This window comes from Mycobacterium sp. IDUB_37, from assembly GCF_055419245.1.
In genome coordinates this window covers 580,618-638,288 of record NZ_JBVAXG010000001.1, presented here as the reverse complement: position 1 = coordinate 638,288, position 57,671 = coordinate 580,618, and the positions used below count along the sequence as shown (strand labels likewise).

Annotated in this window: 51 protein-coding genes and 2 pseudogenes (1 of these 53 running past the window's edge); 24 read left to right on the top strand and 29 right to left on the bottom strand. The window is 66.8% G+C overall.

Features of this window, described 5'->3' with window-relative positions; genetic code table 11:
* The 5 genes from ACZY1I_RS03000 to ACZY1I_RS02980 all read right to left on the bottom strand — a co-directional run.
* Window positions 1-1,433 carry the 5' portion of a sensor histidine kinase gene (locus tag ACZY1I_RS03000; RefSeq protein ID WP_463753480.1) on the bottom strand. 109 nt of this gene lie to the left of the window's left edge, so the window shows 1,433 of its 1,542 coding nt (coding positions 1-1,433); the start codon lies at window positions 1,431-1,433; its stop codon lies off the left edge, out of view.
* Window positions 1,434-1,515: 82 nt separating this feature from the next.
* Window positions 1,516-2,661, bottom strand: a complete 1,146-nt coding sequence (locus ACZY1I_RS02995) for a PP2C family protein-serine/threonine phosphatase (protein WP_463753479.1) — start codon at window positions 2,659-2,661, stop codon at window positions 1,516-1,518.
* A 323-nt stretch (window positions 2,662-2,984) separates the two neighbouring features.
* Window positions 2,985-4,154: an acyl-CoA dehydrogenase gene (locus tag ACZY1I_RS02990; protein ID WP_463752774.1), complete on the bottom strand. Its 1,170-nt coding sequence runs from the start codon at window positions 4,152-4,154 to the stop codon at window positions 2,985-2,987.
* Between the two features lie 16 nt (window positions 4,155-4,170).
* Window positions 4,171-4,686: a 5-(carboxyamino)imidazole ribonucleotide mutase gene (gene purE / locus ACZY1I_RS02985; RefSeq protein ID WP_463752773.1), complete on the bottom strand. Its 516-nt coding sequence runs from the start codon at window positions 4,684-4,686 to the stop codon at window positions 4,171-4,173.
* A 15-nt stretch (window positions 4,687-4,701) separates the two neighbouring features.
* Window positions 4,702-5,949 (bottom strand): 5-(carboxyamino)imidazole ribonucleotide synthase, encoded by a 1,248-nt coding sequence (locus ACZY1I_RS02980; protein ID WP_463752772.1) that lies wholly within the window; start codon window positions 5,947-5,949, stop codon window positions 4,702-4,704.
* A gap of 102 nt (window positions 5,950-6,051) precedes the next feature.
* On the opposite strand from ACZY1I_RS02980, the gene ACZY1I_RS02975 reads away from it, so the two are divergent.
* Window positions 6,052-6,738 (top strand): GtrA family protein, encoded by a 687-nt coding sequence (locus tag ACZY1I_RS02975; RefSeq protein WP_463752771.1) that lies wholly within the window; start codon window positions 6,052-6,054, stop codon window positions 6,736-6,738.
* On the opposite strand, the gene ACZY1I_RS02970 is transcribed toward ACZY1I_RS02975, so the two are convergent.
* A complete protein-coding gene (locus tag ACZY1I_RS02970; RefSeq protein WP_463752770.1) occupies window positions 6,693-7,211 on the bottom strand; it encodes a PH domain-containing protein in 519 nt (172 codons plus the stop codon). The two genes, ACZY1I_RS02975 and ACZY1I_RS02970, sit on opposite strands and share 46 nt — an antisense overlap.
* Window positions 7,212-7,540: 329 nt before the next feature.
* On the opposite strand from ACZY1I_RS02970, the gene ACZY1I_RS02965 reads away from it, so the two are divergent.
* On the top strand, window positions 7,541-11,803 hold the full coding sequence (locus ACZY1I_RS02965) for a PE family protein (protein WP_463752769.1): 4,263 nt from the start codon (window positions 7,541-7,543) through the stop codon (window positions 11,801-11,803).
* Window positions 11,804-11,834: 31 nt separating this feature from the next.
* On the opposite strand, the gene ACZY1I_RS02960 is transcribed toward ACZY1I_RS02965, so the two are convergent.
* Window positions 11,835-12,635, bottom strand: a complete 801-nt coding sequence (locus ACZY1I_RS02960; protein WP_463752768.1) for a biotin--[acetyl-CoA-carboxylase] ligase — start codon at window positions 12,633-12,635, stop codon at window positions 11,835-11,837.
* On the bottom strand, window positions 12,632-14,197 hold the full coding sequence (locus tag ACZY1I_RS02955) for an FAD-binding protein (protein ID WP_463752767.1): 1,566 nt from the start codon (window positions 14,195-14,197) through the stop codon (window positions 12,632-12,634). Before ACZY1I_RS02955 ends, ACZY1I_RS02960 begins: the two co-directional genes overlap by 4 nt.
* A gap of 63 nt (window positions 14,198-14,260) precedes the next feature.
* On the opposite strand from ACZY1I_RS02955, the gene ACZY1I_RS02950 reads away from it, so the two are divergent.
* From ACZY1I_RS02950 to ACZY1I_RS02910, 9 genes and pseudogenes are all read left to right on the top strand, one after another.
* On the top strand, window positions 14,261-15,901 hold the full coding sequence (locus tag ACZY1I_RS02950) for an acyl-CoA carboxylase subunit beta (RefSeq protein ID WP_463752766.1): 1,641 nt from the start codon (window positions 14,261-14,263) through the stop codon (window positions 15,899-15,901).
* A gap of 26 nt (window positions 15,902-15,927) precedes the next feature.
* Window positions 15,928-16,161 (top strand): annotated as a pseudogene (locus ACZY1I_RS02945) (acyl-CoA carboxylase subunit epsilon); the annotation flags it as partial.
* The gene (locus ACZY1I_RS02940) at window positions 16,158-16,814 is read left to right on the top strand and encodes a Maf family protein (RefSeq protein WP_463752765.1); all 657 of its coding nucleotides are present in this window, start codon (window positions 16,158-16,160) and stop codon (window positions 16,812-16,814) included. The pseudogene ACZY1I_RS02945 and the gene ACZY1I_RS02940, both read left to right, overlap by 4 nt.
* A gap of 21 nt (window positions 16,815-16,835) precedes the next feature.
* The gene (locus ACZY1I_RS02935) at window positions 16,836-17,324 is read left to right on the top strand and encodes a pyridoxamine 5'-phosphate oxidase family protein (protein WP_463752764.1); all 489 of its coding nucleotides are present in this window, start codon (window positions 16,836-16,838) and stop codon (window positions 17,322-17,324) included.
* A gap of 43 nt (window positions 17,325-17,367) precedes the next feature.
* Window positions 17,368-18,261: a sulfurtransferase gene (locus ACZY1I_RS02930; protein WP_463752763.1), complete on the top strand. Its 894-nt coding sequence runs from the start codon at window positions 17,368-17,370 to the stop codon at window positions 18,259-18,261.
* The gene (locus ACZY1I_RS02925; RefSeq protein ID WP_463752762.1) at window positions 18,258-18,677 is read left to right on the top strand and encodes a SufE family protein; all 420 of its coding nucleotides are present in this window, start codon (window positions 18,258-18,260) and stop codon (window positions 18,675-18,677) included. The genes ACZY1I_RS02930 and ACZY1I_RS02925 overlap by 4 nt, the downstream gene beginning before the upstream one ends.
* Before the next feature lie 110 nt (window positions 18,678-18,787).
* Window positions 18,788-20,581: an acetyl/propionyl/methylcrotonyl-CoA carboxylase subunit alpha gene (locus ACZY1I_RS02920; RefSeq protein ID WP_463752761.1), complete on the top strand. Its 1,794-nt coding sequence runs from the start codon at window positions 18,788-18,790 to the stop codon at window positions 20,579-20,581.
* Window positions 20,582-20,784: 203 nt separating this feature from the next.
* On the top strand, window positions 20,785-20,958 hold the full coding sequence (locus tag ACZY1I_RS02915) for a hypothetical protein (protein WP_463753542.1): 174 nt from the start codon (window positions 20,785-20,787) through the stop codon (window positions 20,956-20,958).
* Window positions 20,910-21,191: an STAS domain-containing protein gene (locus ACZY1I_RS02910; protein ID WP_463752760.1), complete on the top strand. Its 282-nt coding sequence runs from the start codon at window positions 20,910-20,912 to the stop codon at window positions 21,189-21,191. Before ACZY1I_RS02915 ends, ACZY1I_RS02910 begins: the two co-directional genes overlap by 49 nt.
* Here the strand turns inward: ACZY1I_RS02910 and ACZY1I_RS02905 are convergent.
* The 6 genes from ACZY1I_RS02905 to ACZY1I_RS02880 all read right to left on the bottom strand — a co-directional run bounded on the left by ACZY1I_RS02905 (window position 21,163) and on the right by ACZY1I_RS02880 (window position 25,639).
* Entirely contained in the window at window positions 21,163-21,951 is a 789-nt protein-coding gene (locus ACZY1I_RS02905) for an RNA polymerase sigma factor SigF (protein WP_463752759.1), read from the bottom strand. The genes ACZY1I_RS02910 and ACZY1I_RS02905 overlap by 29 nt on opposite strands.
* A gap of 7 nt (window positions 21,952-21,958) precedes the next feature.
* Entirely contained in the window at window positions 21,959-22,396 is a 438-nt protein-coding gene (locus ACZY1I_RS02900) for an ATP-binding protein (RefSeq protein WP_463752758.1), read from the bottom strand.
* Between the two features lie 500 nt (window positions 22,397-22,896).
* The gene (gene usfY / locus ACZY1I_RS02895; protein WP_463752757.1) at window positions 22,897-23,208 is read right to left on the bottom strand and encodes a protein UsfY; all 312 of its coding nucleotides are present in this window, start codon (window positions 23,206-23,208) and stop codon (window positions 22,897-22,899) included.
* A gap of 94 nt (window positions 23,209-23,302) precedes the next feature.
* Window positions 23,303-23,686: a hypothetical protein gene (locus ACZY1I_RS02890; RefSeq protein WP_463752756.1), complete on the bottom strand. Its 384-nt coding sequence runs from the start codon at window positions 23,684-23,686 to the stop codon at window positions 23,303-23,305.
* Window positions 23,687-23,784: 98 nt separating this feature from the next.
* A complete protein-coding gene (lat, locus tag ACZY1I_RS02885; protein WP_463752755.1) occupies window positions 23,785-25,134 on the bottom strand; it encodes an L-lysine 6-transaminase in 1,350 nt (449 codons plus the stop codon).
* Window positions 25,135-25,183: 49 nt separating this feature from the next.
* Window positions 25,184-25,639 (bottom strand): Lrp/AsnC family transcriptional regulator, encoded by a 456-nt coding sequence (locus ACZY1I_RS02880; protein WP_463752754.1) that lies wholly within the window; start codon window positions 25,637-25,639, stop codon window positions 25,184-25,186.
* A gap of 30 nt (window positions 25,640-25,669) precedes the next feature.
* Here ACZY1I_RS02880 and hglS point away from each other — a divergent pair, with 30 nt between their 5' ends.
* From hglS to nei2, 5 genes are read left to right on the top strand one after another with little or no spacing between them, the layout of a single operon-like run.
* Window positions 25,670-26,917, top strand: a complete 1,248-nt coding sequence (hglS, locus tag ACZY1I_RS02875) for a 2-oxoadipate dioxygenase/decarboxylase (RefSeq protein ID WP_463752753.1) — start codon at window positions 25,670-25,672, stop codon at window positions 26,915-26,917.
* On the top strand, window positions 26,914-28,419 hold the full coding sequence (amaB, locus tag ACZY1I_RS02870) for an L-piperidine-6-carboxylate dehydrogenase (RefSeq protein WP_463752752.1): 1,506 nt from the start codon (window positions 26,914-26,916) through the stop codon (window positions 28,417-28,419). The genes hglS and amaB overlap by 4 nt, the downstream gene beginning before the upstream one ends.
* 51 nt (window positions 28,420-28,470) lie before the next feature.
* Window positions 28,471-29,148, top strand: coding sequence for a TetR/AcrR family transcriptional regulator (locus ACZY1I_RS02865; RefSeq protein ID WP_463752751.1), 678 nt, complete (start codon window positions 28,471-28,473; stop codon window positions 29,146-29,148).
* A gap of 56 nt (window positions 29,149-29,204) precedes the next feature.
* Entirely contained in the window at window positions 29,205-33,824 is a 4,620-nt protein-coding gene (locus ACZY1I_RS02860; RefSeq protein WP_463752750.1) for an ATP-dependent helicase, read from the top strand.
* A 2-nt stretch (window positions 33,825-33,826) separates the two neighbouring features.
* Window positions 33,827-34,594: an endonuclease VIII Nei2 gene (gene nei2, locus ACZY1I_RS02855; protein ID WP_463752749.1), complete on the top strand. Its 768-nt coding sequence runs from the start codon at window positions 33,827-33,829 to the stop codon at window positions 34,592-34,594.
* Between the two features lie 19 nt (window positions 34,595-34,613).
* On the opposite strand, the gene ACZY1I_RS02850 is transcribed toward nei2, so the two are convergent.
* The 3 genes from ACZY1I_RS02850 to pstS all read right to left on the bottom strand — a co-directional run bounded on the left by ACZY1I_RS02850 (window position 34,614) and on the right by pstS (window position 38,073).
* Window positions 34,614-35,531: a CE1 family esterase gene (locus ACZY1I_RS02850; protein ID WP_463752748.1), complete on the bottom strand. Its 918-nt coding sequence runs from the start codon at window positions 35,529-35,531 to the stop codon at window positions 34,614-34,616.
* A gap of 74 nt (window positions 35,532-35,605) precedes the next feature.
* Entirely contained in the window at window positions 35,606-36,826 is a 1,221-nt protein-coding gene (locus tag ACZY1I_RS02845) for a PPE family protein (protein WP_463752747.1), read from the bottom strand.
* A 134-nt stretch (window positions 36,827-36,960) separates the two neighbouring features.
* Entirely contained in the window at window positions 36,961-38,073 is a 1,113-nt protein-coding gene (gene pstS, locus ACZY1I_RS02840; protein ID WP_463752746.1) for a phosphate ABC transporter substrate-binding protein PstS, read from the bottom strand.
* Window positions 38,074-38,381: 308 nt separating this feature from the next.
* On the opposite strand from pstS, the gene ACZY1I_RS02835 reads away from it, so the two are divergent.
* Together ACZY1I_RS02835 and ACZY1I_RS02830 are read left to right on the top strand one after the other, a co-directional pair.
* Entirely contained in the window at window positions 38,382-38,666 is a 285-nt protein-coding gene (locus tag ACZY1I_RS02835; protein WP_463752745.1) for a DUF732 domain-containing protein, read from the top strand.
* A 70-nt stretch (window positions 38,667-38,736) separates the two neighbouring features.
* Complete coding sequence (locus tag ACZY1I_RS02830; protein ID WP_463752744.1) at window positions 38,737-38,955, top strand: hypothetical protein; 219 nt, start codon at window positions 38,737-38,739, stop codon at window positions 38,953-38,955.
* Here ACZY1I_RS02830 and ACZY1I_RS02825 read toward each other — a convergent pair.
* The 3 genes and pseudogenes from ACZY1I_RS02825 to ACZY1I_RS02815 all read right to left on the bottom strand — a co-directional run bounded on the left by ACZY1I_RS02825 (window position 38,903) and on the right by ACZY1I_RS02815 (window position 43,037).
* Entirely contained in the window at window positions 38,903-39,796 is an 894-nt protein-coding gene (locus ACZY1I_RS02825; protein WP_463752743.1) for a pseudouridine synthase, read from the bottom strand. The two genes, ACZY1I_RS02830 and ACZY1I_RS02825, sit on opposite strands and share 53 nt — an antisense overlap.
* On the bottom strand, window positions 39,793-41,541 hold the full coding sequence (locus ACZY1I_RS02820) for a glycerol-3-phosphate dehydrogenase/oxidase (protein WP_463752742.1): 1,749 nt from the start codon (window positions 41,539-41,541) through the stop codon (window positions 39,793-39,795). The genes ACZY1I_RS02825 and ACZY1I_RS02820 overlap by 4 nt, the downstream gene beginning before the upstream one ends.
* 39 nt (window positions 41,542-41,580) lie before the next feature.
* A pseudogene (locus ACZY1I_RS02815) lies at window positions 41,581-43,037 on the bottom strand (NAD(P)H-quinone dehydrogenase).
* A 136-nt stretch (window positions 43,038-43,173) separates the two neighbouring features.
* Between ACZY1I_RS02815 and ACZY1I_RS02810 the strand changes: the two are divergent.
* Window positions 43,174-43,653 (top strand): gamma-glutamylcyclotransferase, encoded by a 480-nt coding sequence (locus tag ACZY1I_RS02810; RefSeq protein ID WP_463752741.1) that lies wholly within the window; start codon window positions 43,174-43,176, stop codon window positions 43,651-43,653.
* A 39-nt stretch (window positions 43,654-43,692) separates the two neighbouring features.
* On the opposite strand, the gene ACZY1I_RS02805 is transcribed toward ACZY1I_RS02810, so the two are convergent.
* The 3 genes from ACZY1I_RS02805 to ACZY1I_RS02795 all read right to left on the bottom strand — a co-directional run bounded on the left by ACZY1I_RS02805 (window position 43,693) and on the right by ACZY1I_RS02795 (window position 47,049).
* Window positions 43,693-44,580 (bottom strand): hypothetical protein, encoded by an 888-nt coding sequence (locus ACZY1I_RS02805; protein WP_463752740.1) that lies wholly within the window; start codon window positions 44,578-44,580, stop codon window positions 43,693-43,695.
* A 118-nt stretch (window positions 44,581-44,698) separates the two neighbouring features.
* The gene (locus tag ACZY1I_RS02800) at window positions 44,699-45,868 is read right to left on the bottom strand and encodes a M20 family metallopeptidase (RefSeq protein WP_463752739.1); all 1,170 of its coding nucleotides are present in this window, start codon (window positions 45,866-45,868) and stop codon (window positions 44,699-44,701) included.
* The gene (locus tag ACZY1I_RS02795) at window positions 45,865-47,049 is read right to left on the bottom strand and encodes a M20 family metallopeptidase (protein ID WP_463752738.1); all 1,185 of its coding nucleotides are present in this window, start codon (window positions 47,047-47,049) and stop codon (window positions 45,865-45,867) included. Before ACZY1I_RS02795 ends, ACZY1I_RS02800 begins: the two co-directional genes overlap by 4 nt.
* A 34-nt stretch (window positions 47,050-47,083) precedes the next feature.
* On the opposite strand from ACZY1I_RS02795, the gene ACZY1I_RS02790 reads away from it, so the two are divergent.
* Together ACZY1I_RS02790 and ACZY1I_RS02785 are read left to right on the top strand one after the other, a co-directional pair.
* The gene (locus ACZY1I_RS02790; RefSeq protein WP_463752737.1) at window positions 47,084-47,890 is read left to right on the top strand and encodes a purine-nucleoside phosphorylase; all 807 of its coding nucleotides are present in this window, start codon (window positions 47,084-47,086) and stop codon (window positions 47,888-47,890) included.
* 5 nt (window positions 47,891-47,895) lie between these two features.
* Window positions 47,896-49,461: a phospho-sugar mutase gene (locus tag ACZY1I_RS02785; RefSeq protein ID WP_463752736.1), complete on the top strand. Its 1,566-nt coding sequence runs from the start codon at window positions 47,896-47,898 to the stop codon at window positions 49,459-49,461.
* 6 nt (window positions 49,462-49,467) lie between these two features.
* On the opposite strand, the gene upp is transcribed toward ACZY1I_RS02785, so the two are convergent.
* Entirely contained in the window at window positions 49,468-50,091 is a 624-nt protein-coding gene (upp, locus tag ACZY1I_RS02780) for a uracil phosphoribosyltransferase (RefSeq protein ID WP_463752735.1), read from the bottom strand.
* Window positions 50,092-50,173: 82 nt separating this feature from the next.
* Between upp and ACZY1I_RS02775 the strand changes: the two genes are divergently transcribed.
* The 3 genes from ACZY1I_RS02775 to ACZY1I_RS02765 all read left to right on the top strand — a co-directional run bounded on the left by ACZY1I_RS02775 (window position 50,174) and on the right by ACZY1I_RS02765 (window position 53,071).
* Window positions 50,174-51,061 (top strand): alkaline phosphatase family protein, encoded by an 888-nt coding sequence (locus tag ACZY1I_RS02775; RefSeq protein WP_463753478.1) that lies wholly within the window; start codon window positions 50,174-50,176, stop codon window positions 51,059-51,061.
* A gap of 33 nt (window positions 51,062-51,094) precedes the next feature.
* The gene (gene satS, locus ACZY1I_RS02770) at window positions 51,095-52,417 is read left to right on the top strand and encodes a protein export chaperone SatS (RefSeq protein WP_463752734.1); all 1,323 of its coding nucleotides are present in this window, start codon (window positions 51,095-51,097) and stop codon (window positions 52,415-52,417) included.
* Between the two features lie 153 nt (window positions 52,418-52,570).
* Entirely contained in the window at window positions 52,571-53,071 is a 501-nt protein-coding gene (locus tag ACZY1I_RS02765; protein ID WP_463752733.1) for a PE family protein, read from the top strand.
* On the opposite strand, the gene ACZY1I_RS02760 is transcribed toward ACZY1I_RS02765, so the two are convergent.
* From ACZY1I_RS02760 to ACZY1I_RS02740, 5 genes are all read right to left on the bottom strand, one after another.
* Window positions 53,068-53,955 (bottom strand): alpha/beta fold hydrolase, encoded by an 888-nt coding sequence (locus ACZY1I_RS02760; RefSeq protein ID WP_463753477.1) that lies wholly within the window; start codon window positions 53,953-53,955, stop codon window positions 53,068-53,070. The genes ACZY1I_RS02765 and ACZY1I_RS02760 overlap by 4 nt on opposite strands.
* Before the next feature lie 2 nt (window positions 53,956-53,957).
* Window positions 53,958-54,431, bottom strand: coding sequence for a hypothetical protein (locus ACZY1I_RS02755; protein ID WP_463752732.1), 474 nt, complete (start codon window positions 54,429-54,431; stop codon window positions 53,958-53,960).
* A 68-nt stretch (window positions 54,432-54,499) separates the two neighbouring features.
* The gene (locus tag ACZY1I_RS02750; protein WP_463752731.1) at window positions 54,500-55,588 is read right to left on the bottom strand and encodes an adenosine deaminase; all 1,089 of its coding nucleotides are present in this window, start codon (window positions 55,586-55,588) and stop codon (window positions 54,500-54,502) included.
* 141 nt (window positions 55,589-55,729) lie between these two features.
* Window positions 55,730-57,013 carry a thymidine phosphorylase gene (locus ACZY1I_RS02745; RefSeq protein ID WP_463752730.1) on the bottom strand — a complete coding sequence of 428 codons (1,284 nt, stop codon included), beginning with the start codon at window positions 57,011-57,013 and terminating at the stop codon, window positions 55,730-55,732.
* Window positions 57,010-57,414, bottom strand: a complete 405-nt coding sequence (locus tag ACZY1I_RS02740; RefSeq protein ID WP_463752729.1) for a cytidine deaminase — start codon at window positions 57,412-57,414, stop codon at window positions 57,010-57,012. The genes ACZY1I_RS02745 and ACZY1I_RS02740 overlap by 4 nt, the downstream gene beginning before the upstream one ends.
* Window positions 57,415-57,671: the final 257 nt, after the last annotated feature.

Genomic DNA, 57,671 nt, shown 5'->3' with positions numbered 1-57,671 from the left:
GTGTCGATCCAGACGGTTCCGCCGTGGTGCTCGACAATTTTCTTGCACATGGCCAAGCCGAGGCCCGTTCCGCCGTAACTGTCGCGGCCGTGCAACCGCTGAAAGATGATGAAGACCTTGTCAACGAATTCCGCTTCAATGCCAATGCCATTGTCGGCCACGCTGAACAGCCAGTACGCGTTGCGATCACCGACACCGCGGTGACAATCGACGACGATCCGCGGCGCCCGATCCTCCCGCCGGAATTTCACCGCATTGCCGATCAGGTTCTGCCACAGCATCGTCAGCAACGTCGGATCGCCGTAGACCTGCGGCATCCGTCGATTGACCCGAATGATCTCGGCGTCGGATTCCTCGATCGCCGTAGAAAGGTTCGCCAGCGCCGAATCCAGCGCGGTGTCGAGTTCGACAGTCGTGTACTTGGTATTCAGGCGGCCGACCCGGGAAAAGCTGAGCAGATCGTTGATCAGCACCTGCATGCGCTTGGCGCCATCGACGGCGAAATTGATGTATTCGATACCCCGGTCGTCGAGCTTGTCGCCGTAGCGCCGCTCCAGTAACTGGCAGAACGACGCGACCTTGCGCAGCGGTTCCTGCAGGTCGTGGGACGCAACGTAGGCAAACTGCTCGAGTTCGGCATTCGAGCGCCGCAATTCGGCCGCCTGCTCGTCCAACTGCTCCTGCGCCGCACGCGACGCGTCCAGTTCCGCAACGATCCGCTGCCGCATGTTCTCCACATCGACGGCGATGCCCCGGATATCCGCCGGTCGTTGGGGAGGTGCGATGGTGTCGCCGAAATGCCCTTTGGTGATCTGTCGACACGACGCGGCCAGCCTGGCCAGCGGTTGCGTCACCGCCCGGCGACTCAGGAGCCCCAGCAGGAACGCGGTCGTGATGAATACCAGCACTATGAAACCGAGTACCCGATCTCGCCAGGCATTCGCCCGGTCGAGGTCGGCGGCCGCGCGCTCCCGGGCGTCAGTCAGGTGCTTGTTCTGCACATCGAAGAGGGCTCGTAGGCGGTCGAACAGCGCCTTACCCCGACTCGTCACGTCAGGACCCGGAACCGTCGGCGAGTTCGGGACAACGGTTGCGATGAGAGGCTCGGCAAAAGTCGTCCGCCAGGCAAACGCGGCCGTCTCGATGGCATCGAGATCAGCAAGCAGATCGGGGCGGTGCCGCAAGCGTTGCCGCATGTCGTCTGCGGCGGCGCTCTCCTGGCGTAGCCCGTCGTAATACGGAGTGAGGAACTGCGAGTCGGCGGAAATCAGGTAGCCGCGCACACCGGTTTCCTGGTCACGCAGTGCCGCTTGCAACTGGGTGGCCGCGACCCTGGACGGCTGAATGTCGTCCCTGAGTTCGCGAGATACGTCGTCGGTGTGGTGGAGCAGGAGTGCGCCGACCACCGCACCGATGAGAACGATGACGCCCATGCTCGACAGCACGAGAGCCAGCCAGCCCCGCACCGTGAGCCGCGTTCGCAGCAACGAGCCTGACGCATCGTCTCTCACCGGCTCACCTCGGTGTCCGCTCCACCCGCACCACGGCGATGTCATCGGTGAGCCCGCCCTGCCCCTGCGCGAGCTCCTGGGCGCCATCGATGAGTGCGTCGACGAACTCCGGGCCGGGCAACGACGCGTGCCCGCGTGCCAGCGCGAGCAGGCCGTCTTCACCCAGACGACGGAGGCCTCGCCCGGAATATCCCTCGAAGAGTCCGTCGGTGAGCAGCAGCAGCCCATGTCCGGCCGGCAACTCCAGCTCGTGCTGCGGCCAGTCGTCGCCGTGCAGGCCCAACGCCGGGCCGTACGGCGGCTCGATCCATTCCACCGCGCCGGCGCCGTGCAACAACATGCCGGGATGGCCGGCACGGACCGCCGTGATCGGAGCATCGCCTGCTGGAATTTCCAGGCTGAGCACGGTGGCGAAAACACCGGTCTCGGCCCGCTCGGCGTGCAGCAACCGCTCCAGGTGCAGCATCTGAGCCGGGCCGTGGATGCCGGCACACGTCAGCGTTCGCCAGGCGATCCGCAACGCCGCACCCAGGGCCGCCTCGTCCGGCCCGTGCCCGGCGACGTCGCCGATGAGTACGTGCGTCACCCGGTCGGGCGTCTGGACGACGTCGTAAAAGTCGCCGCAGAGGAGTGCGTTCTCCCGACTCGGGCGGTAGCGCGTGACGATGTCGACACCCGGGCGGTCCAACAGGAGCGGCGACGGCAGCAGCCCACGCTCGAGCAGTGCGTTCTCCCGGGCGCGCAGCTGACTCGCGTGCAGATCGGCGGCGATCAGCTCGGCGCGTTTGCGTTCAATCGCGTAGAACAGGGCGCGCCGCAACACATCTGCCTCTACCCGGCCCTTGACCAGGTAATCCTGGGCACCGGCGGCGACGGCAGAAGCGCCGAAGAATTCGTCGTTGAGTCCGGTGAGCACGACGATGGGAACCGTGGCATCACTCTTGAGGATGCGATCCAGCGCGTCGATGCCGTTGGCGTCCGGCAGATTCAGGTCCAGCAGCACGCAATCGGGACGCGCAGAGGCAAGTTGCCGCTCGGCATGCGCCATTGACTGAGCCCACACCACCTCGATGTCGGCGACGGCGTCGGCGATCAGTTCTTCGACCAGCACCGCGTCCGCTCGGTCGTCTTCAACCAGAAGCAGCGACAACGCCTGCCAGGTCGAAGCCGGCGCTACTGAACCATGCACGGAGTTCAGTTCTCCGTCAGCCGTGGGTGCGCACGCAGATCTGCGTTCTTCACCTAATACCCCCGTGGGAATAGCGTTGGTCATGTCGGTGCACGGCAGGCCGGTGCGTCGACACATGTCCTGCGCGTCGCTATGCCACCCCGACTGGTTGCTCAATCGCGGGGACTTGGTCGTCAGCTGGATACTAGGCGGTGTTCCTGGGCTTTTCTTGCCAGTTGGTGAAACTGACTGCGGACGGGTTCTCGCGCCACCATATATTCAACGACCAGCTCTGTGATACCAGGTCAGCGCAACAACGCGCGGGACATGACCACACGTTGAATCTGGTTGGTGCCCTCGTAGATCTGAGTGATCTTCGCGTCGCGCATCATCCGCTCGACCGGGAAGTCGATCGTGTAGCCGGCACCACCGAAAAGTTGCACCGCGTCCGTGGTGACTTCCATCGCCACATCCGACGCCAGGCACTTCGAAGCCGCCGAGATGAAGCCCAGATTGCTTTCGCCGCGCTCGGCGCGTGCGGCCGCGGAGTAGACCATCAGTCGAGCGGACTCCACCTTCATCGCCATGTCAGCGAGCATGAACTGCACGGCCTGGAAGCTGCTGATCGCTTGGGCGAACTGCTTGCGTTCTTTGGTGTAGGCGATCGCCGCGTCCAGCGCTCCCTGCGCGATGCCGACCGCCTGCGCGCCGATGGTGGGCCGGGTGTGGTCCAAGGTGGCCAACGCCGTCTTGAAGCCGGTGCCCGGGTCCCCGATGATCCGGTCTCCGGGGATGCGACAGTTCTGGAAGTAGAGCTCGGTGGTGGGCGAGCCCTTGATGCCCAGCTTGCGTTCCTTGGGACCGACCTCGAAGCCCTCGTCGTCCTTATGCACGATGAAGGCCGAGATTCCGTTGGCACCCTTGTCCGGGTCGGTCACCGCCATCACGGTGTACCAGGATGACTTGCCGCCGTTGGTGATCCAGGCTTTGGTGCCGTTGAGTATCCAGTCGTCACCGTCGGCCTTGGCCCGGGTGCGCATCGCAGCGGCGTCCGATCCGGCCTCGCGCTCACTGAGTGCGTAAGAAGCCATCGCCGTTCCGTCAGCGACGGACGGCAACACCTGCTTCTTCAGCTCGTCGGAGCCGCGCAGGATCAGCCCCATGGTGCCCAGCTTGTTCACCGCGGGGATCAGCGAGGCGGAGGTGTCGACCCGGGCGACCTCTTCGATCACGATGCATGCGGCGACGGAGTCCGCGCCTTGGCCGCCGTACTCCTCGGGCACGTGCACGGCATTGAAGCCCGACGCATTCAGCGCATCGAGGGCTTCCTGCGGGAACCGGGAGTTCTCGTCGCAATCGGCGGCGTGCGGAGCGATCTCCTTCTCCGCCAGCGCGCGGATCGCAGCCCGCAACTCCTGGTGTTCCTCGGGCAGTTGAAACAGATCGAACGACGGGTTTCCGGCCCATCCAGCCATGTCTGAAGCCTCCTTGCTAGTCGCGAGTTAACTTACCCGCAAGTCTCTGCAGTTCCTCATCCTTGGTCCGCACGGTCTCGGCGAGCTGATCCTGAAATGCGACGATCCGGGCCCGCAGCGCAGGGTCGGAGGCTCCCAGCATCCGCACCGCGAGCAACCCGGCGTTGCGGGCACCGCCGATGGACACCGTGGCCACCGGTACACCTGCCGGCATCTGCACGATCGACAACAGGGAATCCAGCCCGTCGAGCCTGGCCAAGGGTACCGGCACACCGATCACCGGCAGCGGCGTCGCGGAGGCGACCATCCCGGGCAGATGTGCGGCACCGCCCGCACCAGCGATGATCACCTCGATGCCGCGGTCGGCAGCAGCCTGCGCGTAGTCGAACATCACCGTCGGCGTTCGGTGCGCCGAGACCACCCGGACCTCGAACGAGATATCGAACTCGGCCAGCGCTGTCGCGGCGTCCTGCATCACCGTCCAGTCGCTGTCGCTGCCCATGATCACCCCGACGCGGGGCCTGTCAGTCATCTACGCCGTTCCTCCTCAATCGCTCGAACCGCTGGCATGCGGATCCCAACCGTCTGCCCACTGCGCATCCGACAGAAAGTGCGCCGCCAACTCAGCGCGTCGGCGCAGTTCGGCGACCCCGTCGGGACCGGTCACGCCTGTGCCGACGAAATTGATGTGACCCACCTTGCGACCTGGGCGCTCATCCTTGCCGTACATGTGCACCCGGGCATCCGGCATCCGGGCGAAGAGGTGATGCAACCGCTCGTCCAGCGTCATCGCGGGCGATTGAGCCGCCCCGAGCACGTTGGCCATCACCGTCACCGGTGCGACGGCGTCCGTGTCGCCCAGCGGGTAGTCCAACACCGCACGCAGATGCTGTTCGAACTGACTGGTTCGGGACCCGTCCATGGTCCAGTGGCCGGAGTTGTGCGGACGCATCGCGAGTTCGTTGATCAGCAACGAGCCGTCGTTGGTCTCGAAAAGCTCGACGGCGAGCACCCCGACCACACCCAACTCGCCCGCCAGGCGTAGCGCCAGTTGTTGGGCCTGCGCGGCGACGGCGTCGGACAACTCCGGTGCCGGTGCCACCACCTGCACGCAAATGCCGTCTTCCTGCACGGTCTCGACCACCGGCCAGGCCGCGCCCTGCCCGAACGGCGAGCGGGCCACCAAAGCCGAGAGTTCCCGGCGCAGCTGCACCCGTTCCTCGACCAACGCCGGGACCCCGTCGGCCAGATATTCGGCCACGATTTCGCGGGCGTGGGCAAGATCACGCGCCATCGAGACGCCGCGGCCGTCGTAACCACCTCGGGCAGCCTTCACTACGAGCGGGCCCTGCTGACCGACTCCCACCCGCGCCGCGAAGGCGTCCAGCTCGCCGAGTCCATCGAGGCTCTCGATGCCGAGGTAGCTGGGTATCGGCGCACCGAGGCCCTCCATCCGTCGACGCATCACGAGTTTGTCCTGGGCGTGCAACAGTGCGTGCGGCGGCGGCGCCACGTTGACACCTTCGGCAACCAGCTTTTCCAGCAGCTCAGTGGGCACGTGCTCATGGTCGAAAGTCAGCGCCGTGGCGCCGGCTGCCACCCGGCGCAGGTCTTCGAGATCGGTATGCGAACCGACGACCACGTCAGGAGTTACCTGTGCGGCCGGTTCGTCGGCATTGTTAGCCAGCACGCGTAGGCTCTGCCCCAGTGCGATGGCGGCCTGGTGGGTCATCCGGGCGAGCTGACCGCCGCCGACCATGGCTACCAGCGGGGTAGTTGGACTCGACACGGCCATTATGTTGTCACGGCGCCTGACCGGCGTGTTTCCCGGCTACGGCACCAAATCGTTATGTACCATTTTGCGACAATTTCGAGTCCATACGTAGACTGGCGTGCTGTGTCCTTTGCTGATGCCACAATTGCGCGCCTCCCCGGGGTGGTTCAACCCTTTGCGATGCGCCACCATGAGCTGATCAAATTTGCCATCGTCGGCGGCACCACATTCATCATCGACTCGGTCATCTTCTACACGCTGAAGCTCACAATCCTGGAGCCCAAGCCGGTCACCGCCAAAGTGATCGCCGGCATTGTCGCGGTCATCGCGTCCTACGTGCTGAACCGGGAGTGGAGTTTCCGCAACCGCGGCGGCCGCGAGCGTCACCACGAAGCGCTGCTGTTTTTCGCCTTCAGCGCCGTCGGAGTGGTGCTGAGCATGGCGCCGCTCTGGTTCTCCAGCTACGTCCTGGAGCTACGCGTGCCCGCGGTATCGCTAACCGTGGAGAACCTTGCCGACTTCCTGTCGGCGTACATCGTCGGCAACTTGCTGCAAATGGCGTTCCGATTCTGGGCGTTCCGGCGCTGGGTGTTCCCCGACCAACTCGCCCTGACCCCCGACAAGGCGCTGGAGTCCGCGCTTACTGCCGGCGGGATCGCCGAGGTCTTCGAGGACGGAATCGAGGGCGGGAACGTCACGGTGCTGCGGTCCTGGCGTAATCGATCCGGCAAGGCCACCGGACGGCTGGGGTCACCCGCAGAGTCTCAGCTCGGTGACTCCTCCGAGCCCAGCGTGTCGAAAACTTCGTGATATAGCAGCGCGTGCACTTCGCGCAGGCGCGGAATGTTGTGATATTCCAGCGGATCCTGTGACGCCGACTCGATTATCAGCGTTCCGGTACGGAAGATCCGTTCGAAGATGCGGTCCCGGAACTCGACGCTGTTGATCCGCGCCAGCGGAATGTCGATTCCAGTGCGGGTCAACACACCATGCCGGTACATCACCCGGCGGTTGGTCACCACGAAATGCGTAGTCAACCAGCTCAGGAACGGCCACAGCGTCAGCCAGCCCACGATGACCAGCCAGACGCCCCAGATGACGCCCCAGAGGATCTTCTTGGTCAGCTGAGCCCATTGGGTGTGGTCGACATATCCCGAGCCCAGCGCGGCCAGCCCGGTCAACAGGATCAGCGCCAGGACCGGCAGGATCAGCCGCTTCCAGTGCGGGTGGCGATGCAGCACGACCTGTTCGCCAGCGGCCAGCGCGTTGTCCGGGTAGCTCATTGGTCGTCAGGGGCGCGGTGTCCACAATGTGGATCCGTTTCCCCTTCCCCCTTTCAGTCCGTGCCTGCGGTTTCCGGGTGCGGCTCAGCGACGCGAGGTTAAGCAGCCTTCGGGGTAGCGGATGGCGCCTCGGAACCGGCGCCAACCTTTGCCAATTGAACCACTTCTCGGCCCACAGTCCGCCGCCCTCGGGCAAATCGGCGGTCGACACTGCGGCACAGACCAAATGTAGGGAAACCGTGTATCGACGGGGTAATCCCGCCCTAGTCTCAGCGCAACAGATCTCCATGGCAGATCGGACCAACGGGTCCGTTGAAGGGCGCAAACCGATGTCTTTTGTGATCGCTTCGCCGGAACTGGTTGCCGCAGCGGCCAACAATATCGCCGAAATCAAGTCTGCGCTCAGCACCGCTAACCAGACCGCAGCAGCTGCGACCACAGACTTGCTCACCGCGGCCGGCGACGAGGTGTCCGCCGCCGTCGCGGCGATGTTCGGCGCCCACGGCCGGGAATACCACACGCTCAGTGCCCGGATGTCGGCGTATCACGACCAGTTCAGCCACGCCTTGGCGGCCGGCGCCGGCTCTTATGCCGCTGCCGAAACCGCCGGCGTCGATCAGTTGCTGCTCGGACTGATCAACGCACCTACCCAGACATTGCTTGGCCGGCCGCTGATCGGCGACGGCGCCAGCGCTGCGACTCCGGGCGGTCGAGGCGGCGACGGTGGGCTGCTGTGGGGCAATGGCGGGAACGGCGCGCTCGGGGCTGCCGGCCAAGGCGATCAACCTGGCCAGACCGGCGGTGCCGGCGGCTCGGCCGGTTTGTGGGGAAATGGCGGTGCCGGCGGTGCCGGCGGGGCCGGCGGCATTGTCGCCAGCGGCGGGGCCGGTGGGGCCGGCGGAGCTGGGGGCTTGCTTGGTGGCAACGGCGGCGCCGGCGGTATCGGCGGCGTGGCTGGGCTGTTTGCCGGTACCGGTGGAGCGGGCGGTGTCGGAGGCAGCGCCGGGCTCGTGTCCGGTAGTGGCGGCGCCGGCGGACACGGCGGGGCCGGAGGCAAAGGACTGGTAGACACCATATTCGGCGGTCCTGACGTGCCCGCCGGGGCCGGCGGACATGGCGGGGCCGGCGGCGGCGGCGCGTTGCTGTCCGGCCAGGGCGGCGCGGGAGGCGCAGGTGGCGCCGGCGGCGAAGGGGGCTTCAGTGGGGGCCATGCCGCCGCCGGCGGCGACGGTGGAGCCGGCGGCAAAGGCGGACTGATACTCGGCCAGGGAGGCCACGGGGGCATCGGTGGCAACGGCGGCCTCGGCGGTTCGGGAGACACACCTGTCACGGCTGAGGCCGGCGGGAAGGGGGGCACTGGCGGGGCCGGTGGCGTCGGCGGGGCCGGCGGGGCCAACGGACTCATATTCGGCCGTGGCGGCGATGGCGGCCTCGGCGGCAACGGCGGCTTGGGCGGCGATGGCGCCGATGGTGGTACAGAGGTGGGCCGCGCCGGTGGTATCGGCGGTACAGGCGGAACTGGCGGCGCCGCCGGCGCTGGCGGCGCCGCCGGTGCAGGCGGGGGTGCGACGGGCGCCGCGGGCAGGGCCGGCAACGGCGGGACCGGTGGCGACGGTGGCGCAGGCGCCACTGGCTTGTCCAATTCGGCCGGCGGGGATGGCGGCAAGGGCTTCGCGGGCGGGGCCGGCGGTAGCGGTGGCAGCGGCGGCAGTGGCGTTTCCGGTGGTCAAAACGGCAGCGGCGGCAAGGGCGGCAGCGGTGGCAACGCGGGCGGCGGGGGCGAGGGCGGCTCCGGCGTCGGCTTCGGCGTGGCAGGCGGCGCAGGCGGCGACGGGGGCGACGGCGGCCATGCGGGTAGCGGCGGCGCCGCCGGCGTCGGCGGCACGGGCGGCGCCGTCGGGCTCGCAGGTAACGCAGGCGGTGGCGGAAATGGCGGTGACGGCGGTACGGGTGACTCGGGCGCCACCGCTTCGCCAGGGGACAAGGGTGGCAACGGCTTCGCAGGTGGTGCCGGCGGCCGCGGCGGCAGTGGCGGCGGCGGAATTGCCGGCGGCACCAACGGCAGTGGCGGCGATGGCGGCACGGGCGGCAACGCGGGCGACGGTGCGGCAGGTGGTTCCGGTGGCGGATCCGGCGTCGCCGGTGGCGACGGCGGAAACGGTGGTGCCGGTGGCAACGCCGGCGCGAAGGGTGTGGCCGGTACCGGCGGCACCGGGGGCGCCGATGGCGTCGCCGGTGATGCGGGCAACGGGGGCAGCGGCGGCGACGGAGGTCAGGGCGCCACGGGCGCAACCGGTCTCGCGGGCGGTGGCACTGGCAGCAAAGGTTTCGCCGGCGGCAACGGTGGCAACGGCGGCAACGGCGGCAACGGGGTGGACGGCAGCCTCAACGGCACCGGCGGGTTCGGCGGCGTGGGGGGCACCGGAGGTACCGGAGGTACCGGCGGCACGAGCAGCACCGCGCCCGGTGGCGCGGGTGGGCAAGGTGGTGATGCCGGCAACGGCGGCGGCGGCGGTCTGGCCGGGTCCGGCGGCACCGGCGGCAGCGTCGGTGACGCGGGCACCGGCGGCACTGGTGGTACCGGCGGCGCAGGTGCGGCCGGCGCGGCCGGTCTTCAAGGCGGGGCCGGAGGTGGCGGCGGCAAGGGCGGCAACGGCGGCAACGGCATCGCGCTCGGCGCCGATGGCAACGGCGGCGGGGGTGGCATCGGCGGTGCCGGCGGCGGCGGCGGTAACGGCAGCGGTACCGCCGGCGGGGGCGGTGGTCAGGGTGGCAACGGCGGCGACGGGGGTCTGGCAGGCACCGGTGGCACAAGCAGCGCCACGGTCACCGCTGGCGCCGGCGGTGACGGTGGAACCGGCGGCAAGGGCGGCGACGGCGCGAACGGTGCTGCGGGCGGCAATGGCTTTGCGGCCGGCACCGGCGGCGGCGGCGGCACCGGTGGTGGCGGCGGAAACGGCGGCGGAAACGCCTTCAACGGCGACGGCGGTACCGGCGGGGACGGCGGTGCAGGAGGCGGCGGCGGTCATGGTGGCGCCGGCAGCGGCAAAGCCGGCGGCAATGGCGGGCTGGGCGGCACCGGCGGTACCGCCGGTGCCGCGGGTTCGGCCGGTACCGGTGGCAATGGCGGTTCCAACGGCATTGCGGGCGACGGAGGCGCCGGGGGCGCGGGCGGCAACGGCGCAAACGGTTCGGCCGGGATCAGCGGTTCCGGGTTTGCGGCCGGCAACGGCGGTAAAGGCGGCAACGGTGGCGACACTTGGTCCAGCGGCCATAACGGCGACGGCGGCAACGGTGGTAGCGGCGGCCTCGGGGGTGCCGGTTCAGCGGGCGTAGCGGGCGGCAACGGTTTCTCGGGCGGGTCGGGTGGCGCCGGCGGCGACGGCGGACTCACCGGCAAAGGCGGCCTCATTACTTACGGAGGGGCCGCTACCGGCGGCGACGGCGGCAACGGGGGTCTTGGCGGGGCCGGCGGCTCGGCAACGGCTGCCGGCAACGGAGGCACGGGTGGAAACGGCGGCGCCGGCGGCGGTGCCGGCGGCGCCGGGCTCAATGTCGATGGCCGTTTCGGCAAATCCGGGCTCGGCGGACAGGGCGGCGTCGGCGGTAACGGCGGCTCTACCGGCACTGGCGGCACCGGCGGCGATGGCGGCACGGGAGGCGGGATCGCCTCCGGAGGTTTCGGCGGGACCAGCGATACAGGCGGGGTGGGTGGCACCGGCGGCAAGGGCGGTAGTGGGATGACCGGCGGTAAAGGCGGCAACGGCGGCGATAGCGGCGACATCTTTACTGGCGCCACCGGCGGTACCGGCGGCAACGGCGGAGATGGCACGAGTGTGGGCGGTACGGGAGGCTCGGGCGGCAAAGGGGGCGAGGGATCTCTTGGCCCCGCCGGCAGTGGCGGCAGTGGCGGCAACGGCGGCAGCGGGGCCAGCCACGGCGGCGACGGCGGCAACGGCGGCAACGGCGGCCAGCGAGGCATCGGCGGCGGAGGCAGTGGCGGCACCGGTGGCACCGGGGGCAACGGGACCGGCGCTGCCGGTGTCGGTGGAAATGGGGGAAGCGGCGGCAAGGGCGGCTCGGGCTACGGCGCGATCGACGGGGACGGGGACCCCGGCGGCTTCGGCGGACTCGGCGGCACTGGCGGTAGCGGCACCGTGACCGGCGGTGCGGGCGGCACTGGGGGCACCGGGGGCACCGGTGGCCAGGCCGAGATCGTCGGCGGAGTCGGCATCGCCGGCGGCGGCGGCGGCCAGGGCGGCACGGGCGGCAGAGGCGGCCTCGGCACCGATCCCGGCAGTACTGGTGGCGATGGCGGTTCCGGTGGCCTGGGCGGGGCGGGTGGGGCGGCCGTCTATCCCGGCAATCTCGCCGGGGGGCAGGGCGGGTTCGGTGGCTTCGGAGGCCAAGGCGGCGGCGGCGTCAGCACCGGCGGAGACGGCGGCGACGGCGGCACCGGCGGTACCGGCGGAAAAGGCAACGGCGGATCCGGCAGTGGCGGTAGCGCCGGCACCGACGGTCAGCCGAATGCGGGTGCCGCGGGCGGAACGGGCGGAAAGGGCGGGTCCGGCGGTCCTGGAGGCCCGGCCTGATCTCCGCACGCCGGCACTCGCGCGGCTGCCGCTATCGCAAATGCACGACGTCAGCCGCGGAAACCACGACCGTGTCGCTCTGGTCACCCGTCCAGGTCTCCAGGCAGAGCCGGCCCTGCTCATCGATGTCGCGGGCAATCCCGATGACGTCGCGTCCACCAGGGAGTTCCGCGCGCACCCGGGATCCGAGCGTCAGGCTGCGGGCCCGATAGTCACTGGCCAGCTGGTTGTCCGCGCCCCGCGCGGCACGCCAGGCGACGATGCGGTCGCCGAGTTCTGCCAACACCCGCCGCACCACCAACTCGCGGTCGGGGTGTGCGATGCCCTCGCCGAGCAGCGAGGTCGCCCCGACATTGGCCGGCGCCTCGGTGACGTTGACACCGATGCCGATCACCGCGAACGGCTGCGCCACCTCAGTGAGGATGCCCGCCAGCTTGCCGCCACCGGCCAGCACGTCGTTGGGCCACTTGAGTCCTGCTTCGACAGGGCTGACCGAGGCCACCGCGTCGACCACGGCCAGACCGGTCGCCAGCGACAGCCAGCCCCATCCGACGGTCGGCACGTCGTCCACCCGGACACCGACCGACATGCTGACCTGCGCCCGCGGCGAGGCCGACCAGCTACGGCCGTGCCGCCCGCGTCCGTCCGTCTGGTGCTCGGCGATCAGCACCGCGCCGTCGATATCAACGCCCGATGCGGCCCGCGCCAGCAGATCGGCGTTGGTGGAGGCGGTTTGCTCGACAATGTCGAGTTGCCGCCATCCCATGTCGATGGCGTCGGCGCGCAGGGCGGCCTCGTCGAGTGGTGGCCTGAGCGGATCGCGTTCGGTCATCGGGGCAGCCTATCGAGCATGTCCCGCACCGCGAGGTGACTGAACAACATGCTGGTGCCGATGGGGTTGCCACCACCCGGATAAGCCGTGCCGCTGGGTGCGGCCATGGTGTTGCCGGCCGCGTACAGGCCCGGGATCGGGTTGCCGGAAGTGTCGAGCACCCGCGCGGCGGTGTCGGTGCGCAAACCGCCCTTGGTGCCCAGATCCGAGATGCCGAACACCGCGGCGTGAAACGGCGGACGGTCGATCGGCACCAACGGCGAGGCGCCCTGCGAGAAGGCGCGATCGAATGCCTCGTCCCCGCGGCCGAAGTCCCCGTCGACGCCGGTCGCGGCGAATTCGTTGAACCGGGCGACCGTGGCGACAAGTTGGCCGGCCGGCACCCCGATCTTGGCCGCCAGTTCCTCAAGGGTGTCCGCGGTGTGCCACAGCCCGGCGGCCACGTACTTCTCGGTCGCGACGATCGACACGTTGGCCGCCTTGACGGGCGGCACTTCGCCTTCGGAGTCGTCGTAGATCATCCAGTACGGCAACGACATCGAGCCGTCCTGAAGCTGCGCGATGATCTCGCGGCCGGCCCGGTCGTAGGCCATGGACTCGTTGACGAACCGGTTGCCGTGCTCGTTGACGAAGATGCCGCCGGTGAACCACAGCGCGAACGCGGAGCGACCGTCGGGATGGGTCATTCCCGGCGACCACCACGCCTGATCCAGCAGGTCGGTGTCAGCACCCGCCGCGATGCCCGCTTGCAGCGCCTCTCCGCGGCTGCCCGGACCGCCCATAGTGTCCCGCGCGACACCGGGCACGCCGTATTCGCGACGCAGTCCGTCGTTGCTTTCGAAGCCGCCGGCGGCCAGCAGTACACCACGTCGGGCCCGGATTGCCGTGCGCTTGCCCGCGCTCTCGACGATGGCGCCTAAGACCTGTCCGTCCGACACGACCAACTCGACCAGAGTCGCGTCCCGCCGCAGCGATGCGTTCGGGTACTGCCCGATGGCCTTGAGGAATCGCGCAATCAGGGCGCGCCCACCGATGTAGTAGTGGGGCGGAGTTTCGGTACCGAGCCGATCGGTGTCCAGCGGGCCGCGGATCGCATTGCGCAATTCCGGCGCGGCCGCCACCTTCAGCGGCTTCGCCGCAATGTGACGCTGGCCGTCCAGGCGCGCCTTCGGCGCCTTGCCGTAATAGTCCGGCCACGGCAGCGGTACGAATTTCAGATCCGGGTCCTGCTCCAGGTACTCGATCAGCGGCGCGCCGCCCCGGACGAACGTGTCCTGCAGGTCGCGCGGCGTCCGGTCGCCGACCACCGCGCGGTAGTAGGTCAGGGCGTCTTCGATGGTGTCGTCAGTGCCCGCGCGCAGTAGGACCGGGTTGCACGGGAACCAGACGCCACCGCCACCCGAGTAGGCGGTGGTGCCGCCGAATTTGTCCGTCGCCTCGATGAGCAGCACGTCGAGACCCTCGCGTGCGGCGGTATATGCGCCGGTGACGCCACCGCCGCCGGACCCGGCGACCAATACGTCGTGCTCTTCATCCCAGTCCAGTTCCGGATGGCCGCCCATGACCGGAGACTACTTAAGGGCTCATTAAGGGACCCGCCGGGCCTGCCGATAGCATCGACTTCCATGACAAGCGTTGCCGACCACACTGCCGAGCCCGCCGCCGAGCACACGATCGACATCCACACCACCGCGGGCAAGCTCGCGGAGCTGCACAAGCGACGGGAGGAGTCGCTGCACCCGGTTGGTGAGGACGCCGTCGACCGGGTGCACGCCAAGGGCAAGCTGACGGCGCGTGAGCGCATCACTGCGCTGCTCGACGAAGATTCGTTCGTCGAGCTGGATGCACTGGCAAAACACCGCAGCACCAACTTCGGCCTGGAGGCCAACCGTCCGGTCGGCGACGGCGTCGTCACCGGATACGGCACCATCGAGGGCCGCGACGTGTGCATCTTCAGCCAGGACGCCACGGTGTTCGGCGGCAGCCTCGGCGAGGTCTACGGCGAGAAGATCGTCAAGGTCCAGGAACTGGCCATCAAGACGGGCCGGCCGCTTATCGGCATCAACGACGGCGCCGGGGCACGAATCCAGGAGGGCGTCGTCTCGCTGGGCCTCTACAGCCGGATCTTCCGCAACAACATCCTGGCCTCGGGCGTCATCCCGCAGATCTCGCTGATCATGGGCGCCGCCGCCGGCGGACACGTCTACTCCCCCGCGCTGACCGACTTCGTGATCATGGTCGACCAGACCAGCCAGATGTTCATCACCGGACCGGACGTGATCAAGACCGTCACCGGCGAGGACGTCACCATGGAGGAACTGGGCGGGGCCCACACCCACATGTCCAAGTCCGGAACGCTGCACTACGTCGCGTCGGGCGAGCAGGACGCGTTCGAATACGTCCGCGACCTGCTGAGCTACCTGCCGGCCAACAACGCCACCGACGCGCCCCGCGAGCCGGCCCCACTGCCGGTCGGGGCGATCGAGGACAACCTCACCGACGAGGACCTCGAGTTGGACACCCTGATCCCGGACTCGCCCAATCAGCCGTATGACATCCACGAGGTGATCACGCGCATCCTGGACGAAGACGAGTTCCTCGAAGTACAGGCCGGGTACGCGCAGAACATTGTGATCGGCTTCGGTCGCATCGACGGCCGGCCGGTGGGCATCGTGGCCAACCAGCCCACCCACTTCGCCGGTTGCCTGGATATCAACGCCTCGGAGAAGGCGGCCCGGTTCGTCCGGACCTGCGACTGCTTCAACATCCCGATCGTCATGCTGGTCGACGTGCCGGGCTTCCTGCCGGGCACCGGTCAGGAGTACAACGGCATCATCCGGCGCGGCGCAAAACTGCTCTATGCCTACGGCGAGGCGACTGTCCCGAAGATCACCGTCATCACCCGCAAGGCCTACGGCGGCGCGTACTGCGTGATGGGTTCCAAGGACATGGGTTGCGACGTGAACCTGGCGTGGCCGACGGCACAGATCGCGGTGATGGGGGCTTCCGGCGCGGTCGGCTTCGTCTACCGCGGAAAGTTGAAGGAAGCCGCCGCAAACGGCCAGGACGTCGACGAGCTTCGCTTGCAACTGCAGCAGGAGTACGAGGACACGCTCGTCAACCCATACATCGCCGCCGAGCGCGGATACGTCGACGCAGTGATCCCGCCGTCGCACACCCGTGGCTACATCGGCACGGCGCTGCGCCTGCTGGAACGCAAGATCGCGCAGTTGCCGCCGAAGAAGCACGGGAACATCCCCCTGTGAACGAAGGGACCGACGTGACTGACGTAGCCGACGCGACCGAGGCTCCACACGCGCACGAGGCGCACATCCAGATCCTCAAGGGACAGCCCACCGCGCAGGAGTTGGCCGCGCTGATCGCCGTGCTGGGCAGCATCGGTGGCCAGACGCCGCCACCGGAGCCCGAGCCGGCCCGTTGGGGGCTGCCGGTGGACAAGTTGCGCTATCCGATCTTCAGCTGGCAGCGCATCACTCTGCAGGAAATGGTGCACATGCGCCGATGACCCGACTGGTGCTCGGGTCTTCCTCTTCCGGCCGACTCAAAGTGCTTCGCCAGGCCGGCGTCGAACCGTTGGTTTTGGTCTCCGGTGTCGACGAAGACGCCCTCATCGACGCGTTGGGGCCTGATGCCGCACCCGACGAGGTAGTACGGGCGCTGGCCCGTGCCAAAGCCGAATACGTGACGGCCACGCTGCGCGACGCACACGACTTTGTCACCACCGATTGCGTTGTCATCGGCTGCGATTCGATGCTTTACATCGACGGTCGACTGTGCGGCAAGCCGGACTCCACCGAAACCGCGCGTCGGCAATGGCAATCGATGGCCGGCCGCGCCGGCGAGCTGCACACCGGGCACTGCCTGGTTCGCATCCTGGACCATGAAGTCGTCCGCGTTGATGCCGAAACAGCGATAACCACAGTGCATTTCGGTATCCCGTCGGATACCGACCTGGAGGCGTACCTGGCCAGCGGCGAACCATTGGGTGTCGCGGGCAGCTTCACCCTGGACGGTCTGGGCGGATGGTTTATCGACGGAGTCGACGGTGATCCGTCGACGGTGATCGGCCTGAGTCTGCCGCTGTTGCGGTCGCTGCTGGTGCGCAACGGCCTTTCCGTCGCAGCGCTGTGGGCAGGAAATGTCACGACCTTGTCTTAGGCCCGGCCTAGGGTCGGGTGAATGAAAGCCTGGACGGAATTCGCCGCCAACGCGCCACAGATCGCCGACATTTTCATCCGTCGCCATCGCGCCGCGGGCAACCTGTGCATGCTGGCCACTCTGCGATCTGACGGATTCCCGCGCATCTCACCGATGGAGCCGCGGATCTTCGAAGATCGGATGTGGATCTCGGGAATGCCGGACACCACCAAATACCGCGACCTGCAACGTGATCCGCGACTTTGCCTACACACTGCCACGGTGGACACCGCGGTGACCAACGGCGACGCGAAGCTCTGGGGCCTGGCTTACGTGGTCCCCTACAGCGAGATGCACAAGCGCTATGCCGACGCACTGTTCGAAGAAATCGGACTCGACCTACGTGACCAGGAGTTCGACCTGATCGGCCTCGACATCACCGGAGCGTCGGCCGTGCAGGTCCGCGATGAGCACATGGACGTCACCATCTGGAATCCCGGCGAGCCGGAACGGGTAGTGCGCAAACATTGAGACGAACTGCTGGCCGCAGGAGGCGCTGAGTAGGCTCTAACCCGTGCCACTTCCCCCAGATCCAAGTCCCACCCTGACGGGCTACGCCCATCCCGAACGGCTCGTCACCGCCGACTGGCTGTCCGCCCACATCGGCGCGCGCGGCCTGGCAATCGTCGAATCCGACGAGGATGTGCTGCTCTACGACATCGGACATATCCCGGGTGCGGTCAAGATCGACTGGCACACCGACCTCAACGACCCGCGGGTGCGCGACTACATCTCCGGTGAGCAATTCGCCGCGCTGATGGACAGCAAGGGCATCTCCCGCGACGACACCGTGGTGATCTACGGCGACAAGAGCAACTGGTGGGCTGCCTACGCGCTGTGGGTCTTCACCCTGTTCGGTCATCCCGATGTGCGCCTGCTCAATGGCGGCAGGGACCTGTGGAACTCCGAGCGCCGCGACACCACCCTGGAGGTGCCGACCAACACGTCGAGCGGCTACCCGGTCGTGCAGAGAAATGACGCACCCATCCGGGCTTTCAAAGACGACGTGCTCGCGACACTGGGTAGCCAGCCCCTGATCGACGTGCGGTCCCCCGACGAATACACCGGCAAACGCACGCACATGCCTGACTATCCCGAGGAGGGGGCGCTGCGCGGCGGCCACATCCCGACCGCTCGGTCGATCCCGTGGGGTAAGGCTGCCGGCGAAAGCGGCCGTTTCCGCAGCCGCGAAGAGCTCGAACAGCTCTACGACTTCGTGACCCCGGAAGACCAGACCATCGTCTACTGCCGGATCGGCGAGCGGTCGAGTCACACCTGGTTTGTGCTCACCCATTTGCTGGGCAAACCCGGTGTCCGCAATTACGACGGCTCGTGGACCGAGTGGGGTAACACCGTGCGGGTGCCGATCGTCGCGGGCGAAGACCCAGGCGCCGTACCAGCCCCATGAGCATGCCCGCCCCGCTGGCAGAGGTGGTCTCCGACTTCGCCGAAGTCCAGGGCCAGGACAAGCTGGCGATGTTGTTGGAGTTCGCGAACGAACTGCCGGAACTGCCGTCACACCTGGCCGAGTCCGCCATGGAACCGGTGCCGGAATGCCAGTCGCCGCTATTCCTGCACGTCGACGCGCAGGATCCGGAGCGGGTGCGGCTGTACTTCAGCGCGCCGCGCGAAGCGCCGACCACCCGGGGATTCGCCTCGATCCTGGCGGCCGGGTTGGACGAACAGTCCGCCGCCGACATCCTCGCGGTGCCCGAGGACTTCTATACAGAATTCGGTCTGGCCGCTCTGATCAGCCCACTTCGACTGCGCGGCATGTCGGCGATGCTGGCGCGAATCAAAAGGCGACTGCGCGACGCCGCCTGAATAGGGGAACCGCGTGACCGGGCTTGCGGCGCGCCGCATAAACTTCCCCCGACAAGACTTGTAAGAAATTCTCTTAGAGATGAAGTAGACACGTCAAACAGGAGGCGCAGGTGCCCAGTCACGCCAGCTCGACGATCTCGAAGGTTCTGGTCGCTAACCGCGGCGAGATCGCAGTCCGGGTGATTCGGGCAGCCCGCGACGCGGGACTGTCCAGCGTGGCGGTGTATGCCGAGCCCGACGCCGAGGCGCCGCACGTCGGCCTCGCCGACGAGGCTTTCGCACTGGGTGGTCAGACGTCGGCCGAGTCCTACCTGGACTTCGCCAAGATCCTCGATGCCGCCGCGAAATCAGGCGCCAACGCCATCCACCCCGGCTACGGCTTCCTGTCGGAGAACGCCGACTTCGCCCAGGCCGTCCTCGACGCCGGGCTGATCTGGATCGGCCCGAGCCCGCAGTCGATCCGCGACCTCGGCGACAAGGTCACCGCCCGCCACATCGCCGCGCGCGCACAGGCGCCGCTGGTACCCGGCACCCCCGACCCGGTCAAGAACGCCGACGAGGTGGTGGCCTTCGCCAAGGAGTACGGCGTGCCGATCGCGATCAAGGCCGCCTTCGGCGGCGGCGGTCGTGGCATGAAGGTGGCCCGCAACATCGACGAGATCCCGGAGCTGTTCGATTCGGCCACCCGTGAGGCCGTTTCCGCCTTCGGTCGCGGCGAATGCTTCGTGGAGCGCTACCTGGACAAGCCCCGCCACGTCGAGGCCCAGGTGATCGCCGACCAGCACGGCAACGTCGTGGTCGCCGGCACCCGCGACTGCTCGTTGCAGCGCCGGTTCCAGAAGCTGGTCGAAGAGGCGCCGGCGCCGTTCCTGACGGACGCGCAGCGCAAGGAGATCCACGAATCGGCCAAGCGGATCTGCAAGGAGGCGCACTACTACGGCGCCGGCACCGTCGAGTACCTGGTGGGCCAGGACGGGCTGATCTCCTTCCTGGAGGTCAACACCCGGCTGCAGGTCGAGCACCCGGTCACCGAGGAGACCGCGGGCATCGACCTGGTGCTGCAGCAGTTCAAGATCGCCAACGGCGAGAAGCTGGACATCACCGAGGACCCGACGCCCCGCGGGCACGCCATCGAGTTCCGGATCAACGGAGAGGACGCCGGCCGCGGCTTCCTGCCGGCCCCGGGCCCGGTGACCAAGTTCGCGCCGCCCAGCGGGCCCGGCGTGCGACTGGACTCCGGCGTCGAGACCGGCTCGGTGATCGGCGGCCAGTTCGACTCCATGCTGGCCAAGCTCATCGTCTACGGCGCCGACCGTAACGAGGCGCTGGCACGCGCGCGTCGTGCACTGGACGAGTTCCAGGTCGAAGGCCTGGCCACCGTCATTCCGTTCCATCGCGCCGTGGTCTCCGACCCGGCGTTTATTGGCGACGATGACGGCTTCACCGTGCACACCCGCTGGATCGAGACCGAGTGGGACAACAAGGTCGAGCCCTTCACCGGCGGTGAGCCCATCGACGAAGAGGAATCCCGCCCGCGGCACAAGGTCATCGTCGAGGTCGACGGCCGCCGCGTCGAGGTGTCACTGCCTGGAGACCTGGCGCTGGCCAGCGGTGCTCCCGACGCCGTCGGTGTGGTCCGCCGCAAGCCCAAGCCGCGCAAGCGGGGTGCGCACGCCGGTGCGACGGCTTCCGGCGACGCGGTGACGGCTCCCATGCAGGGCACCGTGGTCAAGGTCGCCGTCGAGGAAGGGCAGGAAGTCTCGGTCGGCGATCTGGTGGTGGTCCTGGAAGCGATGAAGATGGAGAATCCGGTCACCGCGCACAAGGACGGCGTCATCACCGGCCTGGCTGTCGAGCCCGGCGCGGCCATCACCCAGGGCACCGTCCTGGCCGAGATCAAGTAGTCGCTCCTCACAGTCCTACTCGTCGAATTCGACGAACCTTGGCGGCCCTACCCGCTCCGCGGATAGGGTTCGCTTTAGGTTGAGTTGACAGCCGCCCGGAAACACCGTCCTGTAGGCGCGTCGGGGTCCCAAGAAGCCGCTCCTCGGCGTTCGCACACTTGATGTGATCCACAGCAACGAACGTCCGACTGATGGAGATCACGATGTCTGTGACCCGAACCTGGCTGAAATGCCGCGGCGCTGAAATCAATACCCGGACCGAAAAGTCAACAGGCGTGATCAGCGCTCACGGCGAACTCGACGCCGCCAATGCCGACCGACTCGCCGAGTGCGTTGCCCGCTGCGTAAAGCATTGCCCGCAATTGTTCTCGATCTGACCGAGCTGGATTTCATTGGTACTACCGGCTTTTCCGCACTGCATCGGATCAACGTGGTGTGCGCGGCGGCCGGAACCCAGTGGGCCATGGTGCCGAGTCGCGCTGTGTCACGGTTGCTGCGGATCTGCGATCCGGACGGCGTGCTACCGGTGGCTCCCCCCACCAACAGAGTCGTCGCCGCCGAGCACACCGAAAGAAACGCAGCTACTCCAGCTGATCCCGTAGCCGGGTGAGGGATTTCGCCAACAACCGGGATACGTGCATCTGCGAGATGCCGACTCGCTCTGCAATCTGAGTCTGTGTCATCGACTCAAAGAACCTGAGTACCAACACCATTCGCTCCCGCTCGGGCAACGCCTCGAGCAACGGACGGAGCGCTTCGCGGTTCTCGATCCGATCCAGTCCGGAGTCGACATCGCCCAGCGTGTCCGCGATCGCGCGGGCATCGTCGTCTTCATTACCGCCACCACTGTCAATGGACAGCGTGTTATAGGAACTGCCGGCCACCAGGCCCTCGACCACCTCGGCGCGGTCCATGCCGAGTTCGGCGGCGAGTTCGGTGGCGGTGGGCGCCCGACCAAGTCGTTGCGACAGTTCGGCGGTGGCAGTGCCCAAACGCAGGTGAAGTTCTTTAAGTCGGCGGGGAACCTTGACCGACCAGCTGTTGTCGCGGAAGTGGCGCCGGACCTCGCCCATGATTGTCGGCACCGCGAAAGAGACGAAATCCGAACCGGTTTCGACGTCGAAGCGGACTACCGCATTGACCAGCCCGACCCTGGCAACCTGAACCAGGTCGTCACGGGGTTCCCCGCGGCCCTCAAATCGCCGTGCGATGTGGTCGGCCAGCGGCAGACACCGCTCCACGATCTTGTCCTGATGGCGTTGAAATTCCGCCGAACCGGCAGGGAAGGTAGCCAGCTCACGGAACCTGTCCGGGACATCGGCGTATTCATTGGGTCGGGACTTGGAACCGCCGGTTGTTTGCTCTGTCAACGGGCAATCACTTACCGGGGGCCGCCCGTCGCGCGGTCAACGAGATGCCGAAGACACTGCCCATTGCGTCAGGCTCGCGACCGTCATGGAATGTCTGGACATCGTCGGCAAGCGAGGTCAACACGTGCCAGCTGAAGCTTCCAGGCGCGACCACGTCGTGGGTGTCGCACGCAGCTGAAGCCTCCACCACGAGTTCGTCTTCGCGCGGATCCACTACCAAAGTCAAGGTGGCGCCGGGCGTGGCCGAGCGGATCAGTCGAGTGCACACCTCGTCTACCGCCAGCCGCAGATCCGCCACGGCGTCGAAATCCAGGTCCTCGAAGGTGCCGATGGCACCGACCAGGGTCCGCAGCATCGCCAGGTTCTCCAGGCGTGCCGTCACACTCAGTTCGACGGCGCGGGCACCGCGTTGGCGCCCGTCGGTGCGCAGATCCGCATCGGTCATTTGGCCTCCCGGCAATATTCGGCCGACACTACTCCTGGCAAGGTTCCGGTCAGCGGTGCTGGTTTGCAGCCCGCTGCGGACCGAGGGATTGAGCCGGTTGGTCATGATCGCCACCGATTATTCAACCAGTTCTGGGCGAGGCAGACGTCACCGACACAATTCGCCCGCGCAGACAGCGCGTGGCGAGGACCGCCGGAATGATGTTGGTCTTGCTGATCGTGGTTGCTGTAAAGATTTACGTCGGTGCGCTCGTGATCTTTTCCCCCATGATGGGGTAGCCACGCTAACGGAAAATTGCCGGTACTCATCATGGTCTGCAGTTGATTCCCATCGTCGCTGTGCGCCAAACCCAAACCGCGGGTTTTCCGACGAGAACTTTGCGGCGCAACCGGGCCTACCCTACACGGCACTCCGACGCCTCAGACGTCACACATCGCGAACCGCCGGTACCACCAAAGCGCTTGGCGACCAAGCGATTCGAAGTTATTAGCGAACTGGTCCTAGCTGGCCAGCCGCTGCCGCTTGACTTCAGGGTGCTCGGCGTACCAGCGATCGGCGATCCTGCGTATCCGCCGGTGCTCCACCGCCAGCCAGACCGTGCCGAAAACCGTGACCACGACGGCAGCGACGCCCGAGGCCACACCCTGGGAGTGATGTCCGGTGCCGAATGCCGCAAGAGATCCGACGCTGCCGATGACGCCGGCCACTATCAAGAGGTACCCCGGCCAGTGCAGCACATCGATCAGCGATTCGCCGGCAAGTGGCCGTGTCGTCCGCAAGTGATCGACAGGGTCACGGAATGTGTCCCCCATGGCTCCTCCTCGTTCCGATTGACTCAAATGCCCGGTTTACCAGGCACTACAACCAACCGTAGAACTCTCGCCAAGGTATGGGGAGGTTCCGGAGCTAGATAATTCCGCTCAGCGCCGGCCCGGCGATCGGGGCGCCAGCCATGGACAGCGTCAGCACCATCAGCGTCAGCAGGAACCAGCCGGCACCGTGCCAACCCCACCAGGTGCCCTCTTCACGCCACACCAGGTACGTGCGCAGGAACGCCCAGACCCCCGAGGCGAACAAGATCAACGGGCCGCCGAAAGCGAGCAAGGTGCGTTGCGGAGGTCCACACGCCACCGTGTCGATGCTGCCCGGACCACAGGTACTGACCCACAACGCCGCCATGATCACAAAGCCGACCGCCACTGCCGACGCCAAAACGGTAAACCGGATGGCAGCGTGAACCTGCTTGTCGTCGTGACCCACCCGGTCACCGTTTACCGTCTCGTCTGCCATCTGCACCGGAGCACCTCTAATCTTGCGCCCAACCGGACCTACCACCGTTTTCGTTCAATACCCAGGCAGAACTCCGAGCAAACCGCCGGCTCGGCAACTCACAGCAGTGGTTGCGCCAACGCGGCGCGCACCGCGGCGACGGCCGCATCCAGGTCCACCTGCGTAACCGTCAGTGCGGGACGGAAGCGCACCCCGTCGGCGCCGGACGGCAACACAATCACTCCGTGTTGCCACAGCCGCCTGAGCAACTCGTCGCGGTCGGCCGCCGTTGGCATATTGAATGCGCACATCAGGCCGCGACCGCGCGGATGCATCACTAGTCCCGGGAAGTCAGTGGCGAGCTCTTCCAACCGGGCACGCAGGTAGCGGCCGCGCTCGGCCGCGCGCTCGAACAGTCCGTCGGATTCGATCACCTCGAGGATGCGGCGGGCCCGCACCATGTCGACAAGGCTGCCGCCCCAGGTCGAGTTCAGCCGGGACTTGACCGTGAACACGTTTTCGGCGACGTCGTCGACGCGGCGGCCGGCCATCACTCCGCCCACCTGGGTCTTCTTGCCGAACGCGACGACATCGGGCAAGGCCCCCAATTGCTGGTAGGCCCAAGGTGTGCCGGTCATGCCACAGCCGGTTTGCACCTCGTCGAAGATCAGCAACGCGTGGTTTTCGTCGCACAACCTGCGCATCGCGGCGAAGAAGTCCGGCCGGAAGTGCCGGTCGCCGCCCTCGCCCTGGATGGGCTCGGCCAGGAAGCAGGCGATGTCGTCCGGGTAGGCACGGAACGCCGCGCGGGCCTGCCGCAAGGATTCTGCTTCCAGTGCGTCCATTTCGCGCTCGTTGCAGCCCGGCCGGATGTGGGGCGCGTCGATGCGCGGCCAGTCGAACTTCGGGAAGCGGGCGACGTTGACCGGCTTGGTGTTGGTCACCGACAGCGTGTAGCCGCTGCGGCCGTGAAAAGCCCCGCGCAAGTGCAGGACCCGGGTTCCGAGGGTGGGGTCGATACCCCGGGCCTCGTTGTGCCGGCTCTTCCAGTCGAATGCAACCTTGAGGGCGTTCTCCACCGCCAGCGCCCCACCTTCGACGAAGAACAAGTGCGGCAGCGCCGGGTCACCCAGGACGCGCGCGAAGGTTTCGACGAAGCGGGCCATCGCGACGGTCGCCACGTCCGGGTTGCTCGGCTTGTTCAGGGCGGCCTCGGTGAGTTCGGCACGAAACACTTCGTCGTCAACCAGCGCCGGATGATTCATGCCCAGTGCCGATGACGCGACGAACGTGAACATGTCGAGGTAGCGCCGGCCGGTTCGAGCGTCAACCAGGCATGAACCGGCGGAGCGCTGCAGGTCGAGGACCAGATCGAACGTGTCGACCAGCATGTTGCGCGTCAACACGTCATGGACCTGGTCGGGCCCGGTTCGGGGAGCAAACACCCTAGGGTTGGCAACGGCAGTCATGCAGCCATGCTAGCGTCATTTTTACGGAATAATGATGCTCACGCCGAAATTATTGCGGTATGAACTGGCGATCACTGTAAAAAGTATTCAATATGATGGTGCTGCGGGTCCGCACATTGGCGGCCGTCCGGATCCGCTGCAGCAGGTCCTCGAGCACTCTCGCGGACTCGACACGCACCAGCAAGACATAGCTCTCTTCGCCGGCCACCGAGTAACACGCTTCGACTTCCGCGATGTGTTCAAGCCGGGCGGGCGCATCATCGGGTTGAGACGGATCGAGAGGGGTGATCGCCACGAACGCCGACAGCAGGTGCCCGACCGCCTCGGGGTTGATCCGGGCCGCGTATCCGGCGACGACGCCGCGAGACTCCAACCGCCGCACCCGCGCCTGCACTGCTGATACCGACAGGCCTGCACTGACAGCGAGCTCCGAGAGTGTGGCGCGTCCGTCGGCGACCAGCTCGCGCACCAGGATCCGGTCGATGTCGTCGAGCGTCTCACTCATGGCCGGAGACTATCGCAGGGGAGGCCAGAGATGAGCTCCTCGAAGTGGCTGCAGACCTGCGAGCTGCGCGCACATTTCGCCGCTGGGCTGTCGGCCATGTACGCCGCCGAAGTGCCCGCTTACAGGACGCTGGTCGAGGTCAGCGCGGAGGTCAACCGGGATCATGTGGCAGGTCACCCCGGGGCCGAACGACTCGGTTCGCTACGGCGGGTCACCGCCGAGCGCCATGGCGCCATCCGGGTGGGTGACCCCGCCGAACTTGCCGCCGTCGGCGACCTTTTCGCTGCATTCGGGATGCTGCCGGTCGGCTATTACGACTTGCGCTGCGCCGCCTCGCCCGTCCCCGTGGTGTCCACCGCGTTCCGACCCGTGGCCGCAGAAGATCTGGCGCGCAACCCTTTCCGAGTGTTCACGTCGATGCTGACCACCTCCGACGCCCGATATTTCGACGACGGGTTGCGGTCGCGGGTGCGCAACTTCCTGGCGCGGCGCGAATTGTTCGATCCCGATCTGCTGGCCCGGGCGCGGGTGATTGCTGCCGACGGGGGTTGCGACGCCGACACTGCCGCGGACTTCGTCGGTGCTGCCGTCGGCGCCTTCGCGCTCTCCCACGAACCGATCGACAAGTCCTGGTACGACGAGCTTTCCCAGGTGTCGGCGGTGGCCGCCGATGTCGCCGGAGTCGGCAGCACCCACATCAACCACCTGACTCCGCGGGTTCTCGACATCGACGACTTGTACCGCCGGATGACCGGGCGCGGGGTCGCGATGATCGATGCGATCCAGGGGCCGCCGCGCACCGACGGACCCGCGGTGTTGTTGCGCCAGACGTCCTTTCGCGCATTGACCGAACCGCGGCTGTTCCAGGCTGACGACGGGACCGTCAGCGAGGGCAGCCTGCGGGTGCGGTTCGGCGAAGTCGAAGCACGTGGCGTCGCTCTGACTCCCAAGGGCCGCGAGCGTTACGACGCCGCCATGGCCGATCCGGATCCCGCGACCGTCTGGGACCGGTACTTCCCGTCGACAGACGATGAGATGGCTACCCAGGGCTTGGGCTATTACCGCGGCGGCGATCCGTCGGCACCCGTCGTCTACGAGGACTTCCTGCCCGCGTCGGCGGCCGGCATCTTCCGGTCCAACTTGGATCATGAGACCCGAAGCCGGACCGAGGCCTGCGAACAGGGCGCGGATGGCGGCTACGACGTGCAGTGGATGTCCGGTGCGATCGGCCGTCACATCTATGACCCCTACGCGCTCTATCAGGAGGCAGCTTCATGAGTCAGTTAGAGGCCCGGGTGCGCGACGCTTTCGAAGCCATCGGGGTCAGCGCCGAGCTCGGCGAACCCGGCGGACAAGGCATCCCGTCGAGCACTCCGATCACCGGTGAGGTGCTGTTCACCGTCGAGGAGACCACGCCGGAGCAGGCCGAGCACACCATTGCCCGCGCGGCTCAAGCCTTTGCCCAGTGGCGTGACACGCCGGCCCCCGTACGAGGCGCACTGGTGGCGCGGCTCGGCGAGCTTCTCACCGCGCACAAACACGACCTCGCGACCCTGGTGACCGTCGAAGTCGGCAAGATCGCGGCCGAGGCACTGGGCGAGGTGCAGGAAATGATCGACATCTGCGCTTTCGCGGTCGGCCTGTCCCGCCAGCTCTACGGCCGCACGATCGCCTCAGAACGGCCCGGCCATCAACTGCTGGAGACCTGGCATCCGCTCGGCGTGGTCGGCGTGATCACCGCCTTCAACTTCCCGGTGGCGGTGTGGGCGTGGAACACCGCGATCGCGCTGGTGTGTGGCGACCCGGTGGTGTGGAAGCCCTCCGAGCTGACCCCGTTGACGGCCCTGGCGTGCCAGACGCTGTTGAACCGGGCCGCCGCCGATGTCGGTGCGCCCCCGGCGGTGGGCGGCCTGCTGCTGGGTGGCGCCGATTTGGGCGAGACTCTGGTCGAGGACCCGCGGGTGGCGTTGCTCTCGGCGACCGGTTCGGTGCGGATGGGCCGGCAGGTGGGGCCGCGGGTGGCCCAGCGGTTCGGCCGGGTGCTGCTGGAACTGGGCGGCAACAATGCGGCCGTGGTGACACCGTCGGCGGACCTGGAGCTGGCGGTGCGGGCCATCGTGTTCGCCGCCGCCGGCACCGCCGGCCAGCGCTGCACCAGCTTGCGGCGGCTGATCGTGCACCGCTCAATAGCCGACGGGGTGGTGGAACGAATCGTCTCCGCCTACCGGCAGCTGCCGGTCGGGGATCCGACCACACCGGGCACGCTGATCGGGCCGCTGATCCACGAAACCGCCTACCGCGACATGGTCGGAGCGCTGGAGCAGGCACGCGCCGACGGCGGTCAGACCATCGGCGGCGACCGTCACGAAGGCCACCACCCGAGCGCCTACTACGTCTCCCCCGCGGTGGTGCGGATGCCGTCGCAGACCGACATCGTGGCGGCCGAAACCTTCGCGCCGATCCTCTACGTGCTGGTGTACGACGAGCTCGACGAGGCCATTGCACTCAACAATGCCGTTCCCCAAGGGCTTTCCTCGGCGATCTTCACCACCGACCTGCGCGAGGCGCAGCGCTTCCTGAACGGCTCCGACTGCGGCATCGCCAACGTCAACATCGGCACGTCCGGCGCCGAGATCGGCGGGGCCTTCGGAGGCGAAAAGCAGACCGGCGGCGGCCGCGAGTCCGGCTCGGATTCCTGGCAGGCCTACATGCGCCGCGCCACCAACACCATCAACTACTCGAACGAGCTTCCGCTGGCGCAGGGCGTCAAGTTCGGCTGAAGAATCGGAATTGTCGGGTCTTGCTATCTGACATGAGTAGTATCGGTGATTATGGCGACAGCCAGGAGGCGATTATCCCCGGAGGATCGACGCGCTGAACTGCTCGCCCTAGGGGCGGAAGTCTTCGGCAAGCGGCCCTACGACGAAGTACGCATCGACGAGATCGCCGAGCGCGCAGGTGTTTCCCGTGCGCTCATGTACCACTACTTCCCGGACAAGCGCGCTTTCTTCGCCGCGGTTGTCAAGGATGAGGCCGACCGGTTGTACTCGGCGACCAACACCCAGCCCTCCCCGGGACAGACGATGTTCGAGGAGATCCGGACCGGCGTGCTGGCCTACATGGCCTATCACGAGTCCAACCCGGAAGCGGCGTGGGCGGCCTATGTCGGACTGGGACGGTCCGACCCGGTTCTGCTCGGTATCGACGACGAGGCCAAGAACCGCCAGATGGAACACATCATGAATCGCATCGGCGAGGTCGTGAGTGGAATACCGGGCGACGCCAAACTGAGCGCAGACGTGGAACGCGATCTGCGGGTGGTGCTGAACGGCTGGCTGGCGTTCACCTTCGAAACCTGCCGGCAACGGATCATGAACCCGTCTCTACAGGCCGAACGGCTCGCCGACGCCTGCGCGCACACGCTGTTGGACGCGATCGCCCGGGTTCCGCAGATCCCGCCGGAGTTGGCCGAGGCGATGGCCACCGCCCGCTTCAAGCCGCAGGGTTAACGGTTCGGCTTCTCGCTCGGCGCCAACTTGTCGGTGCCTGTTGGCACCATGGATAGGTGAGCACTTTCACGCCCGGTGAGGCGCTGGCACGTTTCAGCGATATCACCCGAGATTGGTTTTCGACCACCTTCGCCGCGCCCACCGACGCGCAGGCCGCCGCGTGGGCGGCTATCGCGGACGGTGATGACACCCTCGTCATCGCGCCGACGGGCTCCGGTAAGACGCTGGCCGCATTCTTGTGGGCCTTGGATAGCCTTGCTGGTGCGGCGGACAGAGAACCGGGCACCCGGGTGCTCTACGTGTCGCCTCTGAAGGCGCTGGCAGTGGACGTCGAGCGCAACCTTCGCACCCCACTCGCGGGATTGACCAGGCTCGCCGAACAGCGCGGTCAGCCCCCGCCCAACATCAGCGTCGGAGTCCGCTCCGGTGACACCCCGGCCGCCCAGCGCCGCCAGCTGATCACCCACCCGCCTGACGTCCTGATCACCACCCCGGAATCGCTGTTCCTGATGCTGACCTCGGCTGCCCGCGAAACGCTGGCGGGAGTTCAGACGGTCATCATCGACGAGATCCACGCCATCGCGGCCTCCAAGCGCGGCGCGCACCTGGCGTTGTCGCTGGAGCGCCTCGACGCACTGTCGATCCATGACCGGTCGGCCCAGCGCATCGGACTTTCGGCGACCGTGCGTCCGCATGAGGAGCTGGCGCGGTTCCTGTCCGGCGGGTCGTCGACGACGCCGACGAAGGTGGTGGCTCCCCCGTCGGCAAAGACCTTCGATCTGTCGGTGCAGGTGCCCGTTCCCGACATGGCCAACTTGGAGAACAACACCATCTGGCCCGACGTCGAGGCCAGGCTTGTCGATTTGATCGAAGCGCACAACTCGACCATCGTGTTCGCCAATTCACGACGGCTGGCCGAGCGGCTTACCGCCCGGCTCAACGAGATCCACGCCGAGCGGACCGCAGAACCACTCGACCCGGTGGCCAACTCGCAGGTTGCCGGAGGCGCCCCCGCGGCCATCATGGGCTCGAGCCCACAACGCGGCCAGACTGCCGGTGCTCCCCCGTTGTTGGCGCGCGCCCATCACGGCTCGGTCAGCAAGGAGCAGCGAGCCCTCGTCGAAGAGGACCTCAAGCGCGGTGAGCTCAAAGCCGTCGTTGCGACGTCGAGCCTCGAACTCGGCATCGACATGGGAGCGGTTGATCTGGTGATTCAGGTGGAGGCGCCGCCGTCGGTGGCCAGCGGCCTGCAGCGGATCGGGCGAGCCGGTCACCAGGTCGGCGAGACATCGCGCGGGGTGCTGTTCCCAAAACATCGCACCGACCTGATCGGCTGCGCGGTCAGCGTGCAACGCATGCTGACCGGCCAGATCGAGACCATGCGGGTGCCGGCCAACCCGCTGGACATCCTGGCCCAACACACGGTGGCGGCGGCCGCGTTGGAGCCGTTGAACGCCGACCAGTGGTTCGACACGGTGCGCCGCAGTGCGCCGTTCGCGACGTTGCCGCGCAGCGTGTTCGAAGCGACCCTGGACCTGCTGTCGGGCAAGTATCCGTCCACCGAATTCGCCGAGTTGCGCCCCCGACTCGTGTACGACCGTGACAACGGGACGCTGACGGCACGCCCGGGTGCGCAACGGCTTGCGGTGACTTCCGGCGGCGCCATCCCTGACCGCGGCCTCTTCACCGTGTACCTCGCCTCCGATTCCGAAAAGTCCTCCCGCGTCGGCGAACTCGACGAAGAGATGGTTTACGAGTCCCGTCCCGGCGACGTCATCGCGCTGGGCGCCACCAGCTGGCGCATCACCGAGATCACCCACGACCGGGTGCTGGTGATTCCGGCCCCGGGCCAACCGGCGCGACTGCCGTTCTGGCGCGGCGACGAAGTCGGTCGGCCCGCCGAACTGGGTGCCGCCCTCGGCGCATTCAACGGCGAGCTGTCCGGCATGAACCGCGAGGCATTCGGCGCGCGCTGCGCGGCACTCGGTTTCAACGACTATGCAACCGACAACCTGTGGGTGCTGCTCGACGACCAACGAAACGCCACCGGGGTCGTTCCCACCGACACCACCTTGCTGGTTGAGCGGTTCCGCGACGAGCTGGGCGACTGGCGAGTGGTCCTGCACTCGCCGTACGGACTGCGGGTGCACGGACCGCTCGCCCTCGCGGTCGGCCGGAGGCTGCGCGAACGCTATGGCCTCGACGAGAAGCCGACCGCCTCCGACGACGGCATCGTGGTGCGGTTGCCCGACACTCTCTCCGATACCGGCAGTGATGCACCCCCCGGCGCCGAGCTGTTCATTTTCGATGCCGACGAGATCGATCCCATCGTCACCGCCGAAGTCGGCGAATCCGCACTGTTCGCGTCCCGGTTCCGCGAATCGGCGGCCCGCGCGCTGCTGCTGCCGCGGCGAAACCCCGGCAAACGCTCGCCGTTGTGGCACCAACGGCAGCGCGCCGCCCAACTGCTGGAGGTGGCCCGCAAGTATCCGGACTTCCCGATCGTGCTGGAGACGATTCGCGAGTGCCTCCAGGACGTCTACGACGTGCCGACCCTGGTCGGGCTGATGGACAGGATCGCCCAGCGCCGGGTGCGGGTGCTGGAAGCCGAAACCGACCGACCGTCACCTTTCGCGGCGTCCCTGATGTTCGGCTATGTCGGCGCATTCATGTACGAGGGCGACATCCCGCTGGCGGAGCGCCGTGCCGCGGCGCTCTCGCTGGACAGCACATTGCTGGCCGAGCTGCTCGGTCGTGTGGAGCTACGCGAGCTCCTCGATCCCGAGGTGATCGCCTCGACCGGGCGTCAACTTCAGCACCTGTCGAGCGACCGGCTCGCTCGCGATGCCGAAGGTGTCGCGGATCTGCTGCGACTGCTGGGTCCGCTCACCGCGGACGAGGTCGCCGCGCGCGCAAATGTTCCCGACGGCAACGACGTGGGGGGCTGGCTGGAAGGCCTACACGCTGCCAGGCGGGCGCTGACGGTGTCGTTCGCCGGCCGAAGCTGGTGGGTCGCGGTCGAGGACATCGGCCGATTGCGTGACGGCGTCGGCGCAGCGGTTCCAGTGGGCCTGCCGGCCAGCTTCACCGAGGCGGTGAACGACCCGTTGGGCGAGTTGCTCGGCCGATATGCACGCACCCGGACGCCGTTCACCACCGCCGAAGCCGCCGCGCGCTTCGGCCTGGGGTTGCGGGTGACCGCCGACGTACTTGGCCGTCTGGCCAGCGACCGACGGCTGGTGCGCGGCGACTTCGTCGACGGCGCGGAGGCTACGGGCGGCGGCCAACAATGGTGCGACGCTGACGTATTGCGCATTCTGAGGCGCCGTTCGCTGGCCGCGTTGCGGGCTCAGGTCGAACCGGTGAGCACCGCCGCGTACGGACGATTTCTGCCGGCCTGGCACCAGGTCGGTCACTCCGGCTCGGGGGCACATTCGGGCCTCGACGGGCTGGCCGCCGTCATCGATCAACTTGCCGGGGTGCGGATCCCGGCATCCGCGTTGGAACCGCTGGTGCTGGGTCCACGGGTTCGGGACTACTCCCCGGCGCTGCTCGACGAATTGCTCGCGACGGGCGAAATCACCTGGTCGGGCGCCGGATCGATCTCGGGTAGCGACGGCTGGATCGCATTGCACCCTGCCGATTCCGCGCCACTGACGCTGTCCACGCCGGCCGAGATCGATATGACCGACGCACACCGGGCAATCCTGGACAGCCTGTCCGGTGGCGGGGCGTACTTCTTTCGCCAACTCGCTGCGCCTGGACATAGCGAAGCGGCCCTCAAAGCCGCTCTGTGGGAACTCATTTGGGCAGGTTTGGTCACCGGAGACACCTTTGCGCCGGTGCGCGCGCTGCTGGGCGGCACCTCCGGTGCCCGCAAGCGGTCCGCGCCCGCGCACCGGACGCAGCGCCGGCCCCGCCTGAGCACCTACAGCGTCGCCAACGCCCAGACTCGCAATGTCGATTCGACCGTGGCCGGTCGATGGTCGGCACTGCCGGTACCCGAGCCCGACTCCACCTTGCGGGCCCATTTTCAAGCCGAACTGTTGCTGAACCGCCACGGTGTGCTGACCAAGGGCGCGGTGGCGGCGGAGGGAGTTCCCGGCGGCTTCGCCACCCTCTACAAAGTGCTGAGTGCATTCGAGGATGCCGGCCGGTGCCAGCGCGGCTACTTCGTCGAGGGTCTGGGCGGAGCACAGTTCGCTGTCGCATCGACGGTCGACCGGTTGCGCAGTTACCTCGACGAGGTCGATCCGCAACGACCGGAATACCGGACCTTGGTGATGGCCGCTGCCGACCCGGCCAACCCGTACGGAACTGCGCTGCCGTGGCCGTCGCGTGGCGATGACGCGTCTGCCCGCGAGGGCTCAAGCGTCGGGGCCCGGCCCGGACGCAAGGCGGGCGCACTCGTTGTGCTGGTGGACGGTTCGTTGGCGTGGTTCCTCGAACGCGGTGGGCGGTCACTGCTGACTTTCACCGACGATCCCGGGGCCAATCACGCCGCCGCGAGCGGACTGGCCGATCTTGTTACCGCCCGTCGAATCGCGTCCATCCTGGTCGAGCGCGCCAACGGGATGTCGGTGTTGGACCCCGACGGACCGGTGGCGATCGTGGAGGCGCTGGTAGACGCTGGTTTCGCCCGCACACCACGCGGTCTACGGCTGCGGTTGCGATAGACATGCCCGAAGGCGACACCATCTTTCACGCCGCAGCCACACTGCGCGAACACCTCGTCGGGCGCACCCTCACGCGCTGCGATGTCCGGGTGCCGCGATATGCCACCGTCGACCTCACCGGGCAAGTGGTCGACGAGGTGCTCAGTCGCGGCAAGCACCTGTTCATCAGGGCCGGCTGGGCCAGCATCCACTCGCATCTGAAGATGGACGGCAGCTGGCGGGTCAGCACCCGGCCAGTGCGGGTGGACTACCGCGCGCGAATCATCCTGGAAGCCGGCGACGTTCGGGCCGTCGGGGTCGACCTGGCGGTGCTGGAGATCCTCGACCGGGACCAGGACATGGAGGCCGTCGCGCATCTGGGTCCCGATCTGTTGGGCGACGACTGGGACCCGCAGCTGGCTGCGGCCAATCTGGTCGCGGATCCGGACCGTCCCGTCAGCGAGGCCCTACTAGACCAGCGCGTGATGGCGGGAGTCGGGAATGTCTTCGCCAACGAACTGTGCTTCATCAGTGGCCGTCTGCCGACCTCGCCGGTCAGCGCGATCGCCGATCCGCTCCGGCTGGTTTCCAGGGCCCGAGAAATGTTGTGGGCCAACCGGCTACGCACAAACCGCTGCACCACCGGAGTAGCCAAGCCCGGTCGGCGGATGTGGGTCTACGGACGAGGGGGTGAGCCGTGTCGCCGCTGCGGCACCCGCATCGCCTACCAACCGCCGCCGGACGGCGGCACCGAGCGGGTGCGGTACTGGTGCCCGGCCTGCCAGCGCTGACGGGGCCCGGTGCCGGGGATCAGTCCCGGCCGTGCGTCACGAAGAACTGGGCGATGACCTGCGATCCGTCGAATGCGCCCGTGGTGGGTCCGATGACGGCCTTCGGCAGATACTGCTTGCCGCCCGGCCAGGTATGCCCGCCCTTCTCGATCCGGTAGAGCACCACCTCGGTGCCGTCGGCACACCCGTGCGAGTCGTAGCGACGCACCGTGGTGCCGTCGCCGACGTTCGGCAACTCCTCGGTCGTCGGCTCACCCTCGCAGCGATCGACGGCACGCCACCGGTCGATCAGGCTGTTCACCGAGATGGCGTGGCTCAGCCCGCCGCGGCCACGAACATCACCACCGTTGTAAGGAACCACCAGATCGCCCGTGCCGTGCGCATCCAGGACCGACACCGGCCGTGATGGATTGCAGGGCACGCCGACACCCAGCGTGCCGGAGATCGGCGCGATCGCCGCGAAGACTTCCGCGTGATCACATGCCAGGCGGTTGGACATGAAGCCGCCGTTGGACATGCCGGTAGCGAAGACGTGTCCGGTGGGAATTTTGAAATCGTCGCGCACTTTATTCACCAGCGCGACCAAGAAGCCGACGTCGTCAAGGCGTTTGCGGTCGGCCGGCGCCGCGCCGCGCCCGTCGGCCCAGCTCTTGTCAAAACCATCGGGGTAGAGCACCAGCAGACCGTTGTCGTCGGCGACAGAATCGAAGTCGGTCAAACCCCGCTGTCCAGCCCCGGTACCGCCGCCACCATGCAGGTTCAGCACCAAGCCGACCGGCGTCCCCGGCGGTTCGTGCACCAGGTAAGTGCGGTTCAGCCCGCCATACGAAAACATCCCGGCCGTATCGCGGGCGCGCGCCGCCGCGACGTGCCGGTCATTGCAACCGACCAAGCAGAACAGCAACATGGCCAGCGAGAGGAATCGCGACCAAGGCATGTCGTCAAACTACCGATTCCCAAAGCCCGGCCGTGCCCTGCCCTTGCCGCTTCTCAGCCTCGCAGGGCACCAAATCAGCCCGCCGACGGCGATCGGGGGATGAAATTGCCCTTCACTTCCAGGCCCATCGCCAGGTCCTCGTACTTGTTTTCCTTGCGCTTGCGCCACCCGCTGCCCGCCGAGATCGGCGGCGCCATCAGCGGCGGCATCATCGAGAAATCGGTAGCCGTATCTACGTCTCCCACGGGCAGCGGGGTTGCCGCAGACGCCAGAGAAGCGGGCATGTGCGCACTGGCCAGCACCGCCGTCGCGGCGGGCGGCGCGGACAGGGTGCCCAGCGAAACCGACGTGCCGAGTGCTGCGGCCGGTGAAATCGCCGATGCCTGCAGCGCGGCGGCCGCATCGGCCAGGCCGCCCGCAGCACCGCCCAGCGCCGACTCCCCTTCCGAGAGACCTTCGGCGACATCGGGCGCGAGGCCAGACAGAGCCTGAGCAGAAGTGAACTGTGCGAAGTAGCTCAGCATGTTGATCGGGAATCCCGACGACACGAACTGGTTGGCGTAGGTGTTCGCCAAACCGAACCACCCCTGGTTGGGGTCGAACGTGACGCCGATGAATTGGAGCAACTGATCGACTGGCGACACGGGCGGAGGGACCGCATCAGCGGGTAACGCCAGTGCCTGGGCCGCCGCCGCGGCGGACGAGCCAGCCGTACCCGCGGACGACGCCGACGCGGTCTGCACCGCTTCGGCTTGAGCCGCCGTTCCCCCGGGATCGACGATGGAGGGCGGTGAAGCAAACAACTGGAGCGCGGTCGCTTGCGCCGAAGCCGTCTCGTACCGGTACAGCGCCGCCGAGTTGTTGACCCACATGTTCTCGTACTGATGCTCGGTTGCCGCGATGGTTGCTAAGTTCTTGCCGAAACCGTTGGTCGCCAGCAGTCGGGCCAACTGCACCCTGTTCGCGCTGACTTGCGCGGGAGGCACCACCGCTGCCAGCGTTGTTCCAAATGCCGCCGCGGCGGCCTGTGCCGAGATCGCCACCTGCAAGCATTGCAGCGCGGTGCCGCGCAACCAGACGACGTAGGGCCCGGCCGCGTCGACCATCGCCAAGGTGGCGGGGCCGTGCCAATCCGCGGTAAGCGAGGCCAGCACGGAGGAATAGCTGCCGGCAGCGTCCTCCAAATCCGTGCCCAGTTGTTGCCAGACGCGGGAGGCCTCGATCAGCGATTCGGCGCCAGGTCCCGAGTGGATCAGCGCCGACGTGACCTCCGGCGGCAACGTAATGAACTCCATAGCACCTCACAATGACTACCGCGGGAAAAATTTTGGAACATTGCGTTAAACGCCTTGGTAAAAACCCTAGAACTTTGCGCGTCGCTGGCCTAGTCGCGGGCCGTCGACACCATTGCCGGGGACTGATGGATCGGTCACCCGATGGCGTCGACCGCCGCCGATAATCGCGATTTGAACTCGTCCGGAACCGGGATGTAGCCGATGTCGGCCAGCCCGCTCTGGCCGGGGCCGATCGCGCTCCGCAGAAACTCCTTCACCGCCGCACCGACCTGCGCATCGGCATATTTCGAACAGACAATCTCATACGTCGCCAGCACGATCGGGTACGAGCCGACTTGGTTCGGCCGATAGAACGAGATCGTGTCGAAGGCGAGGTCATTGCCCTGATGCACGAACCAGGCAGAGGAAATGGTCTTGCCCACCGAATCGGGGCTGATGGCCACCGGATCCGGACCGGCCGACGTGACGATCTTGGCCACGCCCAACTGCTGCGACTGGGCGAACGACCATTCGACGTAGCCGATCGACCCCTCGGTGCGCTTGACCGCTGCCGACGTACCGTCGTTGCCCAGCGCACCCTCGCCGACACCGCCGCTGAACACTTTGCCGGCACCTCTGCCCCATGCGCCGTTGGCGGCCGTGTCCAGGTAGCGCTGGAAGTTGTCGGTCGTTCCAGACTCGTCGCTACGGAACACCACGCGAATAGGCGTTGCCGGCAAGGTCACGCCCGCGTTCAGCGCTGCGATCGCCGGATCGTTCCAGGCGGTGATCTGGCCGTTGAAGATCTTTGCCGCGGTCGGACCATCCAACGTCAACGAAGGGATTCCTTTGACGTTGTAGGCGAGAGCAATCGGGCCGAAGACGACCGGTAGGTTCCAGGCCGGCGACCCGCACCGTTGCTGTGCCTTGACGGCCTCGTCCCTGCTCAGCGGCGAATCGGAGCCGCCGAAGTCGGTCTGACCTGCGGCGAAATCCGTGATTCCCGCACCAGAACCATTGGCCGTGTAGTTCAACGAATGGCCGGGGCAGGCTTGCTCGAAAGCTTTGACGAACCGCGTCATCGCGATGTCCTGCGCTGTGGAACCGCTGGCGTTCAAGGTCGGCTTGCCGGGGCAGGCAGCTTTTGCCGGCGACGAACTCGGCGCCGGGGTGCCGCCGGCAGCGTTCTTGTCACCGCCGCATGCCGACAACAGCACGGCTACGCTGATCAAAAAAGTCAGCGTGACGCCAAAACGATTGCGTTTCAATTCATTCCTTGCCCGGCCGGACTGAGATGGCTATGCCGCAATGCTGCGGCATCGTAAAAGATCTTCCAGCAAGCCAGGGTTCCCGACCAACTCCCGATACGCCTCAATCGACGATTTAAGCCACAGTTCCCGACCGGTACACGGTTTGGACACCTCACGCGTTCGACCGCCTGATCAACACGTGCAATGATCGCGATGTAAGCATTGTGTAAACGGGTATATCTCAGCGGGGAGGTTCAGCCATGGCAACCAGCCACGTACGCGCACCTGGGCCCGCGCGATCTATCTCGTCCGCCCTGCTCGGGCTGATGGTGCTGACCGTCCTCGCGAGCGTGGCGGCACCGACCGTGGCACGCGCCGACGGGGTCGATACCCAATTCCTGAATGCGGTGAAGGCCAAGGACATCAACTTCGCCTCGCCGCAAGCCGCGATCCTTGCCGGTCATCAGGTCTGCAACGCACTCGATGGGGGCGAGCAGAAGGGCGACGTCGCCAACGACGTGGCAGCCAGCAGCAATCTGGATGGTTATCACGCGGGATTCTTCGTCGGTCTGAGCATCGCCGCTTTCTGCCCGCGGCACCATTCAAATTAAGTTTCTGTGTCAAATTGGGGTCCCAACCCTGAACGCGGATAAACTTTGGCGACCGCCTTACAGGGAGCCTATGAGTATCAAGAAAGCGTTGTTCATCGTCGCGACCGCGTTCTGCGCGACGGCGGGTGCGGCCGCGTCGGCCAGTCCAGATGCGGGTGCCGACCCCAACTGGTACAGCACCCTCAGCTGCAATTGCCAGAACCTACCGAAAGCCGGATTAGCTGCCGCGGACCAGGTCAAAGCGGGCATCGAGGATGGCCTTGCTCAGCTGCAAGGCGCTGCCGGCTAACGAATTCGCGTGACAACCCACTGACCGGGTCGTCGAACGCGATACGCTGCGCCAGCAGCTGCAGTGGCGAGGTGAAATCACCGTCTTCGACTGTGATCACGTTGGGGTACAACGTATCTCCGAAGATGGGTAGGCCCAGCGACGCCATGTGTACCCGCAGTTGGTGGGTGCGTCCGGTGCGCGGTGTGAGCCGGTAGAGGCCCGCGTCCGTCAGTTCAATCAGTGTCTCGGCGTTCGGCACACCCGGCTCGATCACCGCCTGCAGGTGGCCTCGTCGCTTGACGATCCGATTGCGTACCAGCAGCGGTAGCGCCAATTCCGGCTCCGCACGCGCCGCGGCCAGGTACGTCTTACGCACCTCGCCGCGGGCGAACAGCGTCTGATACCTGCCCCTTACCTCGCGGTGGGTGGTGAACAGCAACACCCCGGCCGTCAGCCGATCCAGTCGGTGGGCCGGGCTGAGTTCGGGCATCTGGAGCTCTCGACGCAACCGCACCAGCGCAGTCTGGGCGACATGCCGTCCCCGCGGCATGGTCGCCAGAAAGTGCGGCTTGTCGACGACGACGATGTTGGCGTCCCGATAGAGAATCGGGATATCGAAGGGAACCGGTACCTCGTAGGGCAGGTCTCGGTAGAGGTACACGCTCGCGCCGGCAGGTAGCACGGTCGCGTCATCGATGACGACGCCGTCGGCGTCGACAACCTCTCCGGCAAGGACTTTCGCGCGCGCCTGGGCGCCGAACCGCTCGGTCAACTCGGCCAGCACCGGCCCGCCGCGCAGTCGTACCCGCGCCGGCCCCAATCCGTCGCGGACCGGAAGCGGCGCGGGCCTCAGACTCAATTGAGCGGTACCGGCTCGAGAATTTCGCCGCGGGCCTCGGGTGCACTGGCCCGCAACTCATCCGCGGATACGTCGTCAGGTTGGGCCTGTGAGAGCACCTCGGCCTCGACGCGCGCCGTGTACAGGGCGACCTCGCGGTCGGTCTGCTCGGCACTCCAGCCCAGCACGGGTGCGACCAGTTCGGCGACCTCCCGGGCGCAGTCGACACCACGGTGCGGGTACTCGATGGAGATGCGCATCCGTCGGGCCAGGATGTCCTCGAGATGCAGGGCACCCTCGGCTGCGACGGCGTACAGCGCCTCCACCTTCAAATAGCCCGGGGCCTCCTTGATCGGGTCCAACAGGCTGGCATCTTTGCTCGCCAGCGCCAGCACCTCGTCGATCAGCGAGCCGTAACGGTCCAGCAGGTGGCGCACCCGGTACGGGTGCAGGCCGCGCATCGCCCCGACGTTCTCGGTCTGGTTGATCAGGGCGAAGTAACCGTCGGCGCCCAGCAGTGGGACCTTCTGGGTGATCGACGGCGCGACCCTGGCCGGGATGAACTCCGCAGCGGCGTCCACGGCGTCGGACGCCATCACCCGGTAGGTGGTGTACTTACCGCCCGCAATGGCGACCAGGCCCGGCGCGGGGACCGCAACGGCATGTTCCCGGGACAGCTTGGACGTCTCCTCGCTCTCCCCGGCGAGCAAGGGGCGCAACCCGGCGTAGACGCCATCGATGTCGGAGTGCGTCAACGGCGTGGCCAGCACGGTATTGACGGTCCCAAGGATGTAGTCGATATCGGCCTTGGTCGCCGCGGGATGCGCCAGGTCCAGGTTCCAGTCGGTATCGGTGGTCCCGATGATCCAGTGGCTCCCCCATGGGATCACGAACATCACCGACTTCTCGGTGCGCAGGATGATCGCGACATCACTGACGATGCGGTCCCGCGGCACCACCACGTGTACGCCTTTGGAGGCACGCACCTTGAAGCGGCCACGCTGCTTGGACAGCGCCTGGATCTCGTCGGTCCACACCCCCGTCGCGTTGATCACTACGTGACCGCGCACCTCGGTGATCGCGCCGTCCTCAGAGTCGCGCACCCGCACGCCGGTGACTCGATCTGCCTCGCGCAGCATCGCCACCACTTGCGTCGAGCAGCGAACCACAGCGCCGTAGTGGGCCGCGGTGCGCGCGACAGTCATGGTGTGCCGGGCGTCGTCGACGACGGTGTCGTAGTAGCGGATACCGCCGATCAACGAACTGCGTTTCAGGCCGGGGCACAGGCGCAGCGCGCCGGCACGCGTCATATGTTTCTGCGCGGGAACAGATTTCGCGCCACCGAGACTGTCGTAGAGGAAGATGCCCGCAGCCATGTACGGACGCTCCCATCCGCGCTTGGTCAACGGAAACAGAAAAGGCAACGGCTTCACCAGGTGCGGCGCCAGCGTGGTCAGCGACAGCTCACGCTCGAAAAGCGCCTCGCGAACCAGGCCGAATTCCAACTGCTCGAGATAGCGCAGGCCGCCATGAAACATCTTCGACGATCGACTCGACGTCCCGGATGCCAAGTCGCGTGCCTCGATCAGCGCTACCTTGAGCCCTCGGGTGGCAGCATCCAGAGCGCAGCCCGATCCCACCACGCCGCCGCCGATGACCACCACGTCGAACTGCTCGCTGCCGAGTCGGTCCCAGGCCAGCGCGCGCTGATCAGGTCCCAGCCATGCAGCGGGCTCGTCGTCCAGTCCATGGATTGGGTTGCTCACGACAACAGACTCCTGTCGGTTACTCGTCGGTAAGCGGTGCTAAGCCAAGGCTAGTGCTTCGGCAACCTTTGAGTCGGCCTTCAATCAAGATCGTCGTGTGCCATCAGGCGGCGAGCCGCCTCGGTGATCGAACCGGACAACGACGGGTAAACGGCAAGCGTCTGGGCGAGTTCGTTGACCGTGAGGCGGTTGGTCACCGCCACGGCGATCGGCAGGATCAGCTCCGAAGCGATCGGGGCGACCACGACGCCACCGATCACCACGCCGGTGGATTTCCGGCAGAAGATCTTGACGAAACCCTGCCGCAGCCCGGACATCTTGGCGCGGGCGTTGGTGTGCAACGGAAGCATGATGGTCCGGGCGCTGAATTCACCGTTGTCGATCGCCGATTGCGGAACACCGACGGCGGCAATCTCGGGCCGGGTGAACACCGTCGCTGCCACCGTGCGCAGCCGGATCGGGTTCACTCCCTCGCCCAGCGCGTGATACATCGCGATGCGGCCCTGCATGGCCGCGACCGAGGCAAGCAGCAGCAGACCGGTGCAGTCACCGGCGGCATAGATGCCCGGGACCGAGGTGCGCGAAACCCGATCGACTTTCAGGTAGTCGCCGGGGGCCAACTCGATGCCGACGCGCTCCAAGCCGAGGCCACTGGTGTTCGGGATCGAACCGATGGTCATCAGGGCATGGCTGCCCTCGATGGTGCGGCCGTCATTCAGCTTTACCAGGACGCCGTCATCGGTGCGAGTTACCGACTCGGCACGGGCGTTCTTGACCAGCTTTACACCGCGTTCGGCGAACGACTCTTCGATCACCGCGGCGGCGTCGGCGTCCTCGTAGGGCAGCACTCGGTCCCGGCTGGCCGCTACCGTCACCGGCACACCCAATTCGGTATATGCGTGCGCGAACTCGGCGCCGGTAACGCCAGAGCCCACCACGATCAGGTGCTTGGGCGGTTGCTTGAGGTCGTAGAGCTGACGCCAAGTGAGGATGCGCTCGCCGTCAGGTAGGGCCGACGGCATCACCCGCGGGCTGGCGCCGGTGGCAATCAGCACGAAGTCGGCGTCGTGCTGGGTGACAGTGCCGTCTTCGGCGGTGGCTTTGATGCGGTGCCGTGACATGCCGGGGGCCGGATCTACCAGCTCGCCGCGCCCGGCGATCATCTTCACGCCGACGTTGCGCAGCTGGTTGGCGATGTCGTTGGACTGGTCAGCGGCGAGCTTGCGGACCCGGGTGTGGATCTGCGGCAGCGAGATCTTCGCGTCGTCGATGTCGATTTCGAAGCCCAGCCTCGGGGCCCGCCGCAATTCGGTGCGCAACCAGGTCGACGCGATGAACGTTTTGGACGGCACACAGTCGTCGAGGACGGCCGCCCCGCCGATGCCATCGGAGTCAATCACGGTGACTTCAACGGAATCGGGTTGAGCGTTCGCGGCCACTAGGGCCGCTTCGTATCCAGCCGGGCCTCCACCGAGGATCACGATGCGGGTCACCACAGCCCTAAACCTAGCGGGGTTGTTGAGCACTCCGCAGTGCGGAGTGCGAAGGATCCGTTAACCGCGGGTGATCAAAGTGAGCAATCTGACCCGTCGGCTCCTGCTACGTCGGCGGCACGCCGTCTAAGCTTTCCCCGTGCCGCTTTACGCCGCCTACGGGTCGAACATGCATCCCGAGCAGATGCTCAAGCGTGCACCGCACTCACCGATGGCCGGAACTGGCTGGTTACCGGGCTGGCGACTGACGTTCGGCGGTGAGGACATCGGCTGGGAGGGCGCGCTGGCCACCGTCGTCGAAGACCCGGATTCGCGCGTTTTCGTCGTGCTCTACGACATGGCCACCGCGGACGAGACGAATTTGGATCAGTGGGAGGGCTCCGAGTTCGGCGTCCACAAGAAGATCCGCTGCCGCGTGCAGCGCGAATCGTCCGACACTGACATCGACCCGGTCCTGGCATGGCTGTACGTGCTGGACGCGTGGGAGGGCGGATTGCCCTCGGCCCGCTATCTGGGAGTCATGGCCGACGCCGCCGAGATCGCCGGGGCGCCGGCGGATTATGTGCACGGCCTGCGTACTCGTCCGGCCCGCAATATTGGGCCCGGTACCAGCGGCTAGACCGGTTCTCCTGTCGCTCGTGGCGGCAAACGGCGGTATCTACGCCGCCCTGGCACGCTCCAACCGTGACTCGATCCGACGCACCAGCTGAGCCGGATGACGTCTAACGTCGTCGGCGATCATGGGAACCGCCGTCCAGAGCAGATCCTGCAGGGCCGCTGACCTGACACGGTCGCGCCGCAGCGCGTTTGGCCCGCTGTGCCAGTCCACCCCGTCGTACTCGGCGGCGACTCGGTACTCGGGCCAGGCGAAGTCGAGTCGCCAAACGCGTCCGTTCAAGTCGACGATCTCGTACTGCAACACCGGCGGCGGCAACCCGCCATCCAGCATGACGAGCCGGGCCTCGCTCTCCATTGGCGACTCGGCCAACGGCGACGCCTGGGCGAGCATTTCGCGCGCGGTCGCTATGCCACGGCGACCGGCCTGCATCTCCAGAGCGCGCTCCAGCTCCTCGCGACTGCACGTGCCGCTGCGAAGCGCAGCATCCAGCGTGGCCAACGCCCGAGGTCGGGGCAGTCCTCGGGCCACCTCGACAGCCGTCCATGACGGCGTGGTGGCAGGACGCCCCGCAAACATGGCCACTGGTGCGCCCTGTGACCGATGCACCACCAGGCCCCTGACGGATCGCAGTTGCAGACCGTCGGGATTGAGCACGTGCAGCTCGCTGGGCTGCTCGGTGTCAAAGCCGTAGGCTGCGGCGGCAGTTACCGTACATGCCGCTACGGTCCTGCCGGTGTACAGGTCAAGCCCACGCAAACGCAGTGCGGTGGTCGGGTTGTCGCGGCTGTAGATCCCGTGCCAAACCCTATGCAGTGCACCACAATCGACGTGCACGTCGAGGCCGCGGCGGGTGAGCGCATGTACCGCCTGAGCCGCGGTGACCACACCGCCTTGCGCCGCGAGCAGCCGGTCCAACTCGGCAATCACCCGGTTATCGTCGGCACTGGTGCGTGTGCCGACAATTCACCCGACGAAGGTGCACAGAATTACGGGTTCACCGGGCGTGTCGCGGTAATTCTGTGCACGCTCGTGCGCGCAAAGAGCCTCAGAACTCGGCGGACTGCTCGATCAGATTGACCATCACCCGCACGCCGATGGCCAGCGCACGCTCATCGAGGTCGAATGTCGGCTGGTGCAGGTCGACCTGCGGCCCCTCCCCAGACCAGACTCCCAGCCGCGCCATGGCGCCGGGGATTTCCTCGAGGTACCAGGAGAAGTCCTCACCGCCGCCGGACTGCCGGGTATCGGCCAGCACGTCGGGGCCGACGGCCTCGATGGCGTGGGTGAGGATGCGCGTCGAGACATCCTCATTGACCACCGGGGGCACGCCTCGCCGGTACTGCAGCGTGTGCTCGATCGCCAGCGGCGAGAGCAGCCCGGTGACCGACTGGCGGATGATCCCTTCCAGGTCGACCCAGGTCTGCCGGCTGGCGGTACGCACGGTGCCGGCCAGCACGCCGCTCTGCGGTATGGCATTGGGCGCCACGCCGGCATTGACCGCACCCCACACCAGTACCGTGCTGTTGCGCGGGTCGATGCGGCGCGACAGGACACCGGGAAGCCCAGTGATGATGGTGCCCAGCCCGTAGACCAGGTCCGCGGTCAGATGCGGGCGCGAGGTGTGCCCGCCGGGCGAGTACAGCGTTATCTCGAGCTGATCGGCGGCCGATGTGATCGGCCCCAGGCGCACCGCGACCTTGCCGACCTCCAGCCGTGGGTCGCAGTGCAGCGCGAAGATCCGCGACACACCGGTCAGCGCGCCGGCTGCGATCGCATCGATCGCCCCGCCGGGCATCAACTCCTCGGCCGCCTGAAAGATCAGCCGCACCCCGACGGGTAGTTCGGGCACCGAGGCCAGTGCCAACGCGGTGCCGATCAGAATCGCGGTGTGCGCATCATGACCGCACGCGTGCGCGATGTTGGGCATGGTCGAGGCGTACGGCGCACCGGTTCGCTCGGCCATCGGCAGCGCGTCCATGTCGGCCCGCAACGCGATCCTCGGCTGGTGCTCGGGACCGAAGTCGCAGGTCAACCCCGTTCCACCGGGCAGCACCTTCGGGTTGAGCCCGGCGTCAGCCAACCGTTCGGCGACGAACTGCGTGGTGGCGAACTCCTGACGCCCCAACTCCGGGTAGCGGTGGATGTGCCGGCGCCAGCCGACCAGATCGTCAAAGTGGGCGGCCAGCCACGATTCGGCGCTGTCGACGAGGCTCATGCCACCGCCGTCCTGCGCGCCTGAGCGGCCAGCACCCGGTCCCGCTGAGCGGAGTCCGAAGCGAGCGCCACCACCGTGCGCGCCAGCATGATCGCGCCCTCGATCACTGCCTTGTCGGCGCTGGGACCCGCGGCCGCGGCGGCGAAGGCCCGCTGATGCACCGTGGCACCACCCGCATCGACACCGATCACCGGATGGATTCCCGGCAGCACCTGCGTCACGTTGCCCATGTCGGTGCTGCCCAACGGCAGCCCCGCCTCGATGGCGGCCGGCACCGGGTCGCGCCCCAGCCGCCGCATCTCCGCGCGGAAAACATCGGCCAGCCACTGATCCGGCCGCAGTTCTGCGTAGGCCGGCCCGGCCTCTTCGATTTCGTACTCGCAGCCGGCGCCCAGCGCTCCCGCGGCAAAGCAGGCGTACATCCTGCCTTCCAACTCGCGCAGCGAGTCCGACTCGATCGCTCTCATTGCGTATTTGAGCGCGGCCTGCCCGGGGATGACGTTGACCGCCGACCCTCCGTCGGTGACGATGCCGTGCGTCATCTGTCCCGGCGCCAATTGCTGACGTAGCAGACCGATGGCCACCTGTGCGACGGTCACCGCGTCGGCGGCGTTGATCCCCAGATAGGGCGCGACCGCAGCGTGCGATTCCTTCCCCCGGTAGTGCACGGTGACCTCGGACAACGCCAGCGAGCGGGCTCCGGCGATGTCGCTGGGCCCCGGGTGCACCATCACGGCGACCGCAACGTCGTCGAACGTCCCCGCTTGCAGCATCAGCGCCTTTCCGCCCCCAGACTCCTCGGCCGGTGTCCCCAGCAGTGCCACCGTCAGGCCAAGTTCATCGGCTACCTCGGCGAGCGCCAGCGCGGTGCCGACTGCCGAAGAGGCAATGATGTTGTGGCCGCACGCGTGGCCGATTTCGGGGAGCGCGTCGTACTCGGCGCATACCCCGACGACCAGCGGCCCGCTCCCGAAATCGGCCCGGAACGCAGTGTCGAGGCCCGCGACGGGGTTCATTGAGAAACCGCGTTCGGCGACCAACCGTTTCGCCTTGGCGCAACTGCGGTATTCGTCGAAAGCCAGCTCGGGCTCGGCGTGGATGGCGTGCGAAAGTTCGACCAGATCGCTACCCCGGCGCCGCACCGTTGCCTCGACACTGTCCAGTGCGCTGAGTGCGGGCATTCTGGCAGTATCTCATCGCCTAGGCTCGGCCAGTGTGAGCCTCCCGACAGCCGATGCCGGCGAACTTGCCGCGCAGGCCGCGCAGGTCATCGTCGAGCGCACCGGAATCAACGAACACGATGTCGCAGTCGTACTCGGGTCGGGCTGGTCACCCGCCGTTGCCGCTCTTGGTACTCCGACTGCCGTCCTGCCCCAGGCCGAAGTGCCCGGGTTCGCACCACCCCGGGCGGCCGGGCACATCGGAGAGCTGTTGTCGGTGCCGATCGGCAGCCGCCGGGTGCTGGTGCTGGCCGGCCGCATCCACCCCTACGAGGGTCACGAACTGCAGCACGTCGTCCACCCAGTGCGGGCAGCCTGCGCGGCGGGGGTACGCATCGTCGTCCTCACCAACGCGGCCGGCGGACTGCGCCCGGAGATGCAGGTGGGCCAGCCGGTACTGATCAGCGACCACCTGAACCTGACGGCGCGCTCGCCGCTGGTAGGGGCCCAATTCGTCGACCTGACCGACGCGTACGCACCCCGCCTGCGGGCGTTGGCCCGCGAATCGGACCCCGAGTTGACCGAAGGCGTCTACGCCGGGCTGCCCGGTCCGCACTATGAGACACCCGCCGAGATCCGGATGCTGCGAACGCTGGGCGCCGACCTGGTGGGCATGTCGACCGTGCACGAAACCATCGCCGCCAGAGCCGCGGGCGCCGAGGTGCTGGGACTGTCACTGGTGACAAACCTGGCCGCCGGCATCAGCGGCGAGCCCTTGAGTCACACCGAGGTGCTGGCCACCGGTGCCGCGTCGGCGGAGCGGATGGGATCGCTGCTGGCCGACGTCATCGCCAGGTTCTAAAGCTCGTGACGCCCGAAGAGTGGATCGCTCACGACCCCGACCCGCAGACGGCCGCCGAGTTGGCCGCATGCGATCCCGACGAACTCGCGGCCCGATTCGCCCGCCCACTCACGTTCGGCACCGCCGGCCTGCGCGGACCGGTTCGGGCAGGCCCGGACGCGATGAACCTCGCGGTGGTGCTGCGCGCCACCTGGGCCGTCGCACAGATCCTCGAAGGCGCCAAAACAGTCATAGTCGGACGCGATGCCCGGCACGGTTCGGCGGCTTTCGCGACCGCAACCGCTGAAGTTTTAGCCGCACAGGGCTTTTCGGTTCTACTGTTGCCCGACCCGGTGCCTACGCCGGTGGTCGCTTTCGCAGTGCGCCACCTTGGGGCAGCCGCTGGAATCCAGATCACGGCCTCACACAATCCGGCGACTGACAACGGCTACAAGGTGTACCTCGACGGCGGCATTCAGATCATCTCTCCCGCCGACCGGCAGATCGAAGCCGCGATAGGCGCCGCACCCCCCGCCGATGAAATCCCGCGGAAAGCCGTCCAACCCGCTGACTCCAATCTGCTCGGTCAGTACATCCAGCGTGCGGCAGCGGTTCGCCGGGCGACCGGTTCGATTCGGGTCGCACTGACCCCGATGCACGGCGTGGGCGGAGCGGTTGCCGTCGAGACCCTGCGCCTCGCGGGCTTCGACGACGTGCACACCGTCGCAACGCAATTCGCACCCGATCCCGACTTCCCCACCGTCGCGTTCCCCAACCCCGAGGAACCCGGCGCGACCGACGCGCTGCTTGCTCTGGCTGCAGACATCGGCGCCGACGTGGCGATCGCACTGGACCCCGACGCTGACCGGTGCGCGGTCGGTATTCCTGGCCCGTCCGGCTGGCGGATGCTCTCAGGCGACGAAACCGGTTGGCTGCTGGGCGATTACATACTGTCTCAGGCCAGCGCCAACCAACGGGTGGTGGCCAGCACGCTGGTGTCATCACGGATGTTGGCGGCGATCGCCGTGCACTACGGGGCAATCCATGTGGAGACATTGACCGGATTCAAGTGGCTGGCGCGCGCAGACGCGGACCAGCCCGCAAAATTGGTCTACGCCTATGAGGAGGCGATCGGCCACTGCGTCGATCCGGCGGCGGTTCGCGACAAAGATGGAATCAGCGCCGCGGTCCTGATCTGCGATCTGGTGGCTGCGCTGCGCGGGCGCGAGCGCGCGGTGCCCGATGTGCTCGACGACCTTGCCCGACGGCACGGTGTTCACGAAGTTGCCGCGGTGCCGCGTCGAGTCGCCGACGCCGCCGAGGCGAACGCCCTGATGCGCCGCCTGCGGAGTACCCCGCCGGAGCAACTGGCGGGCTTCGCGGCGACTGTCACCGATACCACCGACGCCCTGATCTTCACCGGCGGCGACAGCGACACGTCGATTCGGGTGGTAGTGCGCCCGTCGGGGACCGAACCGAAGCTGAAGTTCTATCTGGAGGTTCGTTGCGCGCCGACGGCTGACCTGCAGCCCGCGCGGTCTCGAGCCCGCAAGCTGCGCGACGAAGTTGTGGCCGCGATCGACCAGTGGTGAGAACTCTTAGCGAGGCCCGAACTGACGGTCGCCCGCATCACCCAAGCCGGGAACGATGTAGGCGATCTCGTTGAGTCCGTCGTCGATCGCGGCGGTGAACAACCTCGCGTCAGGCGCCACCTTCTCCACGGCGGCGATGCCTTCCGGTGCCGACACCACACACAGCATGGTGATGTCGCTGGCTCCGCGTTCCTGCAGCAAGCCGATCGTGTGGGTCATCGAGCCACCGGTGGCCAGCATCGGGTCGAGGATCATGACAGGCAGATCGGACAGATCGTCGGGCAGCGACGCGAGATAGGGCACCGGTTGGTGAGTCTCTTCGTTACGGGCGACACCGACGAAGCCGACATGCGCCTCGGGCAACACCGCATGCGCCTCGTTGACCATGCCCAGGCCGGCCCGTAGCACCGGAACCAGCAACGGCGGTCTGGCCAGCCGCGAACCGATGGTTTCGGCGAGCGGCGTGCGGATCGGCACCGGCGCGGTGGGCGCATCACGGGTGGACTCATAGACCAGCATCAAGGTCAGCTCGCGCAGCGCCGCGCGAAACGTGGCGTTGTCGGTGCGCTCGTCGCGCAGCGTCGTTAGTCGGGCCGCCGCGAGCGGGTGGTCGATGACATGGACGTCCACGAAGGTGGAGCCTATATAACGATCGGGTTCAGGCCTGTTGACACACGCCTTTCCGTCCGCGCTGCCAGGCGAACCCGCCCATATACTCCGCGGCATGCGAGCGCTCGGGCACTACCTGACCAGGGCATTGCGCACTCTCGCAGTAGTCGGTGCGGTGGCGGCGTCACTACCCGCCCAAGGTGTCGAACCGCGCCCAGCGGCCGCCACGCTGCCGACTTACGCGCACGTGGTGATCGTGATCGAGGAGAACCGCTCGCAAGCCAACATCATCGGCAACAAAGCCGCGCCGTTCATCAATGCACTGGCCACGGGCGGCGCGATGATGGCGCAGTCGTTCGCCGAGACGCATCCTAGCGAACCCAACTATCTGGCGTTGTTCGCCGGGAACACCTTCGGCGTGACCAAGGACAGCTGCCCGGTGAACGCGGGCGCCGCGCCCAACCTGGGTTCTGAACTGCTCGCCGCCGGCCGGACCTTTGGCGGTTACGCCGAGGACCTGCCCGCGGTTGGCTCAACCGTGTGCAGCGCGGGCAAGTACGCCCGCAAGCACGTGCCCTGGGTCAACTTCAGCAATGTGCCGCCGACGCTGTCGGTGCCGTTCTCGGCCTTCCCCGCTCCGGGAAACTACGCCAGCCTGCCGACCCTGTCGTTCGTCATTCCGAACAACGACAACAACATGCACGACGGCTCGATAGCCCAGGGCGACGCCTGGCTGAACCGCCAGATGACCCCCTACGCCAACTGGGCAGCCGCCAACAACAGCCTGCTCATCGTCACGTGGGACGAGGACGACGGAGGCCCCCACAACCAGATCCCGACGGTGTTCTACGGCGCGCATATTCAGCCCGGCAGCTACAACGAAACCATCAGCCACTACAACGTGCTTTCCACCCTGGAGGAGATGTACGGGCTGCCCAAAACGGGTTACGCGACGACCGCTCCGCCTATCGCAACTATTTGGGGCGGGTAATCGCCAGCGCGCCGGGTCGCTATCCTTTGCCGCATGGCTGCTGACCTCGTGCCCATTCGCCTGAGCCTGTCTGAGGGTGACCGCTACACATTGTGGGCGCCCCGCTGGCGCGACTCCGGCGACGAGTGGGAGGCGTTCCTGGGCAAGGACGACGACCTCTTCGTTTTCGAGAGCGTTTCCGACCTGGCCGCTTTCGTGCGTAGCGACGACGACAACGATCTGGTCGATCACCCGGGATGGAAAGACATCACCGAGGCGAACGCACACAAGCTGGACCCGGCCGAGGACAAGCAGTTCGACTTGGTCGCGGTCGAGGAACTGGTGGCCGAGAAGCCGACCGAGGAGTCGGTGGCCGCCCTGGCGGGGACGCTGGCGATTGTGTCGTCGATCGGATCGGTCTGCGAGCTGGCGGCGATATCGAAGTTCTTCAACGGCAATCCCACTCTCGGCACCGTGTCCGGCGGCATCGACCACTTCAGCGGCAAGGCCGGTAACAAGCGCTGGAACGCGATCGCCGAGGTCATCGGCCGCAGTTGGGACGATGTGCTCACCGCGATCGACAAGATCGCCAGCACGCCCGATGTCGACGAAGACTTGTCGGCGAAGGCAGCAGAGGAGCTGGAGGAAGAACTCGAGGAGGATGAGCCGGCCGCCGAGGTCGAGGACGCCGACGAGACGACCGACGCCGACGACGAGTCCGACGAGGATGACGACGACTCCGACGACGAGGACGAGGACGAGGACGAGGACGACGACGAGGACGAAGAGGAAAGCCGCGCCGACGGCGACACCGTCGTTCTGGGCAGCGACGACGACTTCTGGGGCGAGGTAGGCATCGACCCGATCCGGATCATGACGGGCAACGGCACTTTCTACACGCTGCGTTGCTACCTGGACGATCGGCCGATTTTCCTGGGCCGCAATGGCCGGATCAGCGTGTTCAGCTCCGAGCGCGCGCTTGCCCGCTACCTCGCCGACGAGCACGACCACGACCTTTCGGATCTGGCCACCTACGACGACATCCGCACGGCCGCCACGGACGGCTCACTGAAGGTGGACATCAGCGAAGACAACGTCTACGTGCTGAGCGGGCTTGCCGACGACTTCGCCGATGGACCGGAGGCTGTGGATCGGGAGCAACTCGACCTGGCCGTCGAACTGCTGCGCGACATCGGCGACTATTCCGAAGAGACCACCGTCGACAAGGCGCTGGAAACGACGAAGCCACTGGGCAAGTTGATCGCATTCGTGCTCGAACCCGACTCCGTGAAGAAGCCGGCCGGACCGTACGCGGCGTCGGTGCGCGGGTGGGAGAAGCTCGAGGCGTTCGTGGAGTCGCGGCTAAGGCGCGAATAGCGCCGAGAGTCGCGGCTGAGGCGCGCGTCGGCAATATCGGAAAGATTTCAGTCGCGCCACGGCTGCGTCCCGGCCTCCGCGAGTGCTTGCGACCCCGCCCTTACCGCTGTTTCCATGAAGGGCCAGTGCTGATCTGCGGCGGGAAGGACAAGCGTGTCCGCGGTGATCGCAGTTCCCGAGCTGATGGCCCAAGCGGCAACGGATTTGGCGTCTATTGACGCGGCGCTCGAAGCGGTGCATCTGACGGTTGCGGCCCCGACCCAGGCGGTCCTGCCCGCCGCCGCCGACGAGGTGTCCGCGGGCATTGCGCAGTTGTTCTGCGGGTACGGCGAGGAGTATCAAAAAATTGCCGACACCGCTGCCGCATACCAGCAGCAGTTTGTGCAGCGCCTGTCGTCGGCCGCAGGCTCCTATGCCAGCGCCGAGGCGGTCAATGCGGCACTGTTGCTTCCAGCGAGCGCCAGCGCAATCGCGGCCGCCATTCCCTCCCTCGACGACATATCGACCGCCCTTATTCAGCTGTTTTTCGACATCCTTGCCGAGCTTTATTACCTGGGATTTTTCCTGCTCATCCCGATTTACGCCGCTCTCGCGCTGTACCTGCCATTCGCATTTTTGGGATCCCTTTTTCCAGCGTTCGCGCTGCCGTTCTAGGTATCGGCTGCGCACGCCGCGAGAATGGCGTCCCAATCCTCGATGTTGAAGTGCCCTTTGCCCGGTGCCCAATGCAGGTCCGCCCCGGGAATCGTGTTCCCCAGGTACTCCCCCATCGCATGCGGAATGAAGGAGTCGCGGTCGCCCTGCCAGATGTGAGTGGGCACAGCGATCTCGCTGACGTCGAATTCCCAGGGCCGATATGCGAGGAATGCTTCGTACGCTCCGCCGCGACTGCCGTGCCGGAACGCTTCGAGTTGTATGGCCCGGAAATGTCGCAGGAACAGCGCGTCGCCCATGTGTTGTCGGTCGGTGTCGGGCAGCGCCGACGTGACCATCCGGCAGAACAGCCCGGGCTGGTACTTCGCGCACCAACCGAGTGGGGCGAACGCCGCGTTGAACGGCCACGACCCACGCCGCGCCAGCCGCGCATAAAGCCCGTCGGCAAAGTTGAGGCTGCGCATGATTTCCGCCGTCGCAAGGGGACCCCACGGTCCGAGAGCACCGACGAACTTCAGCCGGTCCGGCGAAATCATTGCGCCACAGGCGAATAGATGCGGCCCGGCTCCCGAATGCCCGACGACGCCGAATTCACCCAGACCGAGTCCATCGGCAAGGGCGCACACGTCGCCTGGCCAATCGCTGAAGCGGCGTCCCTGTTGGAAAGTCGAGCGCCCATATCCGGGCCGGTCGACCGCGATCAGCCGAAAACCCTGGCGCCGCGCCGCGCCGTCCGCGAATACGCCTTCGAGCCGGCAACTGGGCATTCCGTGAAAGTAGAACGCCGGGTAGCCGTCGGCGTCGCCGAATTCCAGGTATGCGAGCGAGCGGCCGTCACGCAGCGAAAACACGGTGAACTCGTCGGTTCGGATCGGGTCCGGCAGCACTAGCGGCCCGCTGCCAAATACGCCCGACCGCGCGGCGACAACCGGTAACCGACATCGAGGCTGATCGTCAGGCCCAACTCCTTGAGCCGACGCACCCGGCGCTTGAACCGAGGCACATCCAGTCGTTCGCCGGCTGCGAGATCGGGAGCACGCACCGCTTCATTGTCCGCGATCAACCGCAGGTAACGCTCGGTCCACGGCCCGGACTCGCTTGCGGCGTCGAGACGGTCCAGGCGCGCGGCGATCCCTGCGATGTCGGCGCCGGTCAGGGTGTCGTCGGCAGCCAGCGCCGGGCGCTCGTCGGCGCCGACGAATGACACGCTGATCAGGTAGGTGTGCTGCGCTGGTCGCCGATCCAACTCGGCGTTCGCGGCCTCGGCATTCAGATAGCCGGCGGCGCGCGCCTGCCGATCGCTGATCCGGTAATCGGACGGGCGCTCTTGGACGCTGTCGATGCGAACGGTTCCGGCCATTGTGCGTTGCTTGCCGCCCGGCTTGGCGCGGGCGGGCATCAGGCACGAGGCGACAGCCCCATCACCGCCTACCCGATCAACACCGCGTACCGCGGCTTGATCACCTCGTCGATGATGGCCAACCGCTCCTCGAAGGGGATGAACGCCGACTTCATCGCATTGATGGTGAACCGTTGCAGGTCTGTCCAGCCATAGCCGAACGCTTCGACCAGGCGGAACATCTCCTCACTCATCGTGGTGTCACTCATCAACCGGTTGTCGGTGTTGACGGTCACCCGGAAGCGACTGCGGGCCAACAGGTCAAACGGATGCTCGGCGATGCTGGCGACGGCGCCGGTTTGCACGTTCGAACTGGGGCACAACTCGAACGGAATTCGCTTGTCCCGCAATATCGCTGCCAGTCTGCCCACCGAGACGACGCCGTCGTCCGCGACATCGATGTCGTCGACGATGCGCACCCCGTGACCCAGTCGGTCGGCGCCACAGAATGCGATCGCCTCGTGGATGGACGGCAGCCCGAAAGCCTCGCCGGCGTGAATTGTGAAGCGCGCGTTGTGGTCCCGCATGTATTCGAAAGCATCGAGGTGCCGGGTGGGCGGGTACCCGGCTTCGGCACCGGCGATGTCGAACCCGACCACGCCCTTGTCCCGGAACCGGATCGCCAACTCAGCGATCTCCCGCGACATGGCAGCGTGCCGCATCGCGGTGACCAGGCAGCGAACCTTGATCGCACGACCGTCGACGGCACAGGCCTTCTCCCCTGCCACGAAACCGGCGAGCACCGCGTCGACGACTTCGTCGAACGACAGCCCGCGGTTGATGTGCAACTCGGGAGCGAACCGAACCTCGGCGTACACCACCGAGTCGGCGGCCAGGTCTTCCACGCACTCGTACGCGACGCGGTACAGCGCGTCGGGTGTCTGCATCACTGCCACGGTGTGCGAAAAAGGCTCCAGATAGCGCTCCAGCGAACCGCTGTGCGAGCGGGTGCGAAACCACGTCGACAGCGATTCCAGGTCATCGGCAGGCAAACCGTCGTAGCCGACTTCCTCGGCTATTTCCAGCACGGTGGCGGGGCGCAAGCCGCCATCGAGGTGGTCGTGCAGGAGGGCCTTAGGCGCCTTTCTGATCTGCTCGAGACTCAATGCACTTGTCATCGCGTGATCCGATCGATGAGCAGGGGCCGCAAATTTTCTATGTCGTTCATCTTTATGTATTCCATTGTGCCGCTCCAGACGGCTGTGTCGGTGTCTGGTTACCGACCATTTGGCAACGGTTCGCCCAAATCACCTCAGCCGTCACTTGATCCGGTCGATGATCAGCGGCCGGTGCGGCGGGGCCTCATCACCGATTTTGAAAGCACCGTCCAACTCGCCCAGCGCCGGGCCAAAGCGTTCCGGCGTGTCGGTATAGAGCGTGAACAGCGGCTCACCGGCCGCCACCGGCTCACCGACACGGCGATGAATTCGCACGCCGGCGCCAAGCTGGACGCTCGCACCCGGCCGGGATCTGCCCGCGCCGAGGCGCCACGCCGCCAGACCCACCGCCATCGCATCGATGCGGCCCATCACACCGCCCCGGGTGGCAACGACGGTTTCCGAATGACCGCCGACCGGAAGGGGTTTCGACAAATCGCCGCCCTGAGCCGTCACCAACCGGCGAAACTGGTCCATCGCGCTGCCGTCGCGCAACGTCTGCGCGGGGTCGCGATCGTCGATGCCGGCGAGGTCGAGCATCTCGGCGGCCAGCCGCAGCGTCAGCTCCACCACGTCGGGCGGGCCGCCACCGGCCAGCACCTCGAGCGTCTCCGCTACCTCCAGCGAATTGCCGACGGTCGCGCCCAGCGGGCAATCCATGTCGGTCAGCAGCGCGCGGGTCGGCACCCCGTGCGCGATGCCCAGCGCCACCATGGTGTGGGCCAGGTCGCGAGATTCCGCTTCGGATTTCAGGAACGCCCCGGAGCCGACTTTCACATCCAGCACCAGCGCATCGGCCCCCTCGGCCAATTTCTTGCTCATCACCGAACTTGCGATCAACGGCAGCGATTCGGTAGTGCCGGTGACGTCGCGCAGCGCATACAACTTGGCGTCGGCCGGCGCCAGTTCACCCGCGGCGAAGATGGCCGCCCCCACGTCACGCAATTGGTCGCGCACCCGCCGGCTGGAAAGTGTCGCGGTGAAACCCGCAATGGATTCCAATTTGTCCAGGGTGCCGCCGGTATGCCCAAGCCCCCGCCCGGCCGCCTGCGGCACCGCGCCGCCGCACGCCATGACGACCGGCACCAGCGGAAGCGTGATCTTGTCACCGACTCCGCCGGTGGAGTGCTTGTCCACGGTGCGAAGTCCAAGATCGGAAAAGTCCAGCCGCGGGCCCGACGCGAGCATCGCCGCGGTCCATCGGGCCGTCTCACCGCGGTCCATGCCGCGCAGGAAGATCGCCATCAGTAGGGCCGACATTTGTTCGGGGGCGACTCGGCCGTCGGTGTAGGCCGCTATCACCCAATCGATGGCGTCATCGGCCAACCGGCCGCCGTCGCGCTTTGTTCTGATGACTGTCGGCGCATCGAATGCGAAATCCGTCAAGACGATTCCCGTCTGGCGAGGTCGTCGGGTCCGAACGCGTCCGGCAACAGATCTCCGAGCAGTCTCGGCCCCTCCGGGTGATCGATCAGCATCTCGGGACCGCCGTGCTCGAGCAGCACCTGGCGGCATCGTCCACACGGCATCAGTGGTGAACCGTCCCCGTCAACACACGCCAGCGCGACCAACCGACCGCCGCCGGAGGCATGCAAATCGCACACCACACCGCATTCGGCGCAGAGACCAAGCCCATATGAGACATTCTCCACATTGCAACCGGTGACCACGCGGCCGTCGTTGACCAGAGCGGCCGCACCCACCCGAAATCGCGAGTATGGCGCGTAGGCGCCGACCGCAACTTGAATTGCCCTGTTGCGCAGCATATTCCAATCGATATTGGACATCTGACCACCTCGTTCACCGATCGGCCGACTCAGGCAAGGACACCCTAACCTTTTTAACGACACACAATTGGGATGGGATTGGCTGGTTCCGCAGCAACGTCGCTCACGTTAAGCTCGATTGCCCGGGCTGGGAGCTGTTTGCTGACGGTTTTTGAAGGCGGTAAAGAAAAAATGACGACAACCGCGGATCCGGAAACGCCTACCACGTCTCCGCGACGACGACGGCCACCCCGGACTCTGTACCGGGGCGACCCCGG

Excerpts from the sequence above, each read along its gene's own strand:
- ACZY1I_RS02990 (WP_463752774.1), bottom strand. The coding sequence starts at position 4,154 with ATGGCTGGATGGGCCGGAAACCCGTCGTTCGATCTGTTTCAACTGCCC.
- purE (WP_463752773.1), bottom strand. The coding sequence starts at position 4,686 with ATGACTGACAGGCCCCGCGTCGGGGTGATCATGGGCAGCGACAGCGAC.
- ACZY1I_RS02980 (WP_463752772.1), bottom strand. The coding sequence starts at position 5,949 with ATGGCCGTGTCGAGTCCAACTACCCCGCTGGTAGCCATGGTCGGCGGC.
- ACZY1I_RS02970 (WP_463752770.1), bottom strand. The coding sequence starts at position 7,211 with ATGAGCTACCCGGACAACGCGCTGGCCGCTGGCGAACAGGTCGTGCTG.
- ACZY1I_RS02965 (WP_463752769.1), top strand. The coding sequence starts at position 7,541 with ATGTCTTTTGTGATCGCTTCGCCGGAACTGGTTGCCGCAGCGGCCAAC.
- ACZY1I_RS02960 (WP_463752768.1), bottom strand. The coding sequence starts at position 12,635 with ATGACCGAACGCGATCCGCTCAGGCCACCACTCGACGAGGCCGCCCTG.
- ACZY1I_RS02955 (WP_463752767.1), bottom strand. The coding sequence starts at position 14,197 with ATGGGCGGCCATCCGGAACTGGACTGGGATGAAGAGCACGACGTATTG.
- ACZY1I_RS02950 (WP_463752766.1), top strand. The coding sequence starts at position 14,261 with ATGACAAGCGTTGCCGACCACACTGCCGAGCCCGCCGCCGAGCACACG.
- ACZY1I_RS02940 (WP_463752765.1), top strand. The coding sequence starts at position 16,158 with ATGACCCGACTGGTGCTCGGGTCTTCCTCTTCCGGCCGACTCAAAGTG.
- ACZY1I_RS02935 (WP_463752764.1), top strand. The coding sequence starts at position 16,836 with ATGAAAGCCTGGACGGAATTCGCCGCCAACGCGCCACAGATCGCCGAC.
- ACZY1I_RS02925 (WP_463752762.1), top strand. The coding sequence starts at position 18,258 with ATGAGCATGCCCGCCCCGCTGGCAGAGGTGGTCTCCGACTTCGCCGAA.
- ACZY1I_RS02915 (WP_463753542.1), top strand. The coding sequence starts at position 20,785 with ATGTCTGTGACCCGAACCTGGCTGAAATGCCGCGGCGCTGAAATCAAT.
- ACZY1I_RS02900 (WP_463752758.1), bottom strand. The coding sequence starts at position 22,396 with ATGACCGATGCGGATCTGCGCACCGACGGGCGCCAACGCGGTGCCCGC.
- usfY (WP_463752757.1), bottom strand. The coding sequence starts at position 23,208 with ATGGGGGACACATTCCGTGACCCTGTCGATCACTTGCGGACGACACGG.
- ACZY1I_RS02890 (WP_463752756.1), bottom strand. The coding sequence starts at position 23,686 with ATGGCAGACGAGACGGTAAACGGTGACCGGGTGGGTCACGACGACAAG.
- lat (WP_463752755.1), bottom strand. The coding sequence starts at position 25,134 with ATGACTGCCGTTGCCAACCCTAGGGTGTTTGCTCCCCGAACCGGGCCC.
- ACZY1I_RS02880 (WP_463752754.1), bottom strand. The coding sequence starts at position 25,639 with ATGAGTGAGACGCTCGACGACATCGACCGGATCCTGGTGCGCGAGCTG.
- hglS (WP_463752753.1), top strand. The coding sequence starts at position 25,670 with ATGAGCTCCTCGAAGTGGCTGCAGACCTGCGAGCTGCGCGCACATTTC.
- amaB (WP_463752752.1), top strand. The coding sequence starts at position 26,914 with ATGAGTCAGTTAGAGGCCCGGGTGCGCGACGCTTTCGAAGCCATCGGG.
- ACZY1I_RS02865 (WP_463752751.1), top strand. The coding sequence starts at position 28,471 with ATGGCGACAGCCAGGAGGCGATTATCCCCGGAGGATCGACGCGCTGAA.
- nei2 (WP_463752749.1), top strand. The coding sequence starts at position 33,827 with ATGCCCGAAGGCGACACCATCTTTCACGCCGCAGCCACACTGCGCGAA.
- ACZY1I_RS02850 (WP_463752748.1), bottom strand. The coding sequence starts at position 35,531 with ATGCCTTGGTCGCGATTCCTCTCGCTGGCCATGTTGCTGTTCTGCTTG.
- ACZY1I_RS02845 (WP_463752747.1), bottom strand. The coding sequence starts at position 36,826 with ATGGAGTTCATTACGTTGCCGCCGGAGGTCACGTCGGCGCTGATCCAC.
- ACZY1I_RS02835 (WP_463752745.1), top strand. The coding sequence starts at position 38,382 with ATGGTGCTGACCGTCCTCGCGAGCGTGGCGGCACCGACCGTGGCACGC.
- ACZY1I_RS02830 (WP_463752744.1), top strand. The coding sequence starts at position 38,737 with ATGAGTATCAAGAAAGCGTTGTTCATCGTCGCGACCGCGTTCTGCGCG.
- ACZY1I_RS02800 (WP_463752739.1), bottom strand. The coding sequence starts at position 45,868 with ATGAGCCTCGTCGACAGCGCCGAATCGTGGCTGGCCGCCCACTTTGAC.
- ACZY1I_RS02795 (WP_463752738.1), bottom strand. The coding sequence starts at position 47,049 with ATGCCCGCACTCAGCGCACTGGACAGTGTCGAGGCAACGGTGCGGCGC.
- satS (WP_463752734.1), top strand. The coding sequence starts at position 51,095 with ATGGCTGCTGACCTCGTGCCCATTCGCCTGAGCCTGTCTGAGGGTGAC.
- ACZY1I_RS02755 (WP_463752732.1), bottom strand. The coding sequence starts at position 54,431 with ATGGCCGGAACCGTTCGCATCGACAGCGTCCAAGAGCGCCCGTCCGAT.
- ACZY1I_RS02750 (WP_463752731.1), bottom strand. The coding sequence starts at position 55,588 with ATGACAAGTGCATTGAGTCTCGAGCAGATCAGAAAGGCGCCTAAGGCC.
- ACZY1I_RS02740 (WP_463752729.1), bottom strand. The coding sequence starts at position 57,414 with ATGTCCAATATCGATTGGAATATGCTGCGCAACAGGGCAATTCAAGTT.